A 57,671-nucleotide genomic window follows, 5' to 3' on the forward strand; every position below is an offset into this window, starting at 1 on the left:
AAGATCCACACACCAAACCACGGGCCGCTCAAAAACATTCCCAGTACGAAGAACTGACAAAGGCGACGCAACACCAGCCAACGGTGACTACGCCACCAGCCTTTTTTCGCCAGCGCCTCGCGCCCGGCGTCACGTTTACGATTTGCCATCGTTCCCCTCCAGCCAGCCGAAGCGGTAATGGTGACCTAACTCCCCTTTCGCCAGTGACAGCGGTAACACCTTGATTGCCGGTTGCTCCAGTACGCACACTTTTTCGCACTTACCGCAGCCGGTGCAGGCATCGCTGTGAACCGTTGGCAGAAAACGGGCGTGTTTACCGGTACGCGTGTTGCGCTCCAGTTCCAGGGTAATCGCCTCATCAATTTTCGGGCATTCGCGATAACAGACATCGCAGCGCAGCCCCTGAAAGTTGAGGCAGTTCTCCTGATCCACCAGCACTGCCAGCCCCATCCGCGCGTCGTCGATCGATTCGATTTCACGATCCAGCGCACCACTCGGGCACACTTTGGCACACGGTACGTCCTCACACATTTCGCAAGGAATATCGCGCGCCACAAAGTACGGCGTGCCCGCCGACAGGCCAGAGGCCAACGTCGCCAGCTTTAAGGTGTCGTAAGGGCAAGCCTGAACACACTGCCCGCAACGCACACAGGCACTGGCAAAGGCGTTCTCGTTTATGGCTCCGGGCGGGCGCAACCGCACGCCAGATGCGCGTGCGGTTTGCTGTTGTAACCCCAGCGCCACACCCACGGCAGCCAGCCCGCCTGCTGTGCGAACGACATCGCGCAGAAAGCGGCGGCGACCATTTTGAGGTTTCGCTGACCGGGACATAATGGCTTACACCTTCTCCAGTTTGACCGCGCACTTCTTAAAGTCCGTCTCTTTCGAGAGCGGATCGGTCGCGTCCAGCGTCAGTTTGTTAACCAACTGTGCGGCGTCGAAGAACGGCATATACACCAGGCCCTGCGGCGGACGGTTACGACCGCGCGTTTCGACAATCGAGATCACTTCGCCACGACGAGAAACCACTTTCACTTTGTCACCACGACGCAGGTCACGCGCTTTCGCATCCAGCGGGTGAATAAACAGGACCGCTTCCGGGAAGGCACGGTGCAGTTCTGGTACACGGCGAGTCATACTGCCGGTATGCCAGTGCTCCAGTACGCGCCCGGTAGAGAGCCACAGATCGTATTCTTCATCCGGAGCTTCCGCCGCCGGTTCAAACGGCAGTGCGAAGATCACCGCTTTGCCATCCGGTTTACCGTAGAACTTGTAGCCTTCGCCCGCTTTCACATACGGGTCGTTGCCTTCACTGTAACGCCACTGCGTTTCTTTACCGTTAACTACCGGCCAGCGCAGGCCGCGTGCTTTGTGGTAGTCATCGAACGGTGCCAGATCGTGACCGTGACCGCGGCCAAACCATGCGTACTCTTCGAACAGCCCTTTTTGCAGATAGAAGCCCAGCTCGCGGGATTCATCATTAAGTTGATCTTCTGCCAGTTCGGATACCGGGAATTTGCTCACTTCCGGGGTGGCATACAGTACCTCGTACAGCGTTTTGCCACGCAGCTCCGGTTTCTTCGCCAGCAGCTCTTCCGGCCACACTTCTTCAGTTTTGAAGCGGCGGGAGAACTGGACTAACTGCCAGAGATCCGATTTTGCTTCGCCCGGTGCCTGTACCTGTTGACGCCAGAACTGAGTACGGCGTTCTGCGTTACCGTAAGCCCCCTCTTTCTCTACCCACATTGCTGTCGGCAGAATCAAGTCCGCGGCCAGCGCACTGACTGTCGGATATGGATCGGAAACGATGATAAAGTTGCGCGGATCGCGCCAGCCCGGCATACGCTCTTCATTAATGTTCGGCCCGGCCTGCATGTTATTGGTACACATGGTCCAGTAAACATTCAGCGTGCCGTCTTTCAGCGCACGGTCTTGTGCTACCGCGTGCAGACCGATTTTTGCCGGAATGGTGCCGCTCGGGATATTCCACTTCTTCTCGCAGATATCACGGTGTTTCTCGTTGGTCACCACCATGTCCGCTGGCAGACGGTGAGCAAAGGTGCCCACTTCACGCGCAGTACCACACGCGGAAGGCTGACCCGTGAGGGAGAACGGACCGCAACCCGGCTGGGAAATTTTGCCGGTCAGCAGATGCAGGTTGTAGACCAGGTTGTTGGCCCACACGCCGCGGGTATGCTGGTTGAAACCCATCGTCCAGTAGGAGATGACTTTCTTGTTCGGATCGGCATACAGTTGCGCCAGTTGTTCCAACTGATCTTTTGGCACGCCGGTCATTTCAGCGGTTTTTTCCAGCGTATATTCGGCAACAAAGGCTTTGTAATCTTCAAAGATCATCGGCTCGGAAGCATCGGAACCCGGATTTTTCGCCGCTTTTTCCAGCGGATGGGTTGGACGTAAACCGTAGCCGATGTCCGTCGCCCCTTTACGCAGGTTGACGTGTTTGCTGAAGAAGTCCTGATTTATCGCATTGTTTTGAATGATATAGTTGGCGATATAGTTCAGGATCACCAGGTCAGACTGCGGCGTAAAGATGATGCCGTTATCCGCCAGTTCAAAGCTACGATGCTGGTAAGTAGAAAGCACCGCCACGGTGACGTTCTGGTTAGAGAGACGACGGTTGGTAATGCGCGACCAGAGGATCGGGTGCATCTCCGCCATGTTCGCGCCCCACAGCACAAACGCGTCAGCCTGTTCGATGTCGTCATAGCAGCCCATCGGCTCATCCATACCAAAGGTACGCATAAAGCCAACGACCGCCGACGCCATACAGTGGCGTGCGTTCGGGTCGATGTTGTTAGAACGGAAGCCCGCTTTGAACAACTTGGACGCGGCATAACCTTCCCAGATAGTCCACTGACCAGAACCGAACATACCGATCGACTCCGGCCCTTTTTCTTTCAGGGCGGTTTTGAATTTCTCTTCCATCACATCAAAGGCTTGATCCCAGGTGATTGGGGTGAACTCGCCTTCTTTGTCATATTTACCGTTTTTCATACGCAGAAGCGGCTGCGTCAAACGGTCTTTACCGTACATAATTTTGGGCAGGAAATAGCCCTTAATGCAGTTCAGACCACGGTTAACCGGTGCGTCCGGGTCGCCCTGACAGGCCACCACACGCCCCTGTTGCGTTCCGACCAGAACGCCACAACCAGTACCGCAAAAACGGCATGGCGCTTTATCCCATTTAATGGCTTCCTGCTGACCAACAACGGCGCGGGCAACGCCCGGCACGCTGAGACCGGCAGCCGCCGCAGCGGCCGCAACGGCGTTAGCTTTCATAAAGCTACGACGACTGAGTTTCATGGTGTTTCCTCACCTTGCTCTTCCTGCTGGTGATAAACCAGCGACACCGCCAGCACGCCTTCTACGTTGCGTACTGACTCAATGGTTTGAATTAGCGTTTCGCTGTCTTCTGCTTCCACCACCACTATCAACTGACCACTCGGCGCGTCGCTGACAGCGACTTCACAGCCATCAAAGGCGTTCAGTTGGGTGCTGATGTCTGAAATTCGTTCGCTTTTGGCCTGAACGACCAGGCTGCAAACTTGCCAGTTAGTGTGCATGGAGATACTCCGCAGTAATGGCTGATACCGGACAACTAGCTGCACATGCTCCACATCCGTTGCAAAGTTGGCTATTAAGTTGCGGCTGGTAGATCCCGGAAAGCGTCGGGCGAAAGATAATGGCCATTGGTTCACAGCTATCCTGACAGCGACGGCATTCGACTGCCTGATACGCCAGGCACGTCTCCCCGATGGTGAACAGCAAATCCCAGGCCCTGGTGTGGCGCGGAGAAAATAGTGATTCGGGGCAAGCCTGCGCACAGGCATAACAGAAACTGCACTCGTTGTTTTTGAAATTAACGCTCGGATAGCCGCCCGCACCACGTTGCAGAATGTTGTTTTCACAAGCATTAATACAGGCGTCGCAGCGGGTACAATGAGTCAGAAAATGAGATTCATCACCAGACCAGGGCGGACGGATACCGTTACTGGCTTTGCGCCAGCGACCAGTGAGTATGCCCCGACGGGATACATCAATCTTCACATTGACCTTCCATCATTAACGCGCTCTGAAAACGGAGAGCGACCAAATAAACCGCATAATTAATAAGCCATTTTTATAGCCGCTAAGATATTAAAGGATGTGTCAAAGATGCATACCCCGATCGGGGTAAAACCTGTAGTAGGATCAAAAGAGTGGTGGGAAGGCTGGCAAAAACGGTCTTTTGCTCACATTTCAAATGGTTATAAATAAATTTATATAGCGATAAATTCACCAAATATATTTCTTCAGGCTTCACCATTCATCAGCATATAACACCAAAAGAGAAGGTAAAGTTGTCTGAATATTCCTTAAGTTATTCATAAAGCAAATTAATAAATTTGATGAATATGTTAACCTTCAGCGACATCATCGGTGAAAAACCTATAAATGAAGAAAGGAAAACAAAATGAAGACCATTCTACCTGCAGTGTTGTTTGCCGCTTTTGCCACGACCTCTGCCTGGGCGGCAGAAAGCATCCAGCCGCTGGAAAAAATTGCCCCTTATCCGCAAGCCGAAAAAGGGATGAAGCGTCAGGTGATTCAGTTAACCCCGCAAGAAGATGAATCTACCCTGAAAGTAGAACTGTTGATCGGTCAGACGCTGGAGGTCGATTGCAATCTGCATCGTCTTGGCGGAAAACTGGAAAGCAAAACGCTGGAAGGCTGGGGCTATGATTATTATGTCTTTGATAAAGTTAGCTCCCCGGTTTCGACGATGATGGCCTGTCCGGATGGCAAGAAAGAGAAGAAATTTGTTACCGCGTATCTGGGTGATGCCGGAATGCTGCGTTACAACAGCAAGCTGCCGATCGTGGTGTATACACCAGACAATGTGGATGTGAAATACCGCGTCTGGAAGGCAGAAGAGAAGATTGAGAACGCGGTAGTTCGCTAAACAAATGTGAAGTGCTGCACTCCGCAGGTCGGATAAGGCGGTTACGCCGCATTCGACATCTAACGCCCTGGCCGGTTGCCTGATGCGACGCACCATTACAACGCAATATCCGCCACTTCTTTTTGTACTGGTTGCGGTTTCAACTGCGCTTTCGGCGTGCTATCTGCCGCCTGCGGCTTATCATATTTCAGGCTCAGAACTTCGCTGGTGTACTGCAATTCACGTTCTGTTGCCGCCGCATCACCGTTCAGCTTGCTGCCATAAGACGGAACAATCGCTTTCAGCGTGGCCTGCCATTGTGGGCTGGAAACACGATCACCAAACACTTTTTCCAACAGACTCAACATAATCGGCGCAGCGGTAGATGCCCCCGGCGATGCGCCGAGCAGCGCAGCAATGGTTCCTTGCTGGTCGCTGACCACTTCTGTACCCAGACGCAGCACGCCGCCTTTATCGGCATCACGTTTGATAATCTGCACGCGCTGTCCCGCTTGCCACAAACGCCAGTCCTCTTTTTTCGCTTGTGGGTAGTACTCTTTCAACGCTTCAAAACGATCCTCTTCACTCAACATCACCTGACTCACCAGATATTTCACCAGATCGAAATTATCCAGCCCGACGTGCATCATCGGCATCACGTTAGAGGTGGTGGTGGAACTCATCAGATCCCACAGCGAACCGTTTTTGAGGAATTTGGTTGAGAAGGTAGCAAATGGCCCGAACAGCACCACGCGTTTACCGTCCAGTACACGGGTATCGATATGCGGAACTGACATCGGCGGCGCGCCAACGGATGCTTTACCATAGACCTTCGCCAGATGGTGATTAACCACATCCGGGTTTTCCGAAACGAGGAACTGACCGCCCACCGGGAAACCGGCGTATTCTTTCGCTTCCGGAATACCGGACTCCTGCAACAGTTTCAGTGCCGCGCCACCCGCGCCGATAAAGACAAATTTCGCACGGATGTTCTGTGCGGTGCCGTTTTTCAGATCGGCAACAGTGACGGTCCAGGTGTTATCGTCATTACGTTTGATAGCGCGGACTTCGCTGCTGAGTTGCAGCGAGAAGTTAGATTTCTTCTGTAATGAGGCGATCAACTGACGGGTGATCTCACCGTAGTTCACATCGGTGCCAATTTCTGTACGCGTAGCCGCCACTTTCTGTTGTGGATCACGCCCTTCCATCACTAACGGTGCCCACTCCTTGATTTGCGCGTGATCTTCAGAGTAACGCATACCGCGAAACAGCGAACTTTGTTGCAATGCCGCGTAACGGGCACGCAGGAAATTGACGTTATCTTCGCCCCAGACAAAGCTCATATGCGGAACGGTATTGATAAATGAACGCGGGGTACGCAGCACGCCGCGCTCGACCTGGTGCGCCCAGAACTGGCGGGAAATCTGGAATGCTTCGTTAATGGCGACTGCTTTTTCAATACTGATGCTGCCATCGGCGTTTTGCGGGGTGTAATTGAGTTCCATCAGCGCAGAATGCCCGGTTCCGGCGTTGTTCCAGCCGTTCGAACTCTCCTGCGCGACACCCTCCAGGCGCTCTACCATGGTCATCGACCATTCAGGCTCCAGTTCCCGTAAATAGGTCCCCAACGTGGCGCTCATAATGCCGCCGCCAATCAACAGTACATCAGTTTCCTGCTCCTCGGACGCTTTCGCTTTTGCCGTCATTGAAACGGCATTAAGCCCCACGGCCATCGAGAAGAGCATGGCAGTCACTTTTTTCATCTTGTTAATGCCTTACTTTTAGTCGCTTTATTGCAGGTGAGATTTGCGCGGCATCAACGTTAACACTTAAGTAACAACATTTAAATAATGTTTATAAATTATCTTCTATTTTTATAAACATTATGATTTCGTTGATTAATTATAGGGTTATTAGAAACGAAGGGAACGCTTACTTGGCAGCAGAAGTCCGTCAGGTAAGCGTCAAAATATCATGCCGTCCTGGCAACGGCATCACGCGAAGCGGCATCACGCTCTTCGCCGGTTAGTTCGCTAAGCAGCCCACTGCGCATTTCCAGCAGGCGGTCGGCGTGAATAAAATAGTGGTCATCATGACTGATGGCGAAAATCGTTTTGCCCATCTCCTGCATCAGCGGCAGTAATACCTGATAAAACTCACGGCGGAAGTGTGGATCCTGATCCGCTGCCCATTCATCCAACAGGATTATGTCGCGTTCTTCTGCCAGTGCCAGCAACAACGCCACGCGTTTCTTCTGCCCTTTCGATAACTTCAGGTTAAGAATACGCCCGTTACTTAACTCAAGCTTATGACCCATTTTCAACTGATCTAACCACTTCTCAACCAGTTGTGGATTTGCGGTTTTACCCTCCGGCCCCAGCAGTTGATCAAACAACCAGACATCGGTAAACACGGCGGAAAACAGCTTGCGATAATCTTCTGGTTTTTCAGCGCTGATGGGGTTGCCATCCAGCAAAATTTCACCGCTTTGCGGCTGATACAACCCCGTCAGCAACATCGCCAACGTCGATTTACCGCTACCGTTGCCACCAATCAGGAACAGCAGTTCGCCACGTTTAATAGTGAGGTTAATCGGGCCAACGGAAAAAGCATTATCCTGATAACTAAACGTCACGTTACGCAGCTCCAGGGTTTGCCAGTTGGGAAACGCCTGCGGGCGCGGAAACTCCGCTTTAAAAGGCGCGAGCGCGAATTTGTTCAGCTTGTTGAACGCCACCTGTGCCGTCAGCAGCGTCGGCAACGCACCAACCGCCGAAAGCAGCGGTGTACGCAGGAACAACAGCGTCAGCGAATAAGTCGCCGCAACGTTGGTATCAGCCCAACCGAGACTGTTTGCCATCCAGAACACCAGGCCTATTGCGCCCAGCATCATAATGTTCGACCAGTTCACGGCACTAAGATGGAATGTATCAGCACGAATAATATGATGGCGATATTCTTGCGCATCGGGGATGTAGAGATTGTTAAAAACGTACTCGGCGCGCTCGCGGTTCAGGGTCAGCTCTTTGCGCCCTTCCAGTACAGTTTGAAAATCCGTGTACAGCTTGTCTTCGGTTTCTCGCAGGGTCGCCATATGTTTGTACACCCGCGCCACCAACAAAAAACCACCCCAGATGGTGATTGCCATCCAGATCGCCGTTACCAGCAACATTTTACCCGACAGCATCCACAGATACGCCGCCGAACCCACAGTGAGAATGATCCCCTGCACCAGTTCAGGTAAGCGCACAAAAGCGATGGTGATATTGCGCACATCGCTGGTTAACCCCGCCAGCAATGAGGCACTGCCCAGTTGTTCAATGCGCTCGACGTGGGTATCCAGAATCCGCTTGATAAATTCGCTACGCAGTCGGTAAACGAAATGATGGCCCAGCGTGGTGAGCGCCAGTTGCGATCCCAGTGTTACCGCCATCAACAGCAGCAATAAACCCAGAAACTCCGGCAACACCAGCAAACTGGTATCTGCCGTTTCGATAAGACGCTGATTGATAAAAGCAATTAAGCCAATGCCTAACGCCGCACTGGCGAGGCTGAGCGCCATCACACTGATAAATGGCCAGCGATACTGCCGCCAGACAAGTACAAGAAGTTCCATGCAGAAAACCCGGACAATGAATTACAGCCCGCAGTTTAAACATCTCCGCGCACACAGCAATAATAATTCTTATTTTTATTCTTCTTTACCTGCCTGGCGAAAGGTCAGGTTGTAGCGACAGTCGGCGGTCAGTGGATGAAATCCCGCTTTTAGTGGTTGAATACCGTGATAAAACAGCCGTGACTCACCGCCCCACACCACCACATCGCCATGTTCCAGCAACAGACGTTTTAGCGGATCATTACGTTTCAAGCCGCCAAACTGGAAAATTGCAGGCAGTCCCAGAGAAACAGAAACAATTGGCGCGCGCAGATCCGGCTCGTCTTTATCCTGATGCAATGACAGTTTCGCGCCAGGGACGTAGCGGTTGATAAGGCAAGCGTCAGGCTGGAAATCGGGATACCCCGCCGCCGTTGCTGCCCGTTGGCACAAATCACGAAAGCCTTGCGGCATGGCGGGCCACGGCTTATTTGTTTGTGGATCAATAGGCGAATAGAGATAGCCTTGCTGGTTAGTCGTCCAGCCAAGACGTCCACAGTTGGTCATTGCCACCGACATGGTATACCCACCCGGTGTAACCATCTGGCGAAACGGCGACTGGTTGGCGACACCGTTAATTTCCTGCATCAGATCTTCTGCGATATCAAAAGCAAAACGGCGCAGGATCACTGCGCCGGAAGCCAGCGGTTCTTGCCAGGGTTCAGCATCAGTGAACAGATCCAGCATTACCTCTCCTCATTTTCAGCTTCGCGACGTAGCAATTGCGCTTTACGCGAAACACCCCAGCGGTAACCGGAAAGTGCGCCATCGCCACGTACCACCCGATGACAAGGTATAACGATCGCTAACTTATTGGCGGCGCAAGCACTTGCCACTGCACGCACCGCTGTTGGTTTGCCGATGGAATTTGCCAGTCGCTGGTAACTCACTGTTTCACCACAAGGAATGGAACGCAATGCTTGCCAGACTTGTTGTTGGAAAGCGGTGCCGCGAATATCCAACGGTAACGTCAGCGGCGTATTACGGTTATTAAGGCTGGCGATGACCTCGCGCACATGTTGCTGAAATGTCGGATCAGCAGGGGCGTTGTCGGCGGCAGGAAACATCTGCTGTAGCTCGCCAATTAATGTCGCATCGTCATCGTCCAGTAAAATCGCGCAAATCCCCCGCTCGCTTTCCGCCACCAGGCAACGCCCCAGCGAACAATCGGCCAGCGCATAACGAACAGCCAGGTTTTCGCCACCATGACGAAACTGTTTAGCCGTCATGCCCAGCGTTTCGTCGGCTTTACGATAGTAACTGCTGCCGTCGGGAAATCCGGCGTGGAGAATCGCCTGGGTGACGCTCTCCCCTTTCGTTAACGATTCGCGCAAGCGACGAGCGCGCCAGGCCTGTTGCCAGGCTTTTGGTGTCATTCCGGTCGTGGCTTTAAATAAACGGTGTAAGTGGAATGGACTCATCGCCACCTGGTCGGCTAAAGCCTCCAGCGTCACGGGCGTTTCTTGTTCCAGCAGCCGACAAGCATGGGTGATTTTATCCAACCGGTCTTGCCGGGCATTGGCTTTGTCCGGCTGGCAACGTTTGCAGGGGCGAAAACCTGCGGCAAGCGCCTCGCTGGCATCCGCATAAAAGGAGACGTTTTCCCGCAGGGCATGTCTGGCGCGGCAAGACGGGCGGCAAAAGATGCCCGTGGTACGCACGGCGAAAACAAATTCGCCGTCGGCGTGCGGGTCGCGGGCCAGGACAGATTGCCAGCGTTGATCGTCAGTTAAGCATGTGGCGTTTTTCATAAGCAGCTCCCTGGTTAAGGATAGCCTCTAGTCTGCCCGGTCACCATCACGCAAAAACCAACAATCTTGCGCTTTAATTTTTTTCGCTGATAAGGAAGCTTTTAAACTGCGGCGACATCCAGGTTTTAAAACTATCGCCCTCTTTGGTGATCATATAGACCGCCAGCCCTTCCCGGCGAACGATTTCTTTGGCTTTATCCGGCCCGAGAACCATTAACCCGGTGTCCCAGGCATCGGCTTCCAGCGCCGTCGGGGCAATTACCGTCACGGACACCAGATTATGTTCGATGGGACGCCCGGTTTGCGGATCGATAACATGGGACAGGCGTTTGCCGTCCAGCTCGTAATAGTTGCGATAGCTACCGGAGGTGCTAATCCCGTGGCCATTGATATCGACCACGGCCTGAACCGCATTCTCTTTATCGGTCGGTTTTTGGATCGCCACCCGCCACGGCTGCCCTTCACCATTCATGCCCCGGCTGTTCAGTGCGCCGCCAACCGACACCAGATAGCGGGAAATACCTTCCTGCTCCATGAGGCGCGCCAGATGATCTGCCGCATAACCTTCACCCACGGTGGAGAGATCGACATATAAGTCCGGCACATCTTTTTGCAGATATTGCTGATGCAACTGATTAATTACCGTCAGGTGCTGTAAGCCGGTTTTGGCTTTCATCGCGTCGATCTGTTCCTGGGTCGGGATTTGTACCGGCTGTTGCTCCGGGCCAAAGCCCCACAAATTCACCAGCGGTCCGACGGTAATATCCATCGCACCGTCAGTCTTTGCGCCAATGCGTAGCGAAGAGGTGACGATATCAGCCATCGCTTCACTTACCGGCCACGGCGATAAACTTTGCGAGTCGTTAAAACGCATCAGCGCGGAATCTTTTTTATAAGTCGAAAGTAGCTGATCGTCGGCATCCAACTGAGTCTGGATCTTCTCTTTGAGTTCAACACTGCGTTTGGCGTCAATGCCCGGAATGCTGGCACGCCAGAAGGTTCCCATCGTTTTGCCTTCAAGAACGGTAACTTCAGGAGCGTTGGGTTTGGCGGGTTGTGGTTTTTGATCGCAACCAACAAACAAGAGCGCGGCAGCCAGCAATGCCACACGGGTAAAGTTCATTTCCATACGTGATTATCCTCATGCGAACGGTCGCAAGAGTACACCAAAAGACTGCGTTTGTACGCTGAAAACAATGAAAAAAGGGCCCGCAGGCCCTTTGTTCGATATAAATCGAGATTAGAACTGGTAAACCAGACCCAGAGCTACGATGTCATCAGTGTTGATGCCAGCAGCGCGGGTGAACTGGTTGTCGTCCAGCAGGTTGATTTTGTAGTCAACGTAGGTGGACATGTTTTTGTTGAAGTAGTAGGTAGCACCAACATCAACATATTTCAGGATATCTTCGTCGTCGTAGTTACGACCAGCAACGACACCCAGGTTTTTACCTTTAGACTGCAGGTATGCTACAGACGGACGCAGACCGAAGTCGAACTGGTACTGAGCAACAGCTTCGAAGTTCTGTGCTTTGTTCGCCCAACCCAGGGAACCTACGCGAGTTGCGTTATAGGTCTGGGTGTACTGAGCAGCCAGGTAGACGTTGTTCGCGTCGTATTTCAGACCACCAGTGTAGGTTTCAGCACGATCGCCAGTACCGATGTAACCATCGTTGTTCTGATCCCAGGTACGTTTGGAGCTGGAAACTGCAGCACCGATACCGAAGCCTTCGTAATCATAAGTGATAGAACCGCCAACGCCGTCGCCGTTCTGACGCAGAGCGCCACGACCGTTGTTGGTCATGCCTTCGCCGCTTACGCTACCGTTTTTACCCTGATACTGAACAGCAAAGTTCAGGCCGTCAACCAGACCGAAGAAGTCGGTGTTACGGTAGGTCGCGAAGCCGTTACCACGCTGCTGCATGAAGTTGTCAGAACCGTAGGTGTCGCCACCGAATTCTGGCAGAACGTCGGTCCAGGAAGTTACGTCGTAAACAACGCCGTAGTTACGACCATAGTCGAAAGAACCAACGTCCTGGAATTTCAGACCAGCGAATGCCACACGGGTCCAGGAGTTTTCTTTGTTGTCTTCAGAGGTATTGCCCTGGATCTGATATTCCCACTGGCCGTAACCGGTCAGTTGGTCAGTAACCTGAGTTTCGCCTTTGAAACCAAGACGTACATAGGTCTGGTCGCCGTCTTCTGACTTGTTGTCAGAGAAATAGTGCAGGCCGTCTACTTTACCGTACAGATCTAATTTGTTGCCGTCTTTGTTGTAAACTTCAGCAGCGTTTGCTGCGCCTGCTACCAGCAGAGCTGGGACCAGGAGGGACAGTACTTTAACTTTCATGTTATTAACCCTCTGTTATATGCCTTTATTTGCTTTTTTATGCCACTGCATACTGATTAACCCTCATTAATCAGTCGGCAAGTCCATTCTCCCCAAAAATGCAGAATAATCCAACACGAATATGATACTAAAACTTTTAAGATGTTTCATTTATCGCTATAGATGTTTCAAAATGTAAATGTGATGGAACTTTTTAAGATTCTTGATGATTGGCGAAATAAGCACCTAACATCAAGCAATAATAATTCAAGGTTAAAATCAATAACTTATTCTTAAGTCGTTGATAGCACTGAATGCCAAAACAAAATCTTCACTCGCAACTAAAATATGTCTCGCTATCATCATTAACTTTATTTATTACCGTCATTCATTTCTGAATGTCTGTTTACCCCTATTTCAACCGGATGCATCGCATCCGGTTTTTTTTACCCTTCTTTACACAACTTTTATTTTCTTGTGCTACCCATGCAAAATTATAACAAGTGTTAATAATTTCACATAAAATTAACAATATTATAATTCCCCGCCATCTTTCCTTATTTGTAATTAACTTTGTTCTTTTTGCAGATTATTTGTACAAAAAAATGCCGCATGTACATCTCTTTCCCATCGTGCAAAAGGATAAATATCATTGGGGAAGAGAGAACCATCTATCTGGTAATAGTCTGGAATTTCGCTCTATACCCTTTATACTGCCCTATCACTTCGAGAAGTTTTAACAGGTCATAAACACGAATGCGTCAGAAAGAGACAACGGCCACGACCCGCTTTTCACTCCTACCGGGGAGCATTACCCGCTTCTTTTTACTGTTGATCATTGTGTTACTTGTGACGATGGGAGTGATGGTACAAAGCGCCGTCAACACCTGGCTAAAAGATAAAAGCTACCAGATTGTCGACATTACCCATGCTATACAAAAGCGTGTCGATACCTGGCGTTACGTGACCTGGCAGATCTACGACAACATCGCTGCGACGACTTCGTCTTCCACCAGTGAAGGTTTGCAAGAAACGCGTCTGAAACAGGATGTCTATTATCTGGAAAAACCACGCCGCAAAACAGAAGCCCTGATCTTTGGTTCTCACGACAATTCAACGCTTGAGATGACCCAACGAATGTCTACTTATCTGGACACATTATGGGGCGCAGAAAATGTACCGTGGTCGATGTATTATCTGAACGGCCAGGATAACAGCCTGGTGTTGATCTCTACTCTGCCATTAAAAGATCTCACTTCTGGTTTCAAAGAGTCGACCGTCAGTGACATTGTCGACTCACGTCGCGCGGAGATGCTGCAACAGGCCAATGCACTGGATGAACGCGAAAGTTTTTCTAATCTGCGTCGTCTTGCCTGGCAGAACGGCCATTACTTTACCTTGCGTACCACCTTTAACCAGCCAGGACATCTGGCGACGGTGGTTGCATTTGATCTGCCTATTAATGACCTGATCCCGCCGGGGATGCCGCTGGATAGCTTCCGTCTTGAGCCAGAAGCGGGCGCAACGGGTAACAATAATAATGAGAAAGAAGCCGCAGACAGCGTCAGCATTAACTTCAACAGTTCTAAAATTGAAATCTCTTCGGCGCTCAACTCCACCGATATGCGATTGGTCTGGCAGGTTCCTTACGGCACTTTACTGCTGGATACATTGCAAAACATTCTGCTGCCACTGCTACTGAACATCGGTTTGCTGGCGCTGGCGCTTTTTGGTTATACCACCTTTCGCCATTTCTCCGGCCGCACCACGGAAAGAGCCCCCAGTACTGCAGTGAATAACGAACTGCGTATTTTGCGGGCAATAAATGAAGAGATTGTGTCACTCCTACCGCTCGGCCTGCTGGTTCACGATCAGGAATCGAATCGCACAGTAATAAGCAATAAGATTGCCGACCATCTGCTACCGCATTTGAATCTGCAAAATATCACCACTATGGCAGAGCAACATCAGGGAATCATTCAGGCGACTGTTAATAACGAACTGTATGAGATTCGCATGTTCCGCAGCCAGGTAGCGCCGCGTACACAAATCTTCATTATTCGCGATCAGGATCGCGAAGTGCTGGTAAACAAGAAACTCAAGCAGGCACAGCGTCTGTATGAGAAAAATCAGCAGGGCCGGATGGCTTTTATGCAAAACATTGGTAACGCACTGAAGGAGCCAGCCCGGGGGCTTGCAGAAAGCGCAGCAAAACTTAACTCGCCGGAAAGCAAACAACTGGCGAATCAGGCGGACGTATTAGTACGACTGGTTGATGAAATTCAGTTAGCGAACATGCTGGCGGACGATAGCTGGAAGAGCGAGACTGCGCTTTTCTCCGTGCAGGATTTAATTGATGAAGTGGTGCCTTCTGTATTGCCTGCGATCAAACGCAAAGGTCTGCAACTACTGATTAACAATCATCTGAAAGCACATGACGTGCGCCGTGGCGATCGTGATGCCTTACGCCATATTTTGCTGCTGCTGATGCAATATGCCGTCACCTCAACGCAACTGGGGAAAATTACCCTCGAGGTTGATCAGGATGAATCCTCCGAAGAACGTCTGACTTTCCGTATTCTGGACACCGGAGATGGTGTAAGTATTCATGAAATGGATAATTTACATTTCCCGTTCATCAACCAGACCCAGAGCGATCGCTATGGTAAGGCAGACCCGCTGGCATTCTGGTTGAGTGATCAACTGGCGCGCAAACTGGGCGGTCATTTAAACATCAAAACACGGGACGGCCTTGGTACACGCTACTCCGTGCATATCAAAATGCTCCCGGCAGACCCGGACGTTGAAGAGGCAGAGGAACGTTTACTGGATGATGTCACCGTGATGGTGGATGTAACTTCTACAGAAATTCGGAATATTGTCACTCGCCAGTTAGAAAATTGGGGTGCAACCTGTATCACACCCGATGAAAGATTAATTAGTCAGGATTATGATATCTTTTTAACGGATAATCCGTCTAATCTTACTGCCTCTGGCTTGCTTTTAAGCGATGATGAGTCTGGCGTACGGGAAATTGGGCCTGGTCAATTGTGCGTCAATTTCAATATGAGCAATGCTATGCAGGAAGCAGTCTTACAATTAATTGAAGTGCAACTGGCGCAGGAAGAGGTGACAGAATCGCCTATGGGTGGAGATGAAAATGCGCAACTCCATGCCAGCGGCTATTATGCGCTCTTTGTAGACACAGTACCGGATGATGTTAAGAGGCTATATACTGAAGCAGCAACCAGTGACTTTGCTGCATTAGCCCAAACGGCTCATCGTCTTAAAGGCGTATTTGCCATGCTAAATCTGGTACCCGGCAAGCAGTTATGTGAAACGCTGGAACATCTTATTCGTGAGAAGGATGTTCCAGGAACAGAAAAATACATCAGCGACATTGACAGCTATGTCAAGAGCTTGCTGTAGCAAGGTAGCCTATTACATGAACAATATGAACGTAATTATTGCCGATGACCATCCGATAGTACTGTTCGGTATTCGAAAATCACTTGAACAAATTGAGTGGGTGAATGTTGTCGGCGAATTTGAAGATTCCACAGCACTGATCAACAATCTGCCGAAACTGGACGCGCACGTGTTGATTACCGATCTCTCCATGCCTGGAGATAAATACGGTGACGGGATCACCTTGATCAAATACATCAAGCGCCATTTCCCAAGCCTGTCGATCATTGTTCTGACCATGAACAACAACCCGGCAATTCTTAGTGCGGTACTGGACCTGGATATCGAAGGGATCGTACTGAAGCAAGGCGCGCCTACGGATCTGCCGAAAGCCCTCGCCGCGTTGCAAAAAGGCAAGAAATTTACCCCAGAAAGCGTTTCTCGTTTGCTGGAGAAAATCAGTGCCAGTGGTTACGGCGACAAGCGTCTCTCGCCTAAAGAGAGTGAAGTACTGCGCCTGTTTGCAGAAGGTTTCCTGGTTACCGAGATTGCCAAAAAGCTCAACCGCAGCATCAAGACCATTAGCAGCCAGAAGAAATCCGCGATGATGAAGCTGGGCGTCGAGAACGATATCGCCCTGCTGAACTATCTTTCTTCTGTTACCTTAAGTCCGGCGGATAAAGAGTAATTTAGCCAGCCAACAGGTCGGATGCGGTGTAAACACCTTATCCGGCCTACAAATCCCAATATTTCAATAGATTGCACAAACGCAGGCCTGATACGACGTGCCAGCGTCGCATCAGACATTTACACCGACCGCACCCTACGATGATTTCCGCGCTTTCCTGACTCTTTCGGCATACATCGTCAGCGTCTGTTTTATGACATCCAGCGTCACCGGCTTCGACAGACAACTATCCATCCCGGACTCCAGGCATCGCTGCTTCTCTTCGGCCAACGCATTGGCTGTCACCCCGATTACCGGCAATGTTAGCCCCAATTGGCGAATACGCTGCGTTAACCGGTAACCATCCATATTCGGCATGTTAACGTCACTAAGCACGATATCAATGTGATTCTTGCTAAGAACATTAAGCGCATCGATACCATCATTCGCGGTCTTACACTGATAACCCAACGATCCGAGCTGATCGGCCAATAAGCGACGGTTAATAGGATGATCATCAACCACCAGAATCATCATGTCGTCGTTGCTGGTAGACTCTTTGTCCGCCAGCGGCAGAACGTTGCCAGGATCATCATTTTCCATCTCAACCCGATAGATACGCGCCAGTAGCACAGGCAGTTCATGCGACGAAGCAACGCTATGCTCCCATTCACCGGGCGCTCTTTCCAGCGGAATGCCAATATGTCGGCGGCAGAAAGTCACCACCGCTCTGCCCTGCCATTTTTCACTCAGCGGCTCATCAGTAATCAACACATCCTCAGGTGACGGTTCCTGACCTTCATATGTTGTAACGACTACACCACTGCGCTGCAAACTGGTTTCGATAAATTGGCATAGCGACGCATTGCGTACCGCCAACCAACAGCGTTTACCCGTTAACCCTTCAACGCCTTTTTTATGTGGATATTGTGCGCCGTACAGTGGAATACGCACGGTAAACTGGCTTCCCATACCAGGTTCAGACTCCACCGAGATGTCACCGTCCATCATGCTGATCAATTTTTCACAAATCGCCAACCCCAGACCGGTTCCCTGGAAGTTACGCTGAACGCCTGTCCCCACCTGGAAGAAGGGATCAAACAGCCGCACCACTTCTTTCGCCGGGATACCCACGCCGGTATCGCGAACGCGAATAGAAAGATAATCACCATCGGCACGGACATGCAGAACAATGCAGCCTGTATCGGTAAATTTTATGGCGTTACTCAACAGGTTGGAGATGACCTGCTGTAAACGCATCGGATCACCGTTTAAAGTTACCGGCACATCCGGTTCAATAAAGCAGTACAAACCAAGCTGTTTACGCACCACCAGCGGCAAATAGTTGGCGGTGATATGGTTCATCACTTCACGCGGTGAAAACTCACGCGGTTCTATCTTCAACTGTTCCGATTCAATCTTCGAAAAATCGAGAATGTCGCTGATAATTTTCAACAGCAGACTGGAAGAGTTGTTCATTGCCGTCACCAGACGGTCAACGCCTTTCGGTAACTCTTTAGTTTGCAATAGATCCAGGTTACCGATAATGCCGTACAGTGGTGTACGCAGCTCGTGGCTGACGGTAGCAAGGAACATCGATTTCGATTGGCTCGCCTGTTCTGCTGCCTGCGCCATCTCTTGCAGCGACTCTTCCATCTTCACACGTGAAGAAACATCGACAAGTACGCAAATCGCCACGTTTTCATTACGATAGCGCGAATGGACGAAACTGATTTGCAGATTGGTATTGTTGCTGGTCAGGACATCGACAAAATTGACCTGTTGACCGCAAATAATTTGCGTCAGCCGCTGGCGATCCTCATGCGTAAGCATATTGAGATAGGTATGCGCCAGTTCGTTACTCAAAATATTGACGCCATCAGCGGTACGCAAAATGCAGATCCCGACCGGCGCGGAGGCGACAATCTTGCGGTTAAACTGCTCATGCTCCTCCAGACGCTGGGCGTCGCTTTCCGCCGGAATGAAAATACGCCGCTCATACATCCGCGCGAGAGTAAACAACGCAGCCCCGGTGATCACATTGAGCAAAATCGCGTTGAGGATCAGCATACGTATGCGTTCCAGCACCTGATCAACGGGCACCGAGTAAACAATGCTTAACGATGACGGCGGCAGATTTTTCTTCAGCACCAGCTCATGGAAACCTGGTGTATAACCGAACCAGGAGCGTTCCTGCATCCAACGCGGTTCAGCTTTGATTTTACTTTCCGGTCCGGTCAACGAAATCAGGGTATGACCATTCTCATCAAGGATGGTGACTCCCATCGGTAATGTACCCGGTAAAAAGAAGTTCTCCATCCGAATGGTTTGTTCAACGCCCAACAAGGCCTGCAAACGGTTCGCCAGATAAACCGGCGTCAGCGCGTAGAAATACCCGACGCCAGGGCGCGGGCCTTCGCTGATCCAATAGAGGTTGCTGCCACTGTCATCCTGCGGCGCATTACGATACTTATTGATGCGCTCATGCAGAGCTTTCAAGGCGGTATCGCGTTCGACAGGCATATCACGCAAACCAAAGTTTGCCATGCAGAGGTTATCGCTGCCGATCAAAAATACGCGGTTGAGATCGTAAGCTGCAGAGAAATTATCGCGCCAGTAGCGCATAAACCATGCCAGCGACTCCAGAGATCCCCGCCAGGTGTTACTCATCGCGGAACAGTCAGAATCGGCAAACAGCGGTTCGAACTCGGGCACATCCGTTTGCGTTTCCCGCCCACGCGGGGAAAGTACGCCGTTTTCTGCAGACAAGCGATTTTCGGCAATGTACTTCAGCTCTTTCATCACATCAGAAGTGCGTTGGATAAACCGCTGAGCCTGATCGGAGCTCAGGTTAAATTCCTGACGAATCTCAGATTCTCGCTGATGCAGAGCATTGACGATGTAAAACACTGATGAGAAAGCAATCAACAGCCAGAGCAATAACGCCAATGCTCTGAACATATAGCGCGAAACTTTCAGGGTTGTACGAAAAGAAGCAAGGTATTTCAAAGGGGCGAAGCTCCGCCTCAGGTGACCGATGGAGTGTGGTTAAGGTAGCGGTAAAAACGTGCCACCGCAATGTTCTGTCATCCCGGTAATATGATACACCGCCGAGAAATCATCACTTTAACCCCCGATAATCGTCATATACCGGACAAGATTGGTGGATTTCAGCATGAATTATATGAAGTGGATTTATCCACGCCGCTTACGCAATCAAATGATCCTGATGGCAATCCTGATGGTCATTGTCCCAACGCTTACTATTGGTTATATCGTAGAAACGGAAGGACGTTCAGCAGTCTTATCTGAAAAAGAGAAAAAACTTTCTGCCGTGGTCAATCTGCTTAATCAGGCGCTAGGCGATCGCTACGATCTCTACAACAACTTACCGCGTGAAGAGCGTATCCGCGCATTGAACGCAGAACTTGCTCCCATTACCGAAAATATCACTCACGCCTTCCCTGGGATAGGTGCTGGTTATTACAACAAGACGCTGGATGCGATAATCACCTACGCGCCTTCAGCGCTATATCAGAATAATGTGGGCGTTACTATCGCCGCAGATCACCCTGGTCGCGAAGTAATGCGTACAAATACACCTTTAGTTTATTCAGGCAGGCAAGTTCGCGGCGATATTCTGAATTCAATGATTCCCATTGAACGTAATGGTGAAGTCCTCGGTTATATCTGGGCCAATGAATTAACCGAAGATATTCAACGCCAGGCCTGGAAAATGGATGTGAGGATTATCATTGTGCTCACCGCCGGTTTGCTGATTAGCCTGCTGTTGATTGTGCTCTTCTCCCGTCGCCTGAGCGCCAATATAGATATCATCACCGATGGCCTCTCGACTCTGGCACAAAATATTCCTACCCGATTACCACAATTGCCCGGTGAAATGGGGCAAATCAGCCAGAGTGTTAACAACCTCGCCCAGGCACTGCGTGAAACGCGGACACTTAACGATCTGATTATTGAAAACGCTGCCGATGGCGTCATTGCCATTGACCGCCAGGGTGATGTAACCACCATGAACCCCGCAGCAGAAATCATCACTGGCTATCAACGTCATGAACTGGTAGGGCAGCCTTACGCCATGTTGTTCGACAATACTCAGTTCTACAGTCCTGTACTGGATACGCTGGAACATGGCACCGAACACGTGGCACTGGAAATCAGTTTTCCAGGCCGTGACCGCACCATTGAACTCAGTGTCACTACCAGTCGTATTCATAACACGCATGGTGAAATGATAGGTGCTTTGGTGATTTTCTCTGATTTAACTGCCCGAAAAGAAACCCAACGCCGCATGGCGCAAGCTGAACGCCTCGCCACCCTGGGTGAACTGATGGCAGGCGTGGCGCATGAAGTACGTAATCCGCTGACGGCTATCCGTGGTTATGTGCAGATCCTACGCCAACAAACCAGTGACCTAATACATCAGGAATATCTGTCCGTTGTGCTCAAAGAAATCGACTCAATTAACAAAGTCATTCAGCAATTGCTCGATTTTTCACGCCCACGCCACAGTCAATGGCAACAAGTCAGCCTTAATGCATTGATTGAAGAAACTCTGGTACTGGTGCAAACAGCCGGAGTACAAGCGCGGGTCGACTTCATAAGCGAACTGGATGATGAATTAAGCCTGATTAGCGCCGATCGTGAACTGCTCAAACAGGTACTACTGAATATCCTGATCAATGCCGTCCAGGCTATCAGTGCACGAGGGAAAATTCGCATTCGAACCTGGCAGTACAGTGACTCACAACAGGCCATTTCGATAGAAGACAACGGCTGTGGCATTGATCTCTCGCTGCAAAAAAAGATCTTCGATCCCTTTTTCACCACCAAAGCCTCAGGAACAGGGCTTGGTCTGGCGTTAAGTCAGCGCATCATTAACGCCCATCAGGGGGATATTCGCGTGGCCAGTTTGCCGGGCTGCGGCGCAACCTTCACCCTTATTTTACCGATCAACCCGCAGGGAAATCAGACCGTATGACCGCTATTAATCGCATCCTTATTGTTGATGATGAAGATAATGTTCGCCGTATGCTAAGCACCGCTTTTGCACTACAAGGATACGAAACACATTGTGCGAACAACGGACGCACAGCATTACAACTGTTTGCCGATATTCACCCTGACGTGGTGCTGATGGATATCCGCATGCCAGAGATGGACGGCATCAAGGCACTAAAGGAGATGCGCAGCCGTGAAACCCGAACCCCCGTTATTCTGATGACGGCCTATGCTGAAGTGGAAACCGCCGTCGAAGCACTACGTTGCGGTGCCTTCGACTATGTTATCAAACCGTTTGATCTCGATGAGTTGAATTTAATCGTTCAGCGAGCTTTACAACTCCAGTCAATGAAAAAAGAGATCCGCCATCTGCACCAGGCACTGAGCACCAGTTGGCAATGGGGGCACATTCTCACCAACAGCCCGGCGATGATGGACATCTGCAAAGACACCGCCAAAATTGCCCTTTCTCAGGCCAGCGTCTTGATTAGCGGTGAAAGTGGCACCGGAAAAGAATTGATTGCCAGAGCGATTCACTACAATTCGCGGCGGGCAAAGGGGCCATTTATTAAAGTCAACTGCGCGGCGCTACCGGAATCGTTGCTCGAAAGTGAACTGTTTGGTCATGAAAAAGGCGCATTTACTGGTGCACAATCCTTGCGTCAGGGATTATTTGAACGCGCCAACGAAGGTACTCTGCTCCTCGACGAAATTGGCGAAATGCCGCTGGTACTGCAAGCCAAATTACTACGCATTCTTCAGGAACGGGAATTTGAACGGATAGGCGGCCATCAAACCATAAAAGTTGATATCCGCATCATTGCTGCCACCAACCGCGACTTGCAGGCAATGGTTAAAGAAGGCACTTTCCGTGAAGATCTCTTTTATCGCCTTAACGTTATTCATTTAATACTGCCACCTCTGCGCGATCGTCGGGAAGATATTTCCCTGTTAGCTAATCACTTTTTGCAAAAATTCAGTAGTGAGAATCAGCGCGATATTATCGATATCGATCCGATGGCAATGTCACTGCTTACAGCCTGGTCATGGCCGGGAAATATTCGTGAGCTTTCCAACGTCATTGAACGCGCCGTCGTGATGAATTCAGGCCCGATCATTTTTTCTGAGGATCTTCCGCCGCAGATTCGTCAGCCTGTCTGTAGCGCTGGTGAGGCCAAAACAGCCCCTGCCGGTGAGCGTAATTTAAAAGAGGAAATTAAACGCGTCGAAAAACGCATCATTATGGAAGTTCTGGAACAACAGGACGGCAACCGAACCCGCACGGCTTTAATGCTGGGCATCAGTCGCCGTGCATTGATGTATAAACTTCAGGAATACGGTATCGATCCGGCGGATGTATAACACCAAAACTTGCTATGCAGTAATTTGCACAGTGCGCAAATTTCTGCATAGCCGAACATTCACCTTCGTCATCCCCTTCTAATTTACCCTTTATTATTCAACCAGTTAAAAAACAACAGCAAATATTCTCATTCTGGCACTCCCCTTGCTATTCCCTGACTGTACCCACAACGGTGTATGCAAGAGGGATAAATAATGAAAACAAAATTGATGACATTACAAGACGCCTCCGGCTTCTTTCGTGACGGCATGACCATCATGGTGGGCGGATTTATGGGGATTGGCACTCCATCCCGCCTGGTTGAAGCATTACTGGAATCAGGCGTTCGCGACCTGACATTGATAGCCAATGATACCGCGTTTGTTGATACCGGCATCGGCCCGCTCATCGTCAATGGTCGTGTCCGCAAAGTGATTGCTTCACATATCGGCACCAACCCGGAAACAGGTCGGCGCATGATATCTGGTGAAATGGACGTCGTTCTGGTGCCACAAGGTACGCTAATCGAGCAAATTCGCTGTGGTGGTGCCGGACTTGGTGGCTTTCTCACTCCAACCGGTGTCGGAACCGTCGTAGAGGAAGGCAAACAGACGCTGACACTCGACGGCAAAACCTGGTTACTTGAGCGTCCACTGCGCGCCGACCTGGCGCTAATTCGCGCTCATCGTTGCGACACACTTGGCAACCTGACCTATCAACTTAGCGCCCGCAACTTTAACCCCCTGATTGCCCTTGCGGCTGATATCACGCTGGTAGAGCCAGATGAACTGGTCGAAACCGGAGAGTTGCAACCTGACCATATTGTCACCCCTGGTGCCGTTATCGACCACATCATCGTTTCACAGGAGAGCAAATAATGGATGCGAAACAACGTATTGCGCGCCGTGTGGCGCAAGAGCTTCGTGATGGTGACATCGTGAATCTGGGCATTGGTCTGCCGACGATGGTCGCCAACTATTTGCCAGAAGGCATTCATATCACTCTGCAATCGGAAAACGGTTTTTTGGGACTAGGCCCGGTGACAACGGCACACCCTGATCTGGTGAACGCTGGCGGACAGCCATGCGGTGTTTTGCCTGGAGCAGCCATGTTTGACAGCGCCATGTCATTTGCACTGATCCGCGGCGGCCATATTGATGCCTGCGTGCTCGGTGGTTTACAGGTAGACGAAGAAGCCAACCTCGCGAACTGGGTAGTGCCTGGGAAAATGGTGCCCGGTATGGGGGGAGCGATGGATCTGGTGACCGGGTCGCGCAAAGTGATCATTGCCATGGAACATTGCGCCAAAGATGGTTCACCAAAAATCTTGCGCCGCTGCACCATGCCGCTCACTGCGCAACACGCGGTGCATATGCTGGTAACAGAACTGGCAGTCTTTCGTTTCGTTGACGGCAAAATGTGGCTCACCGAAATTGCCGACGGATGTGATTTAGCCACCGTGCGTGCCAAAACCGAAGCTCATTTTGAAGTAGCCACCGATCTGAATACGCAACGGGGTGATTTATGATTGGTCGCATCTCGCGTTTTATGACGCGTTTTGTCAGCCGGTGGCTTCCCGATCCCCTGATCTTTGCCATGTTGCTGACGTTGCTAACATTCGTGATCGCGCTTTGGTTAACACCACAAACGCCGATCAACATGGTGAAATTGTGGGGTGACGGTTTCTGGAACTTGCTGGCGTTCGGTATGCAGATGGCGCTTATCATCGTTACCGGTCATGCCCTTGCCAGCTCCGCTCCGGTGAAAAGCTTGCTGCGTACTGCCGCCTCCGCTGCAAAGACGCCCGTACAGGGCGTCATGCTGGTCACTTTCTTTGGCTCAGTCGCTTGTGTCATCAACTGGGGATTTGGTCTGGTTGTTGGCGCAATGTTCGCCCGTGAAGTCGCCCGGCGAGTACCCGGTTCTGATTATCCGTTGCTCATTGCCTGCGCCTACATTGGTTTTCTCACCTGGGGCGGCGGCTTCTCTGGCTCAATGCCTCTGTTGGCTGCCACACCGGGCAACCCGGTTGAGCATATCGCCGGGCTTATCCCGGTGGGCGATACTCTGTTCAGTGGTTTTAACATTTTCATCACTGTGGCATTGATTGTGGTGATGCCGTTTATCACCCGCATGATGATGCCAAAACCGTCAGACGTGGTGAGTATCGATCCGAAACTACTCCAGGAAGAGGCTGATTTTCAGAAGCAGCTACCGAAAGATGCCCCACCATCCGAGCGACTGGAGGAAAGTCGCATCCTGACGTTGATCATTGGTGCACTCGGTATCGCTTACCTGGCGATGTACTTCATCGAACATGGTTTCAACATCACCATAAATACCGTCAATCTGATGTTTATGATTGCGGGCCTGCTACTGCATAAAACACCAATGGCTTATATGCGTGCTATCAGTGCGGCAGCACGCAGTACCGCCGGTATTCTGGTGCAATTCCCCTTCTACGCCGGGATCCAGTTAATGATGGAACACTCAGGCCTCGGCGGACTCATTACCGAATTTTTCATCAATGTCGCAAATAAGGACACCTTCCCGGTAATGACCTTCTTTAGCTCTGCGCTGATCAACTTCGCCGTACCTTCTGGCGGTGGTCACTGGGTTATTCAGGGGCCATTTGTGATACCCGCAGCCCAGGCACTGGGCGCAGATCTGGGTAAATCCGTAATGGCGATCGCCTACGGCGAGCAATGGATGAACATGGCCCAACCGTTCTGGGCGCTGCCAGCACTGGCAATCGCCGGACTCGGTGTCCGCGACATCATGGGCTATTGCATCACTGCCCTGCTCTTCTCCGGCGTCATTTTCGTCATTGGTTTAACGCTGTTCTGACGGCAACTCTACAGACAGAAGGAATATAAAATGAAAAATTGTGTCATCGTCAGTGCGGTACGTACTGCCATCGGTAGTTTTAACGGTTCACTCGCCTCCACCAGCGCTATCGATCTAGGGGCAACGGTGATCCAGGCCGCCATTGAACGCGCAAAAATTGACTCACAACACGTAGATGAAGTGATTATGGGTAACGTCCTGCAGGCGGGTTTAGGGCAAAACCCGGCGCGTCAGGCATTGCTTAAAAGCGGGCTGGCAGAAACGGTGTGCGGATTTACGATCAACAAAGTGTGTGGCTCGGGTCTGAAAAGCGTGGCGCTTGCCGCCCAGGCGATTCAGGCCGGTCAGGCGCAGAGCATCGTCGCGGGTGGAATGGAGAACATGAGTTTAGCGCCCTACTTACTCGATGCAAAAGCACGCTCAGGTTATCGTCTGGGAGACGGACAGGTTTATGACGTAATCCTGCGCGATGGTCTGATGTGCGCCACCCACGGTTATCATATGGGGATTACCGCCGAAAACGTGGCCAAACAGTACGGAATTACCCGTGAAATGCAGGATGAACTGGCACTAAATTCACAGCGTAAAGCGGCAGCGGCAATTGAATCTGGTGCTTTTACAGCCGAAATTGTCCCGGTAAATGTCGTCACACGGAAGAAAACCATCGTCTTCGATCGCGATGAATTCCCGAAAGCAGATTCTACTGCAGAAGCTCTGGCTGCATTGCGCCCGGCCTTCGACAAAGCCGGAACGGTCACTGCCGGGAATGCTTCAGGCATTAACGACGGTGCTGCCGCACTGGTGATTATGGAAGAATCGGCGGCGCTGGCGGCAGGCCTTAAACCACTGGCTCGCATTAAAAGCTATGCCAGCGGCGGCGTGGCTCCCGCGTTGATGGGAATGGGGCCAGTACCTGCCACACAAAAAGCGTTACAACTGGCAGGGCTGCAACTGGCAGATATTGATCTTATCGAAGCCAATGAAGCGTTTGCTGCGCAGTTCCTTGCCGTAGGGAAAACCCTGGGCTTTGATCCTGAGAAAGTGAATGTTAACGGCGGGGCTATCGCGCTCGGGCATCCTATCGGTGCCAGCGGTGCACGTATTCTGGTCACTCTGTTACATGCAATGCAGGCACGCGATAAAACGCTGGGGCTGGCAACGCTATGTATTGGTGGTGGTCAGGGAATTGCGATGGTGATTGAACGGTTGAATTAATAAACAAAAACGCCCGATAGCGAAAGTCATCGGGCGTTTTCTTAAACAACGACAGTGAAGGTAACCTCATTAATTACCAGTCAAAACTTTTCACCAGCGTCAGTTCACCAGCATTACGCATCGGGACAACAAAAGTTTCCTGTTTTTCATTGACCGAGCCTTCATCAGTGATGAGCGTCAGTTGAGCAGTCGTCAATTCCGTTTCGCTGCGTCCGCCATAGTAGTTGATATACACCTGATAGCGCCCGTGAATCGGCGCAGGCATAGCGAAAATCTCTGGTCCGTAACCTGTCGTGACATCCATATCCAGTGCGCCACTATTTTTCAGCGCTGTATTACCGTACCAGGCGTGTTCACCATCCGGCGTGACGACATGGAGATCGAGATCGGTATTATCCGTATCCCATGAAAGAACTAACCGTAAACGCGCGCGAATTGCACCAGCCCCCGGTGTAGAGTAAAACTGCATTTTTTGTCGGCTTTGCCCATCGGGGCTGATGACCTGCACACTGTTGCTGCCTTCGGTGAAAATATAAGGGCGCGCAAATGAACCATCAGATTCAATTCTCTGCGGCATACTGGCACCGTTGACCACCAATCGCCCCTGCTGGGTTTTGCCCGCCGCAGCATAATTTTTTATTTTGCCGCGGATCTGCGCAGAGATATTTTGATCATCAGCCATATTGACGGACGACGCGGGGTAATTGATCGATTGTGAAAAACTGGCATCTTCACCCTCTGCCGGATGCCAGCCAGAAAGCGGTGCATCAATTTCGACTTCCTGCACTCCTTCGCTGTGGGCAACAGGCGAAAGTGCCACCAGTAACAACGGAAGAAATATCTTTCGCATAGCATTAGTCCATTAATAATTGTCGGGTCAGCGCTTCGATATAGTTCTCATCCAGCCCGGTGGGGTATCCATCAAAGGCAAGATGCAGGTACTCATGAGTTAAATCCAGTCGATCCTGAAGTGTAAAAAAATTACGAATAAATAGCCTTTTTTGCTGCCGATCGGTATAGGGGAACCCCGAGACTAAACGGCACACCGCGAATACGTCTGGCTCGTTGTACCCCGTCTCGTCTTGTAACGCGCGCCGCCACTGCGGCATTTTTTCCGCCAGCCAGGCTTTCGCTTTCGGTAATAACTGGCAAGTAGAGCGTGGTGCTCCCCAGCGGCTAAGGCTGTTGTCGGGATAAGCAAAGGCGAGTATCTGGTCGTAACGCTCTCCCTGCCCCGCCTGGACGGTGGCTTGCCGCCAGGACAGCGTTCCTTCAGCAGCGCGGCTGCCATGATAATGAACCGGATCGCCCGCATAGATGAGATCCTGCGTCCAGGCGGTCATCGTCCGCGCGCCCGTGGTGGCTGGCGAAGCAGAAACGCGCTGAGTGGCGCTGCTGTCCGGGATTGTCAGGCAATCGCCTTCCCGATCGGCGTTTTGCTGTAAAAATGTGCGAATCGCCACGGTCATGGCTTTCGCTGCCTCAGGGGGCGTACTTTTCGCCTCGCGATCCAGCACTCTGGCAACGTACTCTTCACGATCGAGATGCGACTGCAATTTCAGTTTGCCATTTTCCGTAAGTAAGGTCGTCTCACCGTGGCTGACCAACGTAATATGGTTACCATTGGCAAACGTCACTCGATAGCGCCCATTGAGCACGCCGGGTTTTACTGCCGTCGTACTCTTTTCCGCAGTGATTTTTTTCACCGGATAACGAGCAAACAGATCCACCAGTACACATTGCCCACTGGCAACTTGCGTCGGTACAGGCAAAACCTGATTAAGAATCGTCGCGTAACGGGTCAATACCGTTTTGCTGGTGCCGCTGCCTGTAACCCATAGCGGCGTACCATCAGTTAACCAACCAGCAAAACCGCCCTGACGGATTTCCTGTTTATCATCGGCAAACCAGCTCCAGGTTTTCACTCGTACCCGACTACCGAGCATGGACGCTACGCCAATTTTCGAATCGTCCAGCACCACGTCCAGTAATATTTCCTGGGCTTTGTTTTGCGCAGGTAACGTCGCCAGTGAATCAAGCAACGATTTAACGGTTACCGACGTTTCGGGTTTCAGCGTAGAAAGCGATGCTAACCAGGTTGGTGCCTGGCGCTGTTGCCAGTATTGCCCCCACGCATCCGCACCGATGTGCAACCGCTGCGGCGAAAAGTAGAGACCACAGGAACGCACCAACGCCGTTTCGCGCGTAATGCTCTCCCCCGCCTGACAGCAATAGACTTCTTCCGGAGAGTTACCGCGACACTGGTAGGGCTGCTCCGGCTGATGAGTATCCTCAAGCCAGGCATAAACATACAGCTTCCATAAGCTCCCTAACGGCGTAGTGAGCGTGTCAGGTAGCGTAGAGACGTTTGTCACGCCCGATGGCGTCAACTGATACAGTTGATCATGCTGCGCCCCCCGCAGTGTCAGTTGTAACGGCGTCTCCTCCGCAAACGTTGACAGCGTAACCAGCGTCAATAGCCAGACGATTCTGCGCCAGTTCACTTATTTCACCTGCATCCCGCGCCATTCGCTACCTGCCGCAACGCTTTGCTGCGCAGGCGCATAGGAACGCACATAACGAACGGGCGGTAGAACGAATTGCCCTTTTTACGAGAAGCGCAGCAGATGGTGGAAAGTGACCGTTCCTGCAAATTCTTTCACCGGCACCATATAAGCCAACTCGCTCATTTCATTACGCGCTTTTTCCAGCAACTGCCCCTGCTGTTTCGCGGTGTTGGGCTTGTTGACTGAGATGCCCCACGTTGTCCGTTCAACATCAGCTCCCGGCGGTAGCGGTACTTCCACCTGACCGTAGCGCAGCGGCGCATCCTGCTCACTGGTGAGAGTGATTTCATCGAGATACAGCGCATCGCTGTCAATCTCACTACTGGTAACCGGCTGCAGAGTAAAGCTCATCTCTTCATCCCCCGGGATCAGCCGATACAACTGGCGTTCAACGGTCACCGGAATGTTACTTTGTTGAGCAGTTTTTGCCGGTTCACGCCAACGGATCTGCACGTTTTGCGACGATAATTCGTCACCAAAAGAGAGAATGTCTGGCACCCCCTGACCAACCCAACGCCAGTATTCGCCCCCGCCAGTCGCCTTTTGTTTAGCCCATGCGCCCGCAGGTGCGGGTAACACTACGGGAGGCATCGCTGCCATATATTTCGCCAGCCAGTTCATGGCCAGTGCACGTTCGATACTGGATTGCTGGGCGGTTAAACCACTTAAAATGGCCGCAGCCTGGGTGGAGTCGCCACCGCTATTAAGCAATACAACCGTGTGCGCCAGCGGTTGGTTGCTGTTTGCCGCTTTATCCCACGCATACTGCTGGACCTGTGGCATGACAGTGGACTTCAACTGTGCTTTTTTCAGTAACGTCATGGTTAAAACGTTTGCCACCGCATCCGCCAGCGGAGACTCTGGCGCATCGAGGATCAGGCTATCATTGATATCACGAGTGTCTTCCTCTGAGAGCGCTTTGATTTCTTTCCGGGAAACCGCTTCATCCAGCCCTTTCAGCAACGTTTTGCACGGCAGATTCATCTCCTGCGCCCACGCCAGCACCAGCGCCCGATGCAGTAACGGCATGTTATCCGCCTGCTCTGCGTAGCTGTCGAGCATATGCTGCCAGTATTCAGGTTGTTGCGTTACGCCAAGCGCCTGACTGGCCTGCCAGTCGGCATACCATGCCCATGCTGTCAGGAAGGCATCGCCATTGCCATCTTCACCCCACCAGGTAAAGCGCGCACCTGGCCCCGCCAGTTGCATCAGCCGCAAACGGTTATCCTGAATCATCTGACGAATGTCGTTGGCGGCAGCACTCTGATGATCGGCAAGCGCACGCCAGGCAAGGCTTAGGGGGAGCAGACGGCTACCGGTGTTGATTACGCCCCCCCAGGGTTCATCGACTAACGCGTCGAGGTTATTACGGAAAATCTCCTGCGGCGTTTCGCTGCTTTGTAGTCGGATGTTACTCGCCAGCTCTGGCAACATCAGCGTGTTATCGCCACCGCCGAGCATGACGTTTTTCTGCTGTTCAACGGACCAGGTGTTATCAACAAAAGACAGTTTTGTGCTAATGCTGTCCTGCACTTGCCCATTTTGTTGCAATTCTGCGCTTAGCAAACCAGATTGCTGAATGTCCTGCGTCAGCGAAATATAGTTAGCCCCTTTATGCAACGTCAGCGTCTGGCGCATTTCAACACCCGCAAATTTACTTACCAGCTCTACCGGTTCGTTATCCTGCTGACTGAAAATAAACAGCCCTGCCGCCGGTTTATCGCCCAGGCGATACACCGTTGGCATACTCCACTTCATGTAGAGATTTTTTTCCGAGCGCAAATAAGCACGCCCCTGCCCGACCAGCCCGTCGCCGTTCATCCCACGTGCGGTAATGCGCCAACGGGTTAACGAATCCGGCATCAGGAACGTGAAATATGCTTTGCCTTGTTTGTCCGTTGTTAGCGATGGCATCCATGCCGCGGTATCAACCTCTTCGCGCCGTGGGCGTTCCAGCATTTTCACTCGCCGCTCGCTGCGGTTTGTTGCTCCTGGCGCAACCGGCTCGCTGGAGAGTGCCTGGTCGTAGCTGATAAATGACAGGCTGGAACTGGTACGCACATTGTTACGCCCCAGCGGATAGAAAAATTTGCCGATATTTGGCGCAATCTCCGGTTGCAGCGCGTAGATCATTTCATCGACCACGCCAACCGTTAGTTGTGCAGAAACAGGTTTGCCCTTCAGCAATGAGGTTAATTCCACATTTACCAGTTCGCCTGGCTGGTAATGAGTTTTGCCCGTTTTCACCCGAATATCTAACTGGGGAACGGCGACTTTGATCCCGGCATTCTGAAAACTGTACTGCCCGTTACGGGTATACAGCACCGAAAAGGTGATGTTAGGCGCAAAGGTATTACTCACCGGAACGCGGGCTTCATACTGGGTATCGTTTAAACGTTGCAGTGTTAGCCAGCTTGCTGGTTGCGATAACAGCGACCGCTGTTCAACGCGATCACGCTCCAGCGTCAGCAACGCTTCATCAATCGGTTCCGGGAAAGTGATCAGCATCTTCGCGGTTTCGCCGGGCTGGTAGAGCGTTTTATCCGCCACAATATCTACCGTACCGGTATGCGCCATGCTGCCCTTACCACTGACCGCATGGCTTAACCCGGCGAGGATCAGGCCGTCTTTATCACGCAAAGTCAGATTGTAGTTGCCGGGTTTATCGAAATTAACGGTGAAGGATTTACCGCCAGACGCCAGGTCACCGCTGTAGCTTGTGCGGTCTTCCAGACGCAACCACTCGTACTTAACGGGAACCTGTTTTGAAGCCTCCAGTGCGGCATAACGGAACACCACCGGCTCGCCACTTTTGCTGTATTGTGCGGCGGTGCTTAGAGTGTAATGTGCAAGACCGCGTTCAATGAGGATCTCTTTGGTGGTGGTAACACGATATGCCGCGCCGTCGCTGGCGGAGACAGTTAATAAATAACGGCTCGGTTTATCGGCAGCGGGAAGATTTAACGCCACATGACCGCTATCGTCTGAAACCGTTTCGCTGCCTTCAAGCGACACCGGGAAACGCCCGGCATAACGCAAATCGTTGCCAACCATCGACAATTGTTGGGCGCGCAAACTTAACTGCACCCGAGCATTTTTTACTGGCTCACCATCCGGGTAGAGCAGTTGTAGTTTACCGCTGACCGCTTCGTCAGTTTTGAAATCTTTTTTGTCGAGGGCTAAGCCAATCTCAAAATGCGGTTTGATGTAGTTTGCCACGCGAAAACTGCTGCTATAGACCTGGTTGCGGTAAGCCAGGCGTAACTCATAACCTCCGGCAACAGCATTTTCTGGCAGGCGGAAACTCCCCTGCCCGCCATTACGCGCATCAAGCGCGACATTGACGGTTTGCAACAGACTACCGTTGGCATCCAGCACCGAGAGTTTCGCCGGAGCACTTACGATAGGGGATGAATGCAGCGGGCCGTGAAACTCGCGCCCCATCACTTTGACATCAACACGGTCGCCTGCGCGGTATAGCGGGCGGTCGGTAAAGATATACAAACGGGTGTTATAGGTTTCGCTTTCGTAGAAGAAATTCTCGGATACAAAAACGCCGCCTTCAGCATCTTTACCAAGAATGTATGAACGTTCAGGCGATATATGTTGTAACTGCAAGGCACCGCTGTCATCAGTAACGCCGCGAGTCATCACGCCAAAACCGTCAGTCCACAGGATCTCGGAGCCAGGCTTCGCTTCACCCTGCTTTTTGCCAGCGGTCCACACCAGAAGTTCGTTACCCGACACTTTGCTGAGCGCCACGGTATCGGAAACAAATACCACTGTTGTCGCCCGATAACTGCCTACCATCGCCTCGACGAGGTACAGTCCAGGCTCTTGTTTGCCGAGAGGAATATAGACATTGCCCGGCTGCGGCGAGATGAAATTACTGGATGCACCGTCCAGTTTTACGCCTTGTTGTGGCTCGACTGGTTTTGCCTGCCATAGTGGGTAACGAAACTGCTCCACCAGCGGGTATTTCTTCAGCGGTGAAAACGGGTTGTTTTGTACATAACGGGAAGGTTTGATGATGGCATTGCCAAGCTGCAATTCCGGTAATGCCTGAGTTACATTCTGCCGCGACTGAGAAGAGAAAGAACGCTGCATCACGCGGCGAGATTTGCCGTACCAGTTATCCCACAGCCAGGTCAGCGTATTGTTCAGACCGTCGCCCAGATATTGCGGCTGTACCACAATGCGATGCAGGTTTTTCTGCTGACGCAGGAACGCTATTGGGTCAGGAATACGATACAGGCGAACATCCACGCCGCCGTATTCTTCCATCTGATAACGCCGATAATCACGCCCCGGAGCTTCCAGCCGCACTTTAGCCTCTTCATTGCTGCTAAAACTGCTGTCAGCGAGCAAAAAGAATGTTCCCCCGGCAGGTGGCGCATAATTGCTGGAAGGGAGTGAGTCATCAGCGTTAACAAGCCCCGTCCCTGCGAGAGACAAGCACAGACAGGCCGCTATCGCGCCAGAAAATTTAAACGATAAATGCCAATAAAATTGGGATTGGAATCGTTGGGTATCCATCGGGTGTCCTTCCATGTCATAAGTTGTTGCAGACTGACTGCGCGCATTCCGTTGTCAGTTTTCGTAGCGCTTCCGGTGTGGTAGATGACGTAACGCCCCATCCAGACCATTAAATGCTAGGCATCGCCCTGATCGAAAAAAATCATATCGCCAGGCTGCGCCTGGTTTATGTCCAGGCCAATAAAATGGCTGTTGTACTGAATCAAATTAATCGCTGTCACATAGGGGCCGGTTTTGTCGTTCCCCTGATTCCAGTTTTGTGCCAGTTGCCGCTGTTCAGGTGTTAGCGTCATCTCTGGCGGCAAATACTGACTTGCTATACCGTTACTTTTTAGCCATTTGCTGTCGTGAACTTTCAGTGCCTCGTTCGCCGCAAAGCGCACCAGTCCCGCACAATCCTGCTGATACCAACGCGGACTTGGCCCCTGGCGTAGTTGTTCTTGTGCAATGCGCACAAACCAGGCGCGAAATAGCCCCGATTGTTCGACATTCAGCCTTTCGCTATGGGCAACAAAACAACACAGCCAACAGATCAGCGCCAGCAACCCGTGTCTCATAGTGGCTGCCAGGTAATGGGTATCCACTGCCAGGCGGCACCGGGTTCCATCTGAGCCAGCTTTATGACATAGCGAGGTTGTTGAGATAAAGCGTCCAGCTTCGGCATTAATAAAGTTTGCGCGGCATTATAAAAAACCGGTTCGAGGTTCTTCGGCAGACTGGTCAGCGTTTCGTTGCGCAACAATTTCGCCACGCCTTGCGGATTCACATAAACCGGAACCACACCACCGACCGGAATTACATCCACCATTGCCGGTCGCGTTTTATTCAGTGTTTGCAATGCGTTATTAACCAGCGTGTCATCCAGGGAGAAAAGCAACGTTTTATTTTGCATCGCCAGCGACACACGGAAAAAGGACGCTGACATAAGTTGTTCAGGTTGTGCTGCCTGTGCGGCTGGGTACTGGCCGTAACGAGAACTGACTTCCCGACGCCATATTCTGGCCTCTCCTTGTTGTGTTTCCGTCACCGGCAGTACACCTTCCGGCGCTTTGCTTTCGTGCGCGCCGATATTTTGGCTAAACAGTTTCCCTGGTAGTTGCGCCTGTTCGGCTGTGCCATCAAACTGACCAACAAATAACGGTGTTTGCAGTTTTGAGTCTTCATACCAACACAGTCCGGCTGCACCATCTAACGCCCCGTTCAACTTGTCGTTTTCCTGGCTGATGTGCGAAAGCATCTCTTCGGCAATACCGTGCGAATACGGCACAGCTACGCAGAAGCTGGCACCAGCAGGCATACTGTTCCATACCGGAGTGAAATCGAAACTGGCATCTACACTGGCGGATCCATCATTTAATGCCAGAAAGCTGTGCCAGCCGTCGTTGTTCATTTCGAAGCGCACACCGGCAAAAGATGGGATAAGTCGCTGGTAGCCAAAGCCCAGCAAATTTGCGCTAACCACGATACGCTGACGTACTGGTGTTTTTCCGGCAGTACGCTCTTCCAGGCCAAAGCGGGTTTCCCAGCGTTTTTTGCCGCTCAACAAATCACTCGCGATCGCCGTCGCTTCGCTATCCTGCTGGTCGTCTTTAAACAGCATATCCGTACTGGAGAAAACCAGCATTTTATCCTGATAAGTCGTGAACATCAGTGTGTTATTGCTGTTATAGCGCAACTGATAAACAGGAATAGTTTCATTATTTATCTTGATGCTGCTGATTTCCGTCTTGCTTAACTGGCTGTCGCTGGTGGCAGCAAACAGTAACGGTTCCAGTAATTTACTTAAGCCACTGCGCTGAATCAGCACCATATAATGTGAAAGATGTCCCTGTTTATCGTGCCACAGCGCCGCCTGCGCAGGCTGGTCTAACAACGAGGAAAATAACTTATCTTTCAGCGTGAGATCGTGTTCATAGACAATGCGGCGAATGCTGCCTTCAATGCCCAGACGGTCGGTATGGTTCTGATAATAAAAAACAAAATCTTCGCTTAAAACATCATGGAGAAAAGGAATTGTGAGGAGATCTTTGGGGAGCTGGCTTAGAGAGTCGCTGTCGAGAAAGAGGTCCGGCTCATTGAGATCGATTTGCAGATTGTTGTGCACCACCAGTGGTGACAAGGTTTTTTCTGCTCCACTGCCAGTGTATTGCAATGCCCAGACGCCTGCGGAAAGCAGTGCTATTGCCCCAAAACCTACAAGGCCATAAAACCGCCAGCCTTTCGCCTTTTTTTCACCACTCATTGCCACATTCCTTGTGTAAAACCAGCCATTTTTTATGGGCGATGTAAAACTTTATCGCGCCCTAATACGACAAAAGCCCAGACTTTGCAGTCTGGACTTTTCAATTCAAAAAAGGGAAACAGCTCCCTTTTGGCATGAAGCGATGAAATTATTCTTCTTCTGGTTCGTCGTCAACGTCCACTTCCGGAGCGATTTCATCGTCCCCTTCCGCAGCACTGCCGTCGATAGCATCCAGCTCTTCGTCGTCAACTGGCTCTGCGACACGTTGCAGCCCCACCACGTTTTCATCTTCCGCTGTACGGATGAGGATAACGCCCTGAGTGTTACGACCAACCACACTGATTTCCGAAACACGTGTACGCACCAGCGTACCGGCATCAGTGATCATCATGATCTGGTCGCAGTCATCTACCTGCACCGCCCCAACCACTAACCCGTTACGTTCAGTGACTTTGATGGAGATAACCCCTTTCGTCGCACGCGACTTGGTTGGGTATTCCGCCACCGCGGTACGCTTACCGTAACCGTTTTGTGTTGCGGTAAGGATTGCACCATCACCACGTGGAACGATCAGAGATACGACTTTATCACCTTCTCCTAAACGGATACCGCGAACACCAGTGGTGTTGCAGCCCATCGCGCGAACAGAAGATTCTTTAAAGCGCACCACTTTACCTTCAGCGGAGAACAACATCACTTCGTCTTCGCCGCTGGTCAGGTCAACGCCAATCAGTTCATCGCCTTCAACCAGTTTGATTGCCACTTTACCAGCGGTACGCAAGCGGTTGAATTCGGTGAGGACGGTTTTCTTCACAGTGCCGTTAGCTGTCGCCATGAAGACTTTCACGCCTTCTTCAAACTCGGTCACCGGCAGAATGGCGGTGATACGTTCGTCCTGTTCCAGCGGCAACAGGTTAACGATCGGACGACCACGTGCACCACGAGAGGCTTCAGGCAACTGATAAACCTTCATCGAATAAACGCGACCACGACTGGAGAAGCACAGAATATGATCGTGGGTGTTCGCCACCAGCAACCGGTCGATAAAGTCTTCTTCTTTTATACGTGCGGCAGATTTACCTTTCCCGCCACGACGCTGCGCTTCGTATTCCGAAAGCGGCTGATACTTCACGTAGCCCTGGTGAGAAAGCGTTACGACCACATCTTCCTGGGTGATCAGATCTTCCAGGTTGATATCAGCGCTGTTAGCCGTGATTTCAGTACGACGTTTGTCACCAAACTGTTCACGAACCAGTTCCAGTTCTTCACGGATCACTTCCATAAGGCGATCGGCACTGCCAAGAATACGCAGCAGTTCAGCAATCTGATCCAGCAGCTCTTTGTATTCGTCGAGCAGTTTTTCGTGCTCAAGGCCGGTCAGTTTCTGCAGACGCAGATCCAGAATCGCCTGAGCTTGCTGTTCGGTCAGGTAGTACAGACCGTCACGCACGCCGAACTGTGGCTCCAGCCATTCCGGACGCGCAGCATCGTCGCCCGCACGTTCCAGCATCGCGGCAACGTTGCCCAACTGCCACGGATTGGCAACCAGCGCAGTTTTCGCTTCTGCCGGGGTCGGCGCATGACGGATCAGCTCGATGATCGGATCGATGTTCGCCAGCGCCACGGCTAATGCTTCAAGGATATGAGCACGGTCGCGCGCTTTACGCAGTTCGAAGATGGTACGACGCGTCACCACTTCGCGGCGGTGACGGACAAACGCTGCGATAATGTCTTTCAGGTTCATGATCTTCGGCTGACCATGATGCAATGCCACCATGTTAATACCGAAAGAAACCTGCAACTGGGTCTGGGAGTAGAGGTTGTTGAGCACCACTTCACCGACCGCATCGCGTTTAACTTCAATCACAATGCGCATACCGTCTTTGTCAGACTCATCACGCAGCGCGCTGATGCCTTCCACGCGTTTTTCTTTTACCAGCTCCGCAATCTTCTCGATCAGGCGAGCTTTGTTCACCTGATACGGAATCTCGTGGACGATAATGGTTTCACGCCCGGTTTTGGCGTCAACTTCCACTTCGGCACGCGCGCGGATATACACCTTGCCGCGACCGGTACGGTAAGCTTCTTCAATGCCACGACGACCGTTGATGATTGCTGCCGTCGGGAAGTCTGGTCCCGGGATGTGTTCCATCAGCCCTTCAATGCTGATGTCTTCATCTTCGATATACGCCAGACAACCGTTGATCACTTCCGTCAGGTTGTGCGGCGGGATGTTGGTTGCCATACCTACGGCGATACCGGAAGAACCGTTCACCAGCAGGTTAGGAATTTTGGTCGGCATGACGTCCGGAATTTTTTCCGTGCCGTCATAGTTATCAACGAAATCGACCGTCTCTTTTTCAAGATCGGCCATCAGTTCATGGGCAATTTTCGCCAGACGGATTTCCGTATAACGCATTGCCGCCGCGGAGTCGCCGTCGATAGAACCGAAGTTGCCCTGACCGTCTACCAGCATGTAACGCAGCGAGAATGGCTGCGCCATACGGACGATCGTGTCATAGACCGCCGAGTCACCATGGGGATGGTATTTACCGATTACGTCACCAACGACACGGGCAGATTTTTTATAGGCTTTGTTCCAGTCATTGCCTAGTACGTTCATGGCGTAAAGTACGCGACGGTGTACCGGCTTCAGGCCATCTCGGACATCTGGCAGCGCACGGCCAACAATGACCGACATCGCATAATCCAGATAGGAGCTTTTCAGCTCTTCCTCAATGTTGACCGGTGTAATTTCTCTCGCAAGGTCGCTCATCTAACCGCTATCCCTCTACTGTATCCCGGATTCAAAGGTCGCAAATTATAACACAGCCGCGCAGATTGAGGTAAACCTATACGCTTTATTCACCTGCAATGCCTGATATACTCGCTTGTCTTGCCAATTACGGAGTAGAAGTGCCAATGAATGCCGAAAAATCGCCGGTAAACCATAACGTAGACCACGAAGAGATCGCTAAATTTGAAGCCGTCGCCTCCCGCTGGTGGGATCTGGAAGGCGAGTTCAAACCACTGCACCGCATTAACCCGCTGCGTCTGGGCTATATTGCCGAGCGTTCCGGCGGTTTATTTGGCAAAAAGGTGCTTGATGTCGGTTGTGGCGGCGGCATTCTGGCTGAGAGTATGGCGCGAGAAGGCGCGACAGTGACCGGTCTGGATATGGGCTTTGAGCCATTGCAGGTAGCAAAACTTCACGCACTGGAAAGCGGCATTCAGGTGGAGTACGTGCAGGAAACCGTTGAAGAGCACGCGGCAAAGCATGCCGGACAGTATGATGTGGTAACCTGCATGGAGATGCTGGAGCACGTTCCCGATCCGCAGTCAGTGGTCAGAGCCTGTGCGCAATTAGTAAAACCGGGCGGCGATGTCTTTTTCTCAACGCTTAACCGCAACGGCAAGTCGTGGCTGATGGCGGTAGTCGGCGCGGAATATATTTTGCGCATGGTGCCAAAAGGCACGCACGACGTGAAGAAGTTTATTAAACCGGCAGAACTGCTGGGTTGGGTGGATCAGACCAGTTTAAAAGAACGTCATATGACCGGACTGCATTACAACCCGCTCACTAACTCCTTTAAGCTCGGCCCCGGCGTTGATGTGAACTATATGCTGCATACGCAGAATAAGTGAGATTGTAAGCCGGATCGCACCGAATCCGGCAACGATGCCAATGCCTGATGCGACGCTTGCTGCGCCTTATCAGGCCTACAAACGCTCCAGTAGGCCGGATAAAGCATTTACGCCGCATCCGGCAACGATGCCGGGCGGGCAGTAATTACCATTTCACCGTCATCGACAAAAATCCTGCCGTCTGGGCAAAATCATCACTTCCCTTCTGCCACGCCACGCTGCCGCGCAGGGAAACTCGCTGGCTAATATTGCCTGTTATCCCCACTTTTATTTCACCACGCTGCTTCGCCACATCATCGCTAATATTGCTGCCATCTTCTTCAATTTCTGCCGAATGAGGATCGTGATAATAATTCAGATCCAACGTTGGCGTGACATGAACGACGGTATGCCATTCGCTGTGTAATCCCAACCGCATCTGAATATCATCACCCTGCGATTGGGACACCCGAGCACGGTTAGCGGCGGTGAAATCATTTTGCTTCACGCCCTGATAGACAACCTGCGCTTGCGGTTCAATTAATACGCCGCGCATCGGTAACCACTGATACCCCGCCTCCAGCGACGCAACGATCCCTGATGAACGATAATGGTCCACACCATCGCCTTGCTCGCTGACATCGTTATTAAACCAGGCATATTGCAGCCAGCTATCAAGCCATGCCCCCTGCTTTTGACTGCCATGCTGAAACCAGCTTGATGCCAGACCAACGGCATAACCGCGGTTCTGGTTATCGGCACGGGTTGAGGTGATATTCGAGCGACTATATCCCTGGTTATTGCTGTAGCTTCCAACGCCCGCCAGTGTCCATTCGCCATCATCCCCCCAGTTTTCACTTAACAGGTTGCCACTAAGCTGTATCGTAGAAGTGTCTTCGTGCAGGGCCATTTGCCCCACGGCAGTGTAATGCTCGTGCCCACCCAAAATGCGTAAATGTAGCGATTGACTGTTGCCACCGGCATGGTCGCGTCTCTCCATCACAAATGCCTGGTTTACCGCTCGCAGGTTATTAAGATATCCCCCGGTTTTCGCATTCAGCACAGGCTGGTAAGCAGGCGTCGGGGTTGGTGCAGGATCAGGCGTGGGATCGGGAGTCGGTTCCGGCTCAGGTAGCGGCGTCGGAGTCTCTTTTTGCGAACGCAAATACCAGTCGCTGTTATCTTCCACCAACATATAGTCGTAAGCGCCCATATTGACGTAGCCGCTGCCCGCCAGACTAAACTGCGCATTGTTCTGAAATTGTGTGGGATCGGCATTGAAATCAACCACTTTAATACCTGTGGATGTCGGCTCGCCAATGCCAGTAATCGGGTTAATCACTACCGTGGTGTTACCGGAGGTATTGCCGTTAAGTACCAGCAGATCGCTTACAGAATCATTGCCGTCTAATTCACTATCGAGCAGCAACGTACCGCCGCCATTGTAATCGCCATTCACCGTCAGTGTGTCGCCAGCAGCACCATTTTGCAGACTCACCTCACCGGAAGTATTGGTCAGATCACCATTGACCGTCACGTCTGAAAGGTAAGTCAGGCTGTCAGTTTCAAGATTGGTATTAAGCTCACCGGTCAACACCGTACCATCGGAGACATTGACCAGAGTACCGCCACCGATAAACAGTGAGGCATCCAACGCAGCGGAAGTCTCCTGTCCGGTTAAACGTAAGACGGTGCCATCGCTGATATCGATAGTGCCGCTGGAAGTCGCATCAATAGACTGAATATCCTGATCCGCACCAGTCTCGAACGTAGCCCCATCACCGACCCACAACGACGAAACATAAGGAAAGATATCCGCAACATCACCTTTCAGCGTGCCTTCCTCCACTCGCACCGCCGACTGCGCCGTACCACTGGCGGTCAGTTCCAGGGTGCCTGCGCCTGTTTTCGTTAGTGTGCTGCCAGCATCCTGATCCTGCCCACTACTGTCGGCCATCAACGCCCCCCATTGCGTGTAGACCCCCGCATCAACTGCGACTTCACCATCAGCGCGCATTTCGATATTACGCCCATGCCCCGCCGTCGCTGAGCATGTGTCAACATCTGCAGTTATCTCCATTACACTATTTTGCTGGTTATCGGTAAAAATGACCTGACGGTTGTAATCCGTATCGCCAAGCTGTGAATTATCGCTAACGATCAGCGTTCCCGAAGCGATTTGCGTAGTGCCCAGATATGGATTGTCATTCGCCAGGCTTACCTGTCTATCACCTGCATCCACCACCACATAGACACCTTTTTTCCCGTCATCGCCAATATGCAGATCGTCGCCGCCATAGAGATCGGCAACGTCCTGACTGCCAATCACCGTGCCGCCACTGCCGCTAATTTCCAGACCATCGTTTTCTGCCGTACCACTCTGCCAGGTAGTAAAATCGGAAAGATCCAGCACACCATTGTTTAGCACGATTGACTGTGGATCGTTCTGCATCGCCGCCAGGTCATCAGCATTACCGGTTAAGGAGAGAATCGCCCCGTCTTCCACCACAATATCGCCGGTCAGTGCCATCGACTGCGCTCCCGTCAGAACATAACTACCGTTTTCAGCAATAGTCAGTTGCCCATCCCCCTGAACAGTCCCGGCAAAACCGCCCTGGTTGACAGTAACATTACCACCGGCGTCAATATTTAAAGTGCCATTCTGAAAACCCGTTAACGAATGTACAAATGTTTGCTGAGTCGTTCCAACGTTAAGCTCAGCCTGATTATCTGTCTGTCCGATACTGCCAACGCTCAGACCATAGCAATTTTGCGGATTGTTTTGGCACTGATTGTCACCAACATTCATCAGCGAATTATTCCGCCCCAACATGACTTCACCGTTTTTAATTCTCATCTCACCGGTAAAATCATTGTTATCGGCGTTAAGCACCAGTTCGCCCGCTCCGGCTTTGGTAATAAAGCCCGTCCCCGCAATGGAATCGATAGCCCCATCATTTTTCGTACTGCCAATGATCAAAGTTTTACCAGCCGCAATATCAAAACGGATCTCACTTGACTCCATATACAGAAAGCTTCCTGCCGCTGCCGAAGCCTCTTCACCGTAAGCCGATGCACTGTTATTCACATCTAATAATACGCCCTCGTTCTGGCTATAACTGTCATCAACAGCGATATCAATAAGATAAGGAGAAATTGCGTTGCTGGTATAAATTGCACCACCATAACCTTCGGCAGTGTTATTTATAAATGAAGTATTATTAATGACTGTAAAGCCTGATGGATGTGTTTTATCGTTATTATTATCGGTAATATCGATAGCTCCACCATCGCCATCACTGTAACTCGTTGATGTATATGCCTGATTATTATTAAAAACCGTGTTATTTAAGTAGACATTATTATTAATTGAATATATTGCGCCACCTTTGCCATCGTTAGCAATATTATCTGTAAATACAGCATTGGTGACGCTAAGATCAATATCACCAGCGTCATTTGCCCCCGCGGAATAGATCGCCCCCCCATATCCCCCTGCTACATTACCGTCAAAAATAACCTGAGTAAGATTCAGCGTTGAATTTTCTTTCGCAAAGATAGCCCCGCCATTATTATACTCACCACTCACGGTATTATTTTCAAACAGCGTCATCCCTGTTCCGTCTTGTGCTGACAATGTGAAATTGGCACCTTGTTGTAAAAATACCGCACCTCCACTGGTATCATTTTTCATAGAAGAAAAAATAAGCCATTGCCCGTCAGCAACATTCCAGACCTGTGTACTACCTGAAAGGCTCTGGCGACTGGCCCGGCAACTGGCTATAACGTTAACACCCTGACATGAAGGCATAATCTGCGACGCTGCATTCGCTCGTGTAAACGCACATGCAACGACAGCCAGAAAAATTAAGAGAGATTCTTTCCTGATAAAAACAATCCATTTTTTATTCATAATCTGACAGCCTGTGAGAAATAACACGCCATCATTAAAAGACATATTACGATTGTAGATAATGACTAATTGTAAGCAAGAAGAATTTAAAACCTATATACTAAAAATATTATCTTCTGAAAGAGATTAATTATTTTTTTTGATATTCACTAAATTATGAAATAACAATAATTAAAACACATCAAACTGATTAATTCGTTTCTTGTTTACCTGGAATAATCAACATAGCAAATTTTTATTTCACATCTGCTGATTAAAAAATACCGCTTCCGTGAACCACAACCATTTACATTCGCTCACATCATAAACATAACATTAAGTCACAACGTGATATGAATTTGTGCTGGTATCAATTTTCGCCACTCCTGACATAAGCGCAATAAATAACCTGGATCAATAATTATCTCAAATTGAACGTTCAAGAAATCACCGAACGGTTATTTTTAACAATTTTTTCTCTTCCCATTGACTTTCCCGGACACCTTGTCTGACCTAAGGTGCGTGGAAGCCACTTTTCCCGTTGCGACTTATCCACAAAGTTATGCACTTGCAAGAGGGCCATTTTCACACTATCTTGCAGTGAATCCCAAACATACCCCCTATATATAGTGTTCATTGCGACTTTCCTTACTACAGGTAGTCAAAGCGATGCTATTGCGGAAAGTATTCCAAAAACAGGTACGACATACATGAATCAGAATCTGCTGGTGACAAAGCGCGACGGTAGCACAGAGCGCATCAATCTCGATAAAATCCATCGCGTTCTGGACTGGGCGGCAGAAGGGCTGCATAACGTTTCGATTTCCCAGGTCGAGCTGCGCTCCCACATTCAGTTTTATGACGGCATCAAGACCTCCGACATCCACGAAACCATTATCAAGGCTGCCGCTGACCTGATCTCCCGTGAAGCACCGGATTATCAGTATCTCGCCGCGCGTCTGGCGATCTTCCACCTGCGTAAAAAAGCCTACGGCCAGTTTGAGCCGCCAGCACTGTACGATCACGTGGTAAAAATGGTTGAAATGGGCAAATACGATAATCATCTGCTGGAAGACTACACGGAAGAAGAGTTCAAGCAGATGGACACGTTTATCGATCACGACCGTGATATGACCTTCTCTTACGCTGCTGTTAAACAGCTTGAAGGCAAATATCTGGTACAAAACCGCGTGACCGGAGAAATCTACGAGAGCGCCCAGTTCCTCTATATTCTGGTTGCTGCGTGCCTGTTCTCGAATTACCCGCGTGAAACGCGTCTGCAATACGTGAAGCGTTTTTACGATGCGGTTTCCACGTTTAAGATTTCGTTGCCGACGCCAATCATGTCCGGCGTGCGTACCCCGACTCGCCAGTTCAGCTCCTGCGTACTGATCGAGTGCGGCGACAGCCTGGATTCCATCAATGCCACCTCCAGCGCAATCGTGAAATACGTTTCCCAGCGTGCAGGTATTGGCATCAACGCCGGTCGCATTCGTGCACTGGGTAGCCCGATTCGCGGCGGCGAAGCGTTTCACACGGGTTGTATCCCGTTCTATAAACATTTCCAGACCGCAGTGAAGTCCTGCTCCCAGGGCGGTGTACGCGGTGGTGCAGCTACGTTGTTCTACCCAATATGGCATCTGGAAGTTGAAAGCCTGCTGGTGCTGAAAAACAACCGTGGGGTTGAAGGCAACCGCGTGCGCCATATGGACTACGGTGTACAAATCAACAAGCTGATGTATACCCGTCTGCTGAAAGGTGAAGATATTACCCTGTTCAGTCCATCCGATGTTCCGGGGTTATACGACGCGTTCTTTGCCGATCAGGAAGAATTTGAGCGCCTGTACACCAAGTATGAGAAAGACGACAGCATCCGTAAACAGCGCGTGAAAGCGGTTGAGCTATTCTCGCTAATGATGCAGGAACGCGCGTCTACCGGTCGTATCTATATTCAGAACGTTGACCACTGCAACACCCACAGCCCATTTGATCCGGCTATTGCGCCAGTGCGCCAGTCTAACCTGTGCCTGGAAATCGCCCTGCCGACCAAACCGCTGAATGACGTCAACGACGAAAACGGTGAAATCGCGCTGTGTACGCTGTCTGCTTTCAACCTGGGCGCAATTAACAGCCTGGATGAACTTGAAGAACTGGCGATTCTGGCAGTACGTGCGCTTGATGCGCTACTGGATTATCAGGATTACCCAATCCCGGCGGCAAAACGCGGGGCAATGGGTCGTCGTACGCTGGGTATTGGCGTGATCAACTTCGCTTACTATCTGGCGAAGCACGGTAAACGTTACTCCGACGGCAGCGCCAACAACCTGACGCACCAAACCTTTGAAGCGATCCAGTATTATCTGCTGAAAGCGTCTAACGAACTGGCAAAAGAGCAAGGCGCGTGCCCGTGGTTTAACGAAACCACCTACGCAAAAGGGATCCTGCCGATCGATACCTACAAGAAAGATCTGGATGCTATCGCCAATGAGCCGCTGCATTACGACTGGGAAGCATTGCGTGAGTCGATCAAAACCCACGGCCTGCGTAACTCCACGCTTTCAGCGCTGATGCCGTCAGAAACCTCTTCGCAGATTTCTAACGCCACCAACGGTATTGAGCCGCCACGTGGTTACGTCAGCATTAAAGCGTCGAAAGACGGGATTCTGCGCCAGGTGGTGCCAGACTATGAACACCTACACGACGCCTATGAGCTGCTGTGGGAAATGCCGGGTAATGATGGTTATTTGCAACTGGTGGGTATCATGCAGAAATTCATCGACCAGTCGATCTCTGCTAACACCAACTACGATCCATCGCGCTTCCCGTCAGGAAAAGTGCCGATGCAGCAGTTGCTGAAAGACCTGCTCACCGCCTACAAATTCGGGGTCAAAACGCTGTATTATCAGAACACCCGTGATGGCGCAGAAGACGCGCAGGACGATCTGGTGCCGTCAATCCAGGACGATGGCTGCGAAAGCGGTGCATGTAAGATCTGATATTGTGATGCCGGATGCGGTGTGAACGCCTTATCCGGCATTAAACTCCCAACAGGACATATTCATGGCATATACCACATTTTCACAGACGAAGAATGATCAGCTCAAAGAACCGATGTTCTTTGGTCAGCCGGTCAACGTGGCTCGCTACGATCAACAAAAATATGAAATCTTCGAAAAGTTGATCGAAAAGCAGCTCTCTTTCTTCTGGCGTCCGGAAGAAGTTGATGTCTCCCGCGACCGTATCGATTATCAGGCGCTGCCAGAGCACGAAAAGCACATCTTTATCAGCAACCTGAAGTACCAGACGCTTTTGGATTCCATTCAGGGTCGTAGTCCGAACGTAGCGCTTCTGCCGCTGATTTCGATTCCAGAACTGGAAACCTGGGTAGAAACCTGGGCGTTTTCGGAAACTATTCACTCCCGTTCCTACACGCACATTATTCGTAATATTGTTAACGATCCGTCTGTTGTGTTTGACGATATTGTCACCAACGAGCAGATCCAGAAACGCGCAGAAGGGATTTCGGCTTACTACGACGAACTGATCGAAATGACCAGTTACTGGCACCTGCTGGGCGAAGGCACCCACACCGTTAACGGTAAAACCGTAACTGTCAGCCTGCGCGAGTTGAAGAAAAAACTCTATCTGTGCCTGATGAGCGTTAATGCGCTGGAAGCAATTCGCTTCTACGTCAGCTTCGCTTGTTCCTTCGCTTTCGCTGAACGTGAGCTGATGGAAGGTAATGCCAAGATTATTCGCCTGATTGCCCGTGACGAAGCACTACACCTGACCGGCACTCAGCATATGCTGAATCTGCTGCGCAGCGGTGCGGACGATCCGGAAATGGCGGAAATTGCCGAAGAGTGCAAACAAGAGTGCTATGACCTGTTTGTCCAGGCGGCGCAACAGGAGAAAGACTGGGCGGATTATCTGTTCCGTGACGGTTCAATGATTGGTCTGAACAAAGACATTCTCTGCCAGTACGTTGAATACATCACCAATATCCGTATGCAGGCTGTCGGTTTGGATCTGCCGTTCCAGACACGCTCCAACCCGATCCCGTGGATCAACACCTGGCTGGTGTCTGATAATGTGCAGGTTGCTCCGCAGGAAGTGGAAGTCAGTTCTTATCTGGTCGGACAGATTGATTCGGAAGTGGACACCGACGATTTGAGTAACTTCCAACTCTGATGGCTCGCGTTACCCTGCGCATCACTGGCACACAACTGCTGTGCCAGGATGAACACCCTTCCCTTCTGGCAGCGCTGGAATCCCACAACGTGGCGGTTGAATATCAGTGTCGCGAAGGCTACTGCGGCTCCTGTCGCACGCGTCTTGTTGCAGGCCAGGTGGACTGGATTGCCGAACCGTTAGCCTTTATTCAGCCAGGGGAAATTTTGCCCTGTTGTTGCCGGGCAAAAGGCGATATTGAAATCGAGTTGTGATCGAGTACTAGTGCCAGATGCGACGCTGACGCGTCTTATCTGTCTTACAACGGCTTTTTGTAGGTTGGATAAGGCGTTTACGCCGCATCCAACATGACATGCGCGAATAGTTGCCAGATGCGACGCTGACGCGTCTTATCTGGCCTACAACGGCTTTTTGTAGGTTGGATAAGGCGTTTACGCCGCATCCAACATGGCATGCGCGAATAGTTGCCAGATGCGACGCTGATGCGTCTTATCTGGCCTACAACGGCTTTTTGTAGGTTGGATAAGGCGTTTACGCCGCATCCAACATGGCATGCGCGAATAGTTGCCAGATGCGACGCTGATGCGTCTTATCTGGCCTACAACGATTACATGGCGTAGTAATACGCTTTCACCTGTTCCCAGTCCGCTTTAGGGATCGGCTCCAGATATTTCTCCAGTTGCCGGAAGTCATGATTAATCGCTTTATGGCGACGCAGACGACGGCGACTTTTCTCCAGATCAAGAAAACCGGCTTCTGGCTTACCTTCTGTTTTCACATAGATATGGCGAACGTAGCAGCAGCCGTGTTGACGATTAACGCTATGCATCTTTTTAAATGCCAGCGCCACTGCTTCCAACATTGCTTGCCGTACATCGTTGGGATAGGGCATTACTGCATGCTGTGCATACCAGTCAGCAATACTGACAAAACCCGCCATATCTTCAGTCACCAGTAACGCACGCCATTCGCCATCAATTTTCACCGCTTCTCCAAAAACGATTTTCGGCACAATCACGCCAGCGCGTTCCAGATCTTTTATCACCGCAACCTCGCGCACAATCGTCGGGCGACCAAACGGATAGCGGATAGAATGAAACAGGTGCCGAGTCATGCGCTTTACATACAGCTTTTTGCCGTTGTGCTCGACGCATTGCACCCCACTCATGCCGTTGCGGCGATAATTCGGTTTCTCAACCCAGTCACCTTCTGTAGCCCACCAATGATTGAATTCGTCGATTTTTGCTGAAACTGCCATACCCTGTCGCCTTGTTTTTATTGTTAACGACAATGACTATAGGTGTTCACCTTAAGAAAAACTTAATAAAAAGTGTTTCTTAAGGGATTTCATTTGTCGGGAACTCGTCATCTCACGCTAAAGAACAGCAAGCAAAGATAACTAACTGACTTTATTGAAGAATTAATTTCACTCTGACGTGAATGGGATTTTGAATGAAGGGAAATAGCGGATGGCACGTAAGTGCCATCCGAGACTGAAGTTACTCTTTATTGAGGAATTTTACTGCTTTATCCGGGAAGTCCGTAAACAGTCCATTAACACCCGCTTTGTTATACAGAGCGTCATACAGTTGATTCACATCGGTCGTATATTCTGGCAGCTTATCCGACCGCACGGTATAAGGATGCACAACCAACTTATTCTGCTGCGCGTCTTTCACCATTCCGGTAAGTTTAATATTGCCCGGCTGCGATGTCTCATCAATCACCATATGGTAATCCGGGCCAATGCCGTCAGCATATTCCGCTACCTGCTTCATGGCACCCGGCTTAAACATCCAGTCGTAACTGTAATTAACCCAGGTTCCATCTGGTTGTTTCTGCTGGGTTTCATTCCAGTCAGTATAGGCAATCAGTTGAACCAGATTAAGATCCATGCCCATTTTCGGTTCCAGCTCATTTTTAATGCGTTTCAGCTCATCAGCATCAAAGCATTGCAAATAAACTTTGTCATCTTTACCGGTGTAACCGTATTTTTTCAGCACTTCCAGGGTTTTAGCCGCAATATCTTTCCCTTCCTGATGATGAAACCACGGCGCTTTAATTTCTGGATAGATGCCGATATTTTTCCCCGTCGAGTGGTTTAACCCCTGAACAAATTCAATCTCTTCTTCGAAAGTGTGCACACGAAAGTCAGATTTCCCCATCGGGAAGCGTCCGGGGAAAGTCTGCACTTTTTTGCCATTTTCAATATCAAAGCCTTCAGTGAATTTTAAAGACTTAATTTCATCCAGCGTAAAATCTATCGCGTAGTAACGGCCATCTTTACGCGCCCGCTCCGGAAAACGCTCGGCCACATCAGTAACGCGGTCAAGATAGTGGTCATGCAGGACGACCAGATGGTCGTCTTTGGTCATCACTAAATCCTGCTCCAGATAATCAGCCCCTTGCGCATACGCCATCGCTTTTGCGGGTAGCGTATGCTCCGGCAAATAACCACTTGCGCCGCGATGGGCTATTACAATTTTCTCGCTGTTGTCTGCCGCCATTGCACTGCTTCCCATGATCATTCCACTCATCATGATCGCCATGCTAAGGTTTTTAAGTGTCAGTTTCATGCCATTAGCCTCCGTTGCGTTTTTGCTGTAATTCCTGATGGCGACGTTTTTCGCCAATCATCACGACAATTAACAAGATAACTGCCAGAATGCTGCCGCCAATCATCACCATGAAGCCGCCATCCCAGCCGAAGTAGTCAACGGTGTAACCGACAATTGCGCTTGCCGCCACAGAACCGCCAAGATAACCAAACAGCCCGGTAAAGCCCGCCGCCGTACCTGCTGCTTTTTTCGGTGCCAGTTCCAGCGCGTGCAGACCTATCAGCATGACGGGACCATAGATCAGGAAGCCAATGACAATCATGCAAACCATATCAACAGTCGGATTACCTGCCGGGTTCATCCAGTAAACAATAGTAGCGATGGTCACCAGAGTCATAAAGAAGACGCCAGTTGCCCCACGGTTACCGCGGAAGACTTTATCCGACATCCAGCCACACAGCAGAGTGCCCGGAATGCCCGCGTACTCATAAAGGAAGTAGGCCCAGGAAGATTTATCCAGCGCGAAATGCTTCACCTCTTTCAGGTAGGTTGGCGACCAGTCGAGGATGCCGTAGCGCAGCAGATAAACGAATACGTTGGCAATAGCGATGTACCACAGCAGCTTGTTCGGCAGTACGTACTGCATGAAAATCTGCTTCGCAGTCAGTTCCTGTTCCGCTTTTTCGTTATAGTCGTCCGGATAATCATTTTTGTACTCTTCGATCGGCGGCAAACCACAGGATTGTGGGGTATCGCGCATCATGGCAAAAGCGAAAAGCGCCACCAGAATGGCACAGAAAGCAGGCATATAGAGCGCCGCGTGCCAGTCATTAAACCAGGCCATACCCAGCAGGAACAGCAACGGCGGAATACCACCACCGACGTTATGCGCACAGTTCCATACTGACACAATGCTGCCACGCTCTTTCTGCGACCACCAGTGCACCATAGTACGACCACACGGCGGCCATCCCATTCCCTGGAACCAACCGCAGAGGAACAGAAGAACAAACATCACCGCAATGCTGGAAGTCGCCCACGGCACAAAGCCCATAAACAGCATCACTGCCGCCGCAAGAATCAAACCTGCTGGCAGGAAAACGCGCGGATTCGAGCGATCCGAAACTGACCCCATGATGAATTTCGAAAATCCGTAAGCAATGGAGATACCGGAAAGGGCAAAACCTAAATCCCCACGAGAGAATCCCTGCTCCACCAGATAGGGCATAGCGAGAGCAAAGTTCTTACGAACCAGATAGTAAGCGGCATAACCAAAGAATATCCCCAGGAAAATTTGCCAGCGCAATCGACGATAAGTCGGATCGATCTCCGCAGCAGGTAGGCGCGCTTTGTGTGGCGCTGGTTTAAAAATACTCAACATTTATAGCCTCCGTGGCCCGTGGTCTTATTTATGATTAACAGACTGATTCAATAGAAGAACCTGCCGTTTCTTGAGTGGCCGCGATGTTAATTAATCATTCATTTTATGAATGTGAATTACCGCACACATTATTAAATAAGATTGTCAAAATGTTCCGAAAGACGCATGAAATCACGTTTCACTTTCGAATTATGAGCGAATATGCGCGAAATCAAACAATTCATGTTTTTACTATGGCTAAATGGTAAAAAACGAACTTCAGAGGGATAACAATGAAAACTCGCGACTCGCAAACAAGTGACGTGATTATCATTGGCGGCGGCGCAACGGGAGCCGGGATTGCCCGCGACTGTGCCCTGCGCGGGCTGCGCGTGATTTTGGTTGAGCGACATGATATCGCAACAGGCGCGACCGGGCGTAACCACGGTCTGCTGCACAGCGGCGCACGTTATGCAGTAACAGATGCGGAATCCGCCCGCGAATGCATTAGTGAGAACCAGATTTTAAAACGCATCGCGCGTCACTGTGTCGAACCGACCAACGGCCTGTTTATCACCCTGCCGGAAGATGACCTCTCTTTCCAGGCTACGTTTATTCGCGCTTGTCAGGAGGCGGGGATCAGCGCGGAAGCCATTGATCCGCAGCAAGCACGCATTATCGAACCTTCCGTTAACCCGGCATTGATTGGCGCGGTAAAAGTCCCGGATGGCACCGTGGACCCATTCCGCCTGACCGCTGCGAACATGCTCGATGCAAAAGAACACGGTGCGGTTATCCTCACCGCCCATGAAGTCACTGGCCTGCTTCGTGAAGGCGCGACGGTGTGTGGCGTTCGCGTGCGCAATCATCTTACAGGCGAAACCCAGGCGCTCCATGCACCAGTGGTGGTGAATGCTGCCGGGATCTGGGGGCAACATATTGCCGAGTATGCCGATCTGCGTATTCGCATGTTCCCGGCCAAAGGATCGCTGCTGATCATGGATCACCGCATTAATCAGCACGTGATCAATCGCTGCCGTAAACCTTCTGACGCTGATATTCTGGTGCCCGGCGATACCATTTCACTGATTGGCACCACCTCTTTACGCATTGATTATGACGAAATTGACGATAATCGGGTGACGGCAGAAGAGGTGGATATCCTGCTGCGTGAAGGGGAAAAACTGGCTCCGGTGATGGCGAAAACGCGCATTCTGCGTGCCTACTCTGGTGTGCGCCCGCTGGTTGCCAGCGATGACGATCCGAGCGGGCGTAATGTCAGTCGCGGCATCGTGCTGCTCGATCACGCCGAACGCGATGGCCTGGACGGATTTATCACCATTACCGGCGGCAAACTGATGACCTACCGTCTGATGGCGGAATGGGCCACAGATGCCGTCTGCCGCAAACTGGGCAACTCGCGCCCCTGCACAACCGCCGACCTGGCACTACCGGGTTCACAAGAACCGGCTGAAGTGACACTGCAAAAAATCATTTCCCTCCCTGCACCACTTCGCGGTTCTGCGGTTTATCGTCACGGTGATCGCACGCCAGCCTGGTTAAGTGAAGGCCGCTTGCACCGGAGCCTGGTGTGCGAATGCGAAGCTGTCACTGCAGGCGAAGTGCAATACGCGGTAGAAAATTTAAACGTCAACAGCCTGCTGGACTTACGCCGTCGCACCCGTGTGGGGATGGGGACCTGTCAGGGCGAACTCTGCGCCTGCCGCGCCGCCGGACTGCTGCAACGCTTTAACGTCACCACGTCCACGCAATCTATCGAGCAACTGTCCACCTTCCTTAACGAACGTTGGAAAGGTGTGCAGCCCATTGCCTGGGGCGATGCGCTGCGCGAAAGCGAATTTACCCGCTGGGTTTATCAGGGACTGTGTGGTCTGGAGAAGGAGCAGAAAGATGCGATTTGATACTGTCATTATGGGCGGCGGCCTTGCCGGATTACTCTGCGGCCTGCAACTACAAAAACACGGTCTGCGTTGTGCGATTGTCACTCGCGGTCAGAGCGCGCTGCATTTCTCGTCCGGCTCACTGGATTTACTAAGCCATCTGCCAGATGGGCAGCCGGTGACAGATATTCACGACGGACTGGAAACATTGGGTCGCCTGGCCCCCTCCCATCCCTACAGCCAACTCGGCCCACAGCGCGTGCTCGACCTCGCTTGCCGGGCGCAGGCGTTAATTGCAGAAAGCGGTGCGCAATTGCAGGGCAGCGTAGAACTGGCTCACCAGCGGGTTACTCCTCTCGGCACGCTACGCTCAACCTGGCTAAGCTCACCAGAAATCCCAGTCTGGCCGCTGCCCGCGAAGAAAATATGCGTAGTGGGAATAAGTGGCCTGATGGATTTTCAGGCACACCTGGCGGCAGCCTCGTTACGTGAATTAAATCTTGCTGTCGAAACTGCTGAAATTGAATTGCCGGAACTGGATGTCTTACGCAATAACGCCACCGAATTTCGTGCAGTGAATATTGCCCGTTTCCTTGATAACGAAGAAAACTGGCCACTGTTGATCGATGCGCTTATCCCTGTTGCCAACACCTGTGAAATGATCCTGATGCCCGCCTGTTTCGGCCTGACCGATAACAAACAGTGGCGCTGGCTGAATGAGCAACTGCCCTGTTCATTAATGTTACTGCCAACATTGCCGCCTTCCGTGCTGGGTATTCGTCTGCAAAATCAGCTTCAACATCAGTTCGTGCGCCAGGGCGGTGTGTGGATGCCGGGCGATGAAGTAAAAAAAGTGACCTGCAAAAATGGCGTCGTCAGTGAAATATGGACCCGTAATCACGCCGATATTCCGCTACGTCCACGCTTTGCCGTGCTTGCCAGTGGCAGCTTCTTTAGCGGGGGGCTGGTGGCAGAACGCGACGGTATTCGCGAACCGATTCTCGGCCTTGATGTGCTGCAAACCGCCACGCGGGGTGAGTGGTATCGAAGTGACTTTTTCGCTCCGCAACCGTGGCAACAATTCGGCGTGACCACTGACGAGGCGCTACGCCCGTCGCTGGCAGGTCAAACGATAGAAAACCTGTTTGCCATTGGTTCGGTGCTGGGCGGATTTGATCCCATCGCCCAGGGATGCGGCGGCGGCGTTTGTGCTGTCAGTGCATTACATGCTGCTCAACAGATTGCCCAACGCGCAGGAGGCCAAGAATGAACGATACCAGCTTCGAAAACTGCATTAAGTGCACCGTCTGCACCACCGCCTGTCCGGTGAGCCGGGTGAATCCGGGCTATCCGGGGCCAAAACAGGCGGGACCAGATGGCGAACGTCTGCGTCTGAAAGATGGCGCACTGTATGACGAGGCGCTGAAATATTGCATTAACTGCAAACGTTGCGAAGTCGCCTGTCCATCCGATGTGAAGATTGGCGATATCATCCAGCGCGCACGAGCAAAATACGACACCTCGCGCCCGTCGCTGCGCAATTTCGTTTTAAGTCATACCGACCTGATGGGCAGCTTTTCTACGCCGTTCGCGCCTATCGTTAACACCGCTACCTCACTAAAACCGGTGCGACAACTGCTTGATGCCGCGTTAAAAATCGACCACCGTCGCACACTGCCGAAATACTCCTTCGGCACCTTCCGCCGCTGGTATCGCAGCGTGGCGGCACAGCAGGCGCAGTATAAAGATCAGGTGGCGTTCTTCCACGGCTGCTTCGTCAATTACAACCATCCACAACTGGGTAAAGATTTAATTAAAGTACTCAACGCGATGGGAACGGGCGTGCAACTGCTCAGCAAAGAGAAATGCTGCGGTGTGCCGCTGATTGCCAACGGTTTTACCGATAAGGTGCGTAAACAGGCGATTATCAACGTGGAATCGATCCGCGAAGCTGTCGGAGCGAAAGGCATTCCGGTGATTGCCACCTCCTCCACCTGTACGTTTGCCCTGCGCGATGAATATCCGGAAGTGTTGAATGTCGACAACAAAGGCTTACGCGATCATATCGAACTGGCAACCCGCTGGCTGTGGCGCAAGTTAGATGAAGGCAAAACCTTGCCACTTAAACCGCTGCCGCTGAAAGTGGTTTATCACACCCCATGCCATATGGAAAAAATGGGCTGGACGCTCTACACCCTGGAACTATTACGTAAAATCCCTGGGCTTGAACTGACAGTGTTGGATTCTCAGTGCTGCGGTATTGCTGGTACTTATGGATTCAAAAAAGAGAACTACCCCACCTCACAAGCCATCGGAGCGCCACTGTTCCGTCAGATAGAAGAGAGCGGCGCGGATCTGGTCGTCACCGACTGCGAAACCTGCAAATGGCAGATTGAGATGTCCACGAGCCTTCGCTGCGAACATCCGATTACTCTGTTGGCCCAGGCGCTGGCTTAAACTCCCTTCTGATGCCCGGTAAGCATGTTGCTTATCGGGCATTTTTGCGGGCGCGATTCCGTGCCAAATGTACGCGTTGCATCGCCGTGAAAATTCTTCTGAAAACGTCTCGCAAAGACTGAAACTGTCAGATGTCAAAGGCCCGGGATACCCGTAATGTCGCGTCATCATAAACATCTGGTGACGGACAACCATGACAGAATCAACAACATCCTCCCGGCATGATGCGGTATTTAAAACCTTTATGTTCTCGCCCGAAACCGCACGGGATTTTCTGGAAATACACCTGCCGGAACCGCTACGTAAGCTTTGCAACCTGCAAACCTTACGCCTGGAACCCACCAGTTTTATTGAAAAAAGTTTACGCGCTTACTACTCGGATGTTTTGTGGTCGGTAGAAACCACCGACGGCGAAGGTTATATCTACTGCGTGATTGAGCATCAGAGTACTGCAGAAAAAAACATGGCCTTTCGACTGATGCGTTATGCCACTGCCGTCATGCAGCGCCATCTGGACAAAGGCTATGACAGAATCCCTCTGGTAGTGCCAATGCTGTTTTATCACGGCGAAACCTCACCCTACCCATATTCACTTAACTGGCTGGATGAATTTGACGACCCGCAGCTTGCCCGGCAGTTGTACACCGAAGCTTTTCCGTTGGTGGATATCACCATCGTACCTGACGATGAGATCATGCAACATCGGCGTATAGCTCTGCTGGAACTGATTCAAAAGCATATTCGCGAGCGCGATTTAATCGGTCTGGTCGACAGGATCACCACGCTTTTGGTTAGGGGCTTCACTAATGACAGCCAGGTGCAAACGCTGTTTAATTATCTGCTGCAATGCGGCGATACCTCCCGTTTCACCCGCTTTATTGAGGAAATTGCCGAACGTTCACCACTACAAAAGGAGAGATTGATGACTATTGCTGAACGGCTACGGCAGGAAGGACACCAAATTGGCTGGCAGGAAGGTAAATTAGAAGGTTTGCAGGAAGGCATGCATGAACAAGCCATTAAAATTGCCTTGCGCATGCTGGAGCAGGGCTTTGAACGTGAGATTGTGCTGGCGACAACCCAACTCACTGATGCTGATATTCCACCGAACTGTCATTAAAAGGAGAGATTGATGACTATTGCTGAACGGCTACGGCAGGAAGGGCAT

At 51.1% G+C, this 57,671-nt stretch carries 37 protein-coding genes and 4 pseudogenes (2 of these 41 running past the window's edge); 19 read left to right on the forward strand and 22 right to left on the reverse strand.

What is annotated here, in order from left to right; all coding sequences use genetic code 11:
- The 5 genes in view from napH to napF are tightly spaced (at most 6 nt apart) and all read right to left on the reverse strand, a layout consistent with a single transcriptional unit that may run on beyond the window.
- Positions 1-149, reverse strand: the start of a protein-coding gene (napH, locus tag C7B16_RS06080) for a quinol dehydrogenase ferredoxin subunit NapH (RefSeq protein WP_107179485.1). Its footprint begins 715 nt before the window's first position; the window shows 149 of its 864 coding nt (coding positions 1-149); it begins with the start codon at positions 147-149; the stop codon falls past the left edge of the window.
- The gene (napG, locus tag C7B16_RS06085) at positions 136-831 is read right to left on the reverse strand and encodes a ferredoxin-type protein NapG (protein WP_000091299.1); all 696 of its coding nucleotides are present in this window, start codon (positions 829-831) and stop codon (positions 136-138) included. The genes napH and napG overlap by 14 nt, the downstream gene beginning before the upstream one ends.
- Positions 832-837: 6 nt before the next feature.
- A complete protein-coding gene (gene napA / locus C7B16_RS06090; protein WP_107179486.1) occupies positions 838-3,324 on the reverse strand; it encodes a periplasmic nitrate reductase subunit alpha in 2,487 nt (828 codons plus the stop codon).
- A complete protein-coding gene (napD, locus tag C7B16_RS06095; RefSeq protein WP_000557372.1) occupies positions 3,321-3,584 on the reverse strand; it encodes a chaperone NapD in 264 nt (87 codons plus the stop codon). Before napD ends, napA begins: the two co-directional genes overlap by 4 nt.
- On the reverse strand, positions 3,574-4,068 hold the full coding sequence (napF, locus tag C7B16_RS06100; protein WP_000687310.1) for a ferredoxin-type protein NapF: 495 nt from the start codon (positions 4,066-4,068) through the stop codon (positions 3,574-3,576). The genes napD and napF overlap by 11 nt, the downstream gene beginning before the upstream one ends.
- A 108-nt stretch (positions 4,069-4,176) precedes the next feature.
- Between napF and C7B16_RS25785 the strand changes: the two are divergent.
- Positions 4,177-4,341, forward strand: a pseudogene (locus C7B16_RS25785) (hypothetical protein).
- A 133-nt stretch (positions 4,342-4,474) separates the two neighbouring features.
- Entirely contained in the window at positions 4,475-4,963 is a 489-nt protein-coding gene (eco, locus tag C7B16_RS06105; protein ID WP_016248975.1) for a serine protease inhibitor ecotin, read from the forward strand.
- 95 nt (positions 4,964-5,058) lie between these two features.
- Here the strand turns inward: eco and mqo are convergent, their stop codons facing one another.
- The 6 genes from mqo to ompC form a co-directional block, all read right to left on the reverse strand.
- Entirely contained in the window at positions 5,059-6,705 is a 1,647-nt protein-coding gene (gene mqo, locus C7B16_RS06110) for a malate dehydrogenase (quinone) (protein WP_000758095.1), read from the reverse strand.
- Positions 6,706-6,914: 209 nt separating this feature from the next.
- Complete coding sequence (gene yojI, locus C7B16_RS06115) at positions 6,915-8,558, reverse strand: microcin J25 efflux ABC transporter YojI (protein ID WP_001516738.1); 1,644 nt, start codon at positions 8,556-8,558, stop codon at positions 6,915-6,917.
- Positions 8,559-8,633: 75 nt separating this feature from the next.
- Positions 8,634-9,284: a DNA oxidative demethylase AlkB gene (gene alkB, locus C7B16_RS06120; protein WP_001516739.1), complete on the reverse strand. Its 651-nt coding sequence runs from the start codon at positions 9,282-9,284 to the stop codon at positions 8,634-8,636.
- Positions 9,284-10,348 carry a bifunctional DNA-binding transcriptional regulator/O6-methylguanine-DNA methyltransferase Ada gene (ada, locus tag C7B16_RS06125; protein ID WP_107179487.1) on the reverse strand — a complete coding sequence of 355 codons (1,065 nt, stop codon included), beginning with the start codon at positions 10,346-10,348 and terminating at the stop codon, positions 9,284-9,286. The genes alkB and ada overlap by 1 nt, the downstream gene beginning before the upstream one ends.
- Positions 10,349-10,421: 73 nt before the next feature.
- Positions 10,422-11,477, reverse strand: a complete 1,056-nt coding sequence (gene apbE / locus C7B16_RS06130) for an FAD:protein FMN transferase ApbE (protein WP_107179488.1) — start codon at positions 11,475-11,477, stop codon at positions 10,422-10,424.
- Between the two features lie 111 nt (positions 11,478-11,588).
- Complete coding sequence (gene ompC, locus C7B16_RS06135) at positions 11,589-12,695, reverse strand: porin OmpC (RefSeq protein WP_105267820.1); 1,107 nt, start codon at positions 12,693-12,695, stop codon at positions 11,589-11,591.
- Positions 12,696-13,430: 735 nt separating this feature from the next.
- Between ompC and rcsD the strand changes: the two genes are divergently transcribed.
- Both rcsD and rcsB read left to right on the forward strand, forming a co-directional pair.
- A complete protein-coding gene (rcsD, locus tag C7B16_RS06150) occupies positions 13,431-16,103 on the forward strand; it encodes a phosphotransferase RcsD (protein ID WP_107179490.1) in 2,673 nt (890 codons plus the stop codon).
- A 16-nt stretch (positions 16,104-16,119) separates the two neighbouring features.
- Positions 16,120-16,770: a response regulator transcription factor RcsB gene (gene rcsB / locus C7B16_RS06155; protein ID WP_001516743.1), complete on the forward strand. Its 651-nt coding sequence runs from the start codon at positions 16,120-16,122 to the stop codon at positions 16,768-16,770.
- A gap of 135 nt (positions 16,771-16,905) precedes the next feature.
- Here the strand turns inward: rcsB and rcsC are convergent, their stop codons facing one another.
- Positions 16,906-19,758: a two-component system sensor histidine kinase RcsC gene (gene rcsC / locus C7B16_RS06160; RefSeq protein WP_016248980.1), complete on the reverse strand. Its 2,853-nt coding sequence runs from the start codon at positions 19,756-19,758 to the stop codon at positions 16,906-16,908.
- A 166-nt stretch (positions 19,759-19,924) separates the two neighbouring features.
- Between rcsC and atoS the strand changes: the two genes are divergently transcribed.
- The 6 genes from atoS (at position 19,925) to atoB (ending at position 27,175) form a co-directional block, all read left to right on the forward strand.
- Positions 19,925-21,751: a two-component system sensor histidine kinase AtoS gene (atoS, locus tag C7B16_RS06165; RefSeq protein WP_107179491.1), complete on the forward strand. Its 1,827-nt coding sequence runs from the start codon at positions 19,925-19,927 to the stop codon at positions 21,749-21,751.
- A complete protein-coding gene (gene atoC / locus C7B16_RS06170; RefSeq protein ID WP_000125306.1) occupies positions 21,748-23,133 on the forward strand; it encodes an acetoacetate metabolism transcriptional regulator AtoC in 1,386 nt (461 codons plus the stop codon). The genes atoS and atoC overlap by 4 nt, the downstream gene beginning before the upstream one ends.
- Before the next feature lie 195 nt (positions 23,134-23,328).
- Complete coding sequence (atoD, locus tag C7B16_RS06175; protein ID WP_000850523.1) at positions 23,329-23,991, forward strand: acetate CoA-transferase subunit alpha; 663 nt, start codon at positions 23,329-23,331, stop codon at positions 23,989-23,991.
- Positions 23,991-24,641, forward strand: a complete 651-nt coding sequence (atoA, locus tag C7B16_RS06180) for an acetate CoA-transferase subunit beta (RefSeq protein ID WP_000339068.1) — start codon at positions 23,991-23,993, stop codon at positions 24,639-24,641. Before atoD ends, atoA begins: the two co-directional genes overlap by 1 nt.
- Positions 24,638-25,960, forward strand: a complete 1,323-nt coding sequence (locus C7B16_RS06185) for a TIGR00366 family protein (protein ID WP_107179492.1) — start codon at positions 24,638-24,640, stop codon at positions 25,958-25,960. Before atoA ends, C7B16_RS06185 begins: the two co-directional genes overlap by 4 nt.
- A 30-nt stretch (positions 25,961-25,990) precedes the next feature.
- Positions 25,991-27,175, forward strand: a complete 1,185-nt coding sequence (atoB, locus tag C7B16_RS06190; RefSeq protein ID WP_016248982.1) for an acetyl-CoA acetyltransferase — start codon at positions 25,991-25,993, stop codon at positions 27,173-27,175.
- A 73-nt stretch (positions 27,176-27,248) separates the two neighbouring features.
- Here the strand turns inward: atoB and C7B16_RS06195 are convergent, their stop codons facing one another.
- From C7B16_RS06195 to gyrA, 6 genes and pseudogenes are all read right to left on the reverse strand, one after another.
- Positions 27,249-28,025, reverse strand: a complete 777-nt coding sequence (locus C7B16_RS06195; protein ID WP_001225842.1) for a YfaP family protein — start codon at positions 28,023-28,025, stop codon at positions 27,249-27,251.
- 4 nt (positions 28,026-28,029) lie between these two features.
- Positions 28,030-29,679, reverse strand: coding sequence for a YfaQ family protein (locus C7B16_RS06200; RefSeq protein ID WP_016248983.1), 1,650 nt, complete (start codon positions 29,677-29,679; stop codon positions 28,030-28,032).
- Positions 29,680-34,278, reverse strand: a pseudogene (locus C7B16_RS06205) (alpha-2-macroglobulin family protein). It abuts the gene before it with no gap.
- Positions 34,212-34,835, reverse strand: a pseudogene (locus tag C7B16_RS06210) (DUF1175 domain-containing protein). Before C7B16_RS06210 ends, C7B16_RS06205 begins: the two co-directional pseudogenes overlap by 67 nt.
- The gene (locus tag C7B16_RS06215) at positions 34,832-36,520 is read right to left on the reverse strand and encodes a DUF2138 domain-containing protein (RefSeq protein ID WP_105224647.1); all 1,689 of its coding nucleotides are present in this window, start codon (positions 36,518-36,520) and stop codon (positions 34,832-34,834) included. The pseudogene C7B16_RS06210 and the gene C7B16_RS06215 overlap by 4 nt, the downstream one beginning before the upstream one ends.
- A 148-nt stretch (positions 36,521-36,668) precedes the next feature.
- Positions 36,669-39,296 carry a DNA topoisomerase (ATP-hydrolyzing) subunit A gene (gyrA, locus tag C7B16_RS06220; RefSeq protein ID WP_016248987.1) on the reverse strand — a complete coding sequence of 876 codons (2,628 nt, stop codon included), beginning with the start codon at positions 39,294-39,296 and terminating at the stop codon, positions 36,669-36,671.
- 146 nt (positions 39,297-39,442) lie between these two features.
- Between gyrA and ubiG the strand changes: the two genes are divergently transcribed.
- Positions 39,443-40,165 carry a bifunctional 2-polyprenyl-6-hydroxyphenol methylase/3-demethylubiquinol 3-O-methyltransferase UbiG gene (ubiG, locus tag C7B16_RS06225; RefSeq protein WP_000990777.1) on the forward strand — a complete coding sequence of 241 codons (723 nt, stop codon included), beginning with the start codon at positions 39,443-39,445 and terminating at the stop codon, positions 40,163-40,165.
- Between the two features lie 145 nt (positions 40,166-40,310).
- Here ubiG and yfaL read toward each other — a convergent pair whose 3' ends face one another.
- Positions 40,311-44,057 carry an AIDA-I family autotransporter adhesin YfaL/EhaC gene (gene yfaL, locus C7B16_RS06230; RefSeq protein WP_107179493.1) on the reverse strand — a complete coding sequence of 1,249 codons (3,747 nt, stop codon included), beginning with the start codon at positions 44,055-44,057 and terminating at the stop codon, positions 40,311-40,313.
- A gap of 689 nt (positions 44,058-44,746) precedes the next feature.
- Here yfaL and nrdA point away from each other — a divergent pair.
- The 3 genes from nrdA (at position 44,747) to yfaE (ending at position 48,481) form a co-directional block, all read left to right on the forward strand.
- Positions 44,747-47,032, forward strand: a complete 2,286-nt coding sequence (gene nrdA, locus C7B16_RS06240) for a class 1a ribonucleoside-diphosphate reductase subunit alpha (RefSeq protein ID WP_001516754.1) — start codon at positions 44,747-44,749, stop codon at positions 47,030-47,032.
- A 64-nt stretch (positions 47,033-47,096) separates the two neighbouring features.
- Positions 47,097-48,227 carry a class Ia ribonucleoside-diphosphate reductase subunit beta gene (nrdB, locus tag C7B16_RS06245; RefSeq protein ID WP_000332038.1) on the forward strand — a complete coding sequence of 377 codons (1,131 nt, stop codon included), beginning with the start codon at positions 47,097-47,099 and terminating at the stop codon, positions 48,225-48,227.
- Positions 48,227-48,481 (forward strand): ferredoxin-like diferric-tyrosyl radical cofactor maintenance protein YfaE, encoded by a 255-nt coding sequence (gene yfaE, locus C7B16_RS06250; protein ID WP_000135039.1) that lies wholly within the window; start codon positions 48,227-48,229, stop codon positions 48,479-48,481. The genes nrdB and yfaE overlap by 1 nt, the downstream gene beginning before the upstream one ends.
- A 353-nt stretch (positions 48,482-48,834) precedes the next feature.
- On the opposite strand, the gene inaA is transcribed toward yfaE, so the two are convergent.
- The 3 genes from inaA to glpT form a co-directional block, all read right to left on the reverse strand.
- The gene (gene inaA, locus C7B16_RS06255) at positions 48,835-49,485 is read right to left on the reverse strand and encodes a lipopolysaccharide kinase InaA (protein WP_016248989.1); all 651 of its coding nucleotides are present in this window, start codon (positions 49,483-49,485) and stop codon (positions 48,835-48,837) included.
- A 241-nt stretch (positions 49,486-49,726) separates the two neighbouring features.
- Entirely contained in the window at positions 49,727-50,803 is a 1,077-nt protein-coding gene (gene glpQ, locus C7B16_RS06260) for a glycerophosphodiester phosphodiesterase (RefSeq protein WP_000779068.1), read from the reverse strand.
- Positions 50,804-50,807: 4 nt separating this feature from the next.
- Positions 50,808-52,166 carry a glycerol-3-phosphate transporter gene (gene glpT / locus C7B16_RS06265; protein WP_000948746.1) on the reverse strand — a complete coding sequence of 453 codons (1,359 nt, stop codon included), beginning with the start codon at positions 52,164-52,166 and terminating at the stop codon, positions 50,808-50,810.
- Between the two features lie 272 nt (positions 52,167-52,438).
- On the opposite strand from glpT, the gene glpA reads away from it, so the two are divergent.
- From glpA to C7B16_RS06290, 5 genes and pseudogenes are all read left to right on the forward strand, one after another.
- Positions 52,439-54,067, forward strand: a complete 1,629-nt coding sequence (gene glpA / locus C7B16_RS06270) for an anaerobic glycerol-3-phosphate dehydrogenase subunit A (protein ID WP_000857297.1) — start codon at positions 52,439-52,441, stop codon at positions 54,065-54,067.
- Positions 54,057-55,316, forward strand: a complete 1,260-nt coding sequence (glpB, locus tag C7B16_RS06275) for a glycerol-3-phosphate dehydrogenase subunit GlpB (protein ID WP_107179494.1) — start codon at positions 54,057-54,059, stop codon at positions 55,314-55,316. Before glpA ends, glpB begins: the two co-directional genes overlap by 11 nt.
- Positions 55,313-56,503, forward strand: coding sequence for an anaerobic glycerol-3-phosphate dehydrogenase subunit GlpC (gene glpC / locus C7B16_RS06280; RefSeq protein WP_107179495.1), 1,191 nt, complete (start codon positions 55,313-55,315; stop codon positions 56,501-56,503). The genes glpB and glpC overlap by 4 nt, the downstream gene beginning before the upstream one ends.
- Positions 56,504-56,696: 193 nt before the next feature.
- Complete coding sequence (locus C7B16_RS06285; RefSeq protein WP_107179496.1) at positions 56,697-57,623, forward strand: ISNCY family transposase; 927 nt, start codon at positions 56,697-56,699, stop codon at positions 57,621-57,623.
- Positions 57,624-57,671 (forward strand): annotated as a pseudogene (locus tag C7B16_RS06290) (hypothetical protein) (its annotated part continues 199 nt past the right edge of the window); the annotation flags it as partial.

This window comes from Escherichia sp. 20412-1 (genome assembly GCF_003027595.1).
GTDB classification, from domain to species: domain Bacteria; phylum Pseudomonadota; class Gammaproteobacteria; order Enterobacterales; family Enterobacteriaceae; genus Escherichia; species Escherichia marmotae.

What these genes read in the sequence shown, in the direction of transcription:
- napG (WP_000091299.1), bottom strand. Translation starts at nt 831, where the DNA reads ATGTCCCGGTCAGCGAAACCTCAAAATGGTCGCCGCCGCTTTCTGCGC.
- napA (WP_107179486.1), bottom strand. Translation starts at nt 3,324, where the DNA reads ATGAAACTCAGTCGTCGTAGCTTTATGAAAGCTAACGCCGTTGCGGCC.
- napD (WP_000557372.1), bottom strand. Translation starts at nt 3,584, where the DNA reads ATGCACACTAACTGGCAAGTTTGCAGCCTGGTCGTTCAGGCCAAAAGC.
- eco (WP_016248975.1), top strand. Translation starts at nt 4,475, where the DNA reads ATGAAGACCATTCTACCTGCAGTGTTGTTTGCCGCTTTTGCCACGACC.
- mqo (WP_000758095.1), bottom strand. Translation starts at nt 6,705, where the DNA reads ATGAAAAAAGTGACTGCCATGCTCTTCTCGATGGCCGTGGGGCTTAAT.
- yojI (WP_001516738.1), bottom strand. Translation starts at nt 8,558, where the DNA reads ATGGAACTTCTTGTACTTGTCTGGCGGCAGTATCGCTGGCCATTTATC.
- alkB (WP_001516739.1), bottom strand. Translation starts at nt 9,284, where the DNA reads ATGCTGGATCTGTTCACTGATGCTGAACCCTGGCAAGAACCGCTGGCT.
- ada (WP_107179487.1), bottom strand. Translation starts at nt 10,348, where the DNA reads ATGAAAAACGCCACATGCTTAACTGACGATCAACGCTGGCAATCTGTC.
- apbE (WP_107179488.1), bottom strand. Translation starts at nt 11,477, where the DNA reads ATGGAAATGAACTTTACCCGTGTGGCATTGCTGGCTGCCGCGCTCTTG.
- ompC (WP_105267820.1), bottom strand. Translation starts at nt 12,695, where the DNA reads ATGAAAGTTAAAGTACTGTCCCTCCTGGTCCCAGCTCTGCTGGTAGCA.
- rcsD (WP_107179490.1), top strand. Translation starts at nt 13,431, where the DNA reads ATGCGTCAGAAAGAGACAACGGCCACGACCCGCTTTTCACTCCTACCG.
- rcsB (WP_001516743.1), top strand. Translation starts at nt 16,120, where the DNA reads ATGAACAATATGAACGTAATTATTGCCGATGACCATCCGATAGTACTG.
- atoS (WP_107179491.1), top strand. Translation starts at nt 19,925, where the DNA reads ATGAATTATATGAAGTGGATTTATCCACGCCGCTTACGCAATCAAATG.
- atoC (WP_000125306.1), top strand. Translation starts at nt 21,748, where the DNA reads ATGACCGCTATTAATCGCATCCTTATTGTTGATGATGAAGATAATGTT.
- atoD (WP_000850523.1), top strand. Translation starts at nt 23,329, where the DNA reads ATGAAAACAAAATTGATGACATTACAAGACGCCTCCGGCTTCTTTCGT.
- atoA (WP_000339068.1), top strand. Translation starts at nt 23,991, where the DNA reads ATGGATGCGAAACAACGTATTGCGCGCCGTGTGGCGCAAGAGCTTCGT.
- C7B16_RS06185 (WP_107179492.1), top strand. Translation starts at nt 24,638, where the DNA reads ATGATTGGTCGCATCTCGCGTTTTATGACGCGTTTTGTCAGCCGGTGG.
- atoB (WP_016248982.1), top strand. Translation starts at nt 25,991, where the DNA reads ATGAAAAATTGTGTCATCGTCAGTGCGGTACGTACTGCCATCGGTAGT.
- C7B16_RS06195 (WP_001225842.1), bottom strand. Translation starts at nt 28,025, where the DNA reads ATGCGAAAGATATTTCTTCCGTTGTTACTGGTGGCACTTTCGCCTGTT.
- C7B16_RS06215 (WP_105224647.1), bottom strand. Translation starts at nt 36,520, where the DNA reads ATGAGTGGTGAAAAAAAGGCGAAAGGCTGGCGGTTTTATGGCCTTGTA.
- gyrA (WP_016248987.1), bottom strand. Translation starts at nt 39,296, where the DNA reads ATGAGCGACCTTGCGAGAGAAATTACACCGGTCAACATTGAGGAAGAG.
- ubiG (WP_000990777.1), top strand. Translation starts at nt 39,443, where the DNA reads ATGAATGCCGAAAAATCGCCGGTAAACCATAACGTAGACCACGAAGAG.
- yfaL (WP_107179493.1), bottom strand. Translation starts at nt 44,057, where the DNA reads ATGAATAAAAAATGGATTGTTTTTATCAGGAAAGAATCTCTCTTAATT.
- nrdA (WP_001516754.1), top strand. Translation starts at nt 44,747, where the DNA reads ATGAATCAGAATCTGCTGGTGACAAAGCGCGACGGTAGCACAGAGCGC.
- nrdB (WP_000332038.1), top strand. Translation starts at nt 47,097, where the DNA reads ATGGCATATACCACATTTTCACAGACGAAGAATGATCAGCTCAAAGAA.
- yfaE (WP_000135039.1), top strand. Translation starts at nt 48,227, where the DNA reads ATGGCTCGCGTTACCCTGCGCATCACTGGCACACAACTGCTGTGCCAG.
- inaA (WP_016248989.1), bottom strand. Translation starts at nt 49,485, where the DNA reads ATGGCAGTTTCAGCAAAAATCGACGAATTCAATCATTGGTGGGCTACA.
- glpQ (WP_000779068.1), bottom strand. Translation starts at nt 50,803, where the DNA reads ATGAAACTGACACTTAAAAACCTTAGCATGGCGATCATGATGAGTGGA.
- glpT (WP_000948746.1), bottom strand. Translation starts at nt 52,166, where the DNA reads ATGTTGAGTATTTTTAAACCAGCGCCACACAAAGCGCGCCTACCTGCT.
- glpA (WP_000857297.1), top strand. Translation starts at nt 52,439, where the DNA reads ATGAAAACTCGCGACTCGCAAACAAGTGACGTGATTATCATTGGCGGC.
- glpB (WP_107179494.1), top strand. Translation starts at nt 54,057, where the DNA reads ATGCGATTTGATACTGTCATTATGGGCGGCGGCCTTGCCGGATTACTC.
- glpC (WP_107179495.1), top strand. Translation starts at nt 55,313, where the DNA reads ATGAACGATACCAGCTTCGAAAACTGCATTAAGTGCACCGTCTGCACC.
- C7B16_RS06285 (WP_107179496.1), top strand. Translation starts at nt 56,697, where the DNA reads ATGACAGAATCAACAACATCCTCCCGGCATGATGCGGTATTTAAAACC.